The following is a 54825-nucleotide window of genomic DNA, read 5'->3' as shown; positions in this document are numbered from 1 at the left end:
AGGGGGATTATGGTGGGCAGGAACAGGTGATACAGGCTTTGCTGGATGAAAAAGGGTGATTCTCCTGTACCGGCCTCTTCGCGGGCATGCCCCACAGGGACAGTGCAATCAGTAACGTTTGCGCAGTACCTGTGGGAGCGGGCGTGCCCGCGAAGAAGCCAACACTTTTCTATCAGGTGAAACTGGCAAAGTGCGCCTGCATCCGCGCCGCATCCGCCTGCCGCCCGCTGAACAGCTCGAATGCCTTCACCGCCTGGAACACCGCCATGTTGCTGCCATCCAGCGTGCGGCAGCCCAGTGCCCGGGCCGCGCGCAGCAGTTCGGTCTCCAGCGGGAAGTAGATGATCTCTGCCACCCACAGGCGGGGATGCAACAACTCCACCGGCAGTGGCGTGCCCGGTAGCTTGGCCATGCCCACCGGCGTGGTGTTGACCAGCCCGTCCGCTTCGGCCAAGGCTGTGGCCAGGTCGGTGCCAAGCACGGCGCGCTCCGCGCCGAAATGGGTGTTCAGGTTGTCCACCAACGCCTGCGCACGGGTCGCATCCACTTCGAACAGCACCAGCCGTTCTACCCCTTCACCCAGCAGGGCATGGGCCACGGCCGAGCCAGCGCCACCGGCACCCATCTGCACCACCTGGCGCCGTGCAACGTCGGGCAGGCCACGGCGCAAGCCTTCGGCAAAGCCCAGGCAATCGGTGTTGTGGCCGACGCGCTTGCCGTCCTTGAGCACCACGGTGTTTACCGCGCCGATACCACGGGCCTCGTCGGACAGCTCGTCGAGCAACGGCAGGATCGCCTGCTTGAACGGGTAGGTAATGTTCAGCCCGGTGAAACCGGTATGTTGCGCGGCTTCGAGCAGGCCGGGCAGGGCGCTGTCGTCCAGTTGCAACTGGTCGGCGTCGATCAGCCGGTACAGGTAGCGCAGGGCCTGGGCGTCGCCTTCGTGTTCGTGCAGGGCCGGGGTACGTGACAGTTGGATGCCGCGGCCGATCAGGCCGGCGAGGATGGCTTGCTGGCTCATGCCGCACGCTCCTGCAACAGCTCGGCGAAGTGGCTCAGCGCCATGCGGTAGCCGTGGCTGCCCAGGCCGCAGATGACACCGACGGCGATGGACGATACGAACGACAAGTGACGGAACGGCTCGCGTTTGTGCACATTGGACAGGTGCACCTCGATCACCGGCAGTTCGCTGGCCACCAGGGCATCGCGGATGGCGACCGAGGTGTGCGTCCAGGCGCCGGGGTTGATCACGATGCCGGCGCAGCGGCCACGGGCGGCGTGGATCCAGTCGATCAGTTCACCTTCGTGGTTGGTCTGGCGGAACTCGATTTCCAGGCCGTGGGCGTGGGCAGTGTCGGCACATCCCTGAGCCAGGTCAGCGAGGGTTTCGTGGCCGTACTGGGCAGGCTCGCGGGTGCCCAGCATGTTCAGGTTGGGGCCGTTGAGCACGAGAATAAGGGGCTTCATGACGGGCATCGCTTTGTTGTTGTTGAATGCATGTAGTTTTGTACTGACTGGTTAGTTCCGTCAATTGGCCAAGATCGCCGCACCGGGAAAGTGGGCGATTATCGAACTTATTGGGCGTTGACTGTCCTGTACCCAGCCGTGCAAAGCTGCTTCTGCAACGAACCGCAGTGCGTCATTACAAAATTGTAATCTTGCCGCCACCGCCCCGATAACCAGCCCTTTCTACAGTCCCTGGCCAATGCTTCGCCCAGAGGACTGTTTCGTGCCCATCCCCCGCAAGATCGCCTTGCTCTGTCTGCTGCTGGCCAGTGCCACCGACGCCCAGGCCAGCCAGGTGCTGAGCCTGCCCCAGGCGCTTACCGCCGCTTTCGCCCAGAACCCGGAGCTGGCTGCAGCTGGCCGTGAAATTGGCATTGCCGATGGCGAACGGCGTCAGGCCGGGCTGCTCCCCAACCCGGAGCTGGCCTGGGAGGTCGAGGACACCCGCCGCGACACCAGCACCACCACCGTCACCCTCAGCCAGCCGCTGGAGCTGGGCGGGAAGCGCGGCGCACGTCTCGCCGTGGCGGGTGCCGGCCAGGCCATTGCCCAGCTTGACCTGGAGCGCCAGCGCAACGCCCTGCGAGCCGATGTGGTGCAGGCTTTCCACGCTGCCTTGCGTGCACAGACCGCGCTGGAGTTGGCTCAGCAGTCGCAGGCGTTGACTGAGCGCGGCCTGCGGGTGGTGCAAGGGCGGGTTACGGCAGGTCAGTCATCACCGGTGGAGGCCACCCGTGCCCAGGTGCAACTGGCCCAGGCCCAGGCCGAAGTGCGTCGCGCGAAAACCCAGCGCAGTGTGGCCTACCAGGCCTTGGCCCGGTTGACGGGCAGCCCGCTGGCAAGCTTCGACCGGTTGCAGGCAGCCAACCTTTCGCCAGGCATTGCGCCGGGTGCCGACACCTTGCTTGACCAGGTCGAAAAGACTGCCGAATGGCGCCTGGCCGCTGCCCAGGTCGAGCGCGGCGACGCCTCCCTGGGGGCGGAAAAAGCCCAGCGTATCCCCAACCTCACCGTCAGCCTTGGCAGCCAGTACAGCCGCGAAGACCGGGAGCGAGTGAACGTGGTTGGCCTGTCCATGCCGTTGCCGCTGTTCGACCGCAACCAGGGCAATGTTCTGGCAGCTGCGCGCCGTGCCGACCAGGCGCGCGACCTGCGCAATGCCGTGGCGCTGCGTCTGCGCAGTGAAACCCGTAGTGCCATCAGCCAGTGGGAGGCGGCGATGCAGGACGTTGAAGCCTATGACCGCACCATCCTGCCTGCTGCGCAGCAGGCCGTGGACACCGCCACCCGCGGTTTTGAAATGGGTAAGTTCGCTTTCCTCGATGTACTCGACGCCCAGCGCACGCTGATCGAGGCTCGCGGGCTGTACCTCGAGGCGCTGGCCTCGGCGACCGACGCGCGTGCACAAGTGGAGCGCATCTACGGCGATCTCGACGGCGTGAGCAACAAACCCAATAGCAGGAGCAACAATGACTAACCCACGCAAGCTAGCCCTTCTGGCTGCCGCCATTGCTGCGCTTGGCCTCGCGGGCCTGGCCTGGACCGGCAACCTCGGCCAGGCGTCCAAGGCTCAAGCCCCCCATGACGACCATGGTGAAGACAGCCACGGCCATGCTGCAGCGCAGGCCGCCGAAGGCCATGCAGAGAAGGAGCACGGCGAAGAAGAAGGCCAGCTGCACCTGTCTATCGCGCAGATCGAATCGGCTGGCATACAACTGGCTGCCGCAGGCCCCCGTGAGCTGGGCACCGCCATCAGCTTCCCGGGTGAGATCCGCTTTGACGAGGACCGCACCGCACATGTGGTGCCCCGCGTGCCGGGTGTGGTCGAAGCGGTGCAAGCCGAGCTGGGCCAGGCGGTCAAGCGCGGCCAGGTACTGGCGGTGATTGCCAGCCAGCAGATCTCCGACCTGCGCAGTGAGCAGCAGGCCGCTCAACGTCGCCTGGAACTGGCGCGGTTGACCTTTCAACGGGAACAACAGCTGTGGCAGGAGCGAATCAGCGCCGAGCAGGATTACCTGCAGGCACGTCAGGCGCTGCAGGAGGCCGAGATCGCCCTGGCCAATGCTCGGCAGAAGGTCGCAGCGGTGGGGCCGGCCGGTGCCGGCAACCGCTATGAACTGCGCGCCCCCTTCGATGCGGTCGTCGTGGAGAAGCACCTGACCGTGGGCGAGGTGGTCGATGAGACCAGCAACGCGTTCACCCTGTCCGACCTGAGCCGGGTGTGGGCCACCTTCGCCGTGGCCCCTCGTGACCTGGGCAAGGTGGTGACCGGCCGTGAAGTCACGGTCAGTGCGCCGGACCTGGGCGCCCAGGTTCTGGGCAAGGTCAACTACGTCGGCAGCCTGCTCGGCGAGCAGAACCGTGCCGCCACTGTGCGTGCCACACTGGCCAACCCCAATGGCGCCTGGCGCCCCGGGCTGTTCGTCAATGTGGCTGTCAGCGTCGACCGCTTCGATGCCGCCGTGGCGGTGCCGGAAAGCGCCCTGCAAACCTGGGAGGCGCAGACCGTGGTGTTCGCCCGCACGGAGGAAGGCTTCGAGGCGCGCCCGGTGAAGACTGGCCGTCGCGATGCTGGCCAGGTGGAAATCACCAGCGGCCTGGCCGCCGGTACTCAGGTTGCGGCCGCCGGCAGCTTTGTCCTTAAGTCGGAACTGGGCAAGGGCTCGGCCGAGCACAGCCACTGATCACGGGGACACCTGCATGTTCGAACGCCTGATTCAATTTGCCATCGAGCAGCGCCTGGTGGTGATGCTGGCCGTGGTCCTGATGGCCGCGGTGGGTATCCACAGCTACCAGAAACTGCCGATCGATGCTGTGCCGGACATCACTAACGTCCAGGTGCAGATCAACACCGCCGCCCCCGGCTATTCGCCGCTGGAGACCGAGCAGCGCATCACCTTTGCCATCGAGACCGCGATGGCTGGCCTGCCAGGGCTCAAGCAGACCCGCTCGCTGTCGCGCTCGGGCCTGTCGCAAGTCACGGTCATTTTCGATGATGGCACCGATATCTTCTTCGCCCGCCAACTGGTCAACGAGCGCCTGCAGGTGGCCCGCGAGCAATTGCCTGAGGGCATCGAGGCGGGCATGGGGCCGATCTCCACCGGGCTGGGGGAAATTTTCCTGTGGACGGTGGAAGCCCAGGAGGGGGCGCTCAAGGAAGACGGCACACCGTACACCCCAACTGACCTGCGGGTGATTCAGGACTGGATCATCAAGCCGCAGCTGCGCAATGTGCCGGGTGTGGCCGAGGTCAACAGCATCGGCGGCCATGCCAAGCAATACCTGATTGCACCAGAGCCCAAGCGCCTGGCGGCCTACAAGCTCACCCTCAACGACCTGATTGCAGCGCTGGAGCGCAATAACGCCAACATTGGCGCTGGCTATATCGAGCGCAATGGCGAGCAGTTGCTGATTCGCGCGCCGGGCCAGGTGGCCTCGGCCGAAGACATTGCCAACATCGTTATCTCCAGCGTCGACGGCACGCCGATCCGCGTCAGCCATGTCGCCCAGGTTGGCCTTGGCGAAGAGCTGCGCTCGGGGGCAGCCACCGAAAACGGTCGGGAAGTGGTGCTGGGCACGGTGTTCATGCTGATTGGCGAGAACAGCCGCACGGTGTCGCAGGCGGTCGCTGCAAAATTGGTCGAGATCAATCGCAACCTGCCCAAGGGCGTAGTCGCCGTGACGGTGTACGACCGCACCAACCTGGTGGAGAAAGCCATCGCCACGGTAAAGAAAAACCTGATCGAAGGTGCGATCCTGGTGATTGCCGTGCTGTTCCTGTTCCTCGGCAACATTCGTGCTGCGCTGATCACGGCCATGGTTATCCCGCTTTCGATGCTATTCACCTTTACCGGTATGTTCAGCAACAAGGTCAGTGCCAACCTGATGAGCCTGGGCGCGCTGGACTTCGGCATCATCGTCGACGGCGCGGTGGTGATCGTGGAAAACGCCATCCGTCGCCTGGCCCATGCCCAGCAGCGCCACGGTCGCATGCTGACCCGCGGCGAACGGTTCCATGAGGTGTTTGCCGCTGCCCGCGAAGCACGCCGGCCGCTGATCTATGGGCAGTTGATCATCATGGTGGTGTACCTGCCGATCTTTGCCCTGACCGGGGTCGAGGGCAAGATGTTCCACCCTATGGCCTTTACCGTGGTCATGGCCCTGTTGGGCGCGATGATCCTTTCGGTCACGTTCGTTCCGGCAGCCATTGCCCTGTTCGTCACCGGCAAGGTCAAGGAAGAGGAAGGCCTGGTGATGCGTACGGCACGGCAGCGCTATGCCCCGGTTCTGGCCTGGGTGCTGGGCCGGCGCAAACTGGCATGTGCCGCCGCCGCCGCCCTGGTGCTGTTGTCGGGCGTGATGGCCAGCCGCATGGGCAGCGAGTTCATCCCCAGCCTCAGCGAGGGTGACTTCGCCCTGCAGGCCCTGCGCGTGCCGGGCACCAGCCTGTCGCAGTCGGTGGACATGCAACAGCGCCTGGAGCAGGCGATCATCGCCCAGGTGCCGGAGGTGGAGCGGGTGTTTGCCCGCACCGGCACTGCCGAGATTGCCTCCGACCCGATGCCGCCGAACATTTCCGATGCCTACGTGATGCTGCGCCCGCGCGAACAATGGGTTGACCCGGGCAAACCGCGAGATGAACTGATCGCCCAGGTGCAACGCGCCGCTGCCAGTGTGCCGGGCAGCAACTATGAGCTGTCGCAGCCGATTCAGCTGCGGTTCAACGAGCTGATTTCGGGGGTGCGCAGTGATGTGGCGGTGAAGCTGTTCGGTGACGACATGGAGGTGCTCAACCGCACTGCCGCGCAGATCGCTGCCAGCCTGCAAGGGGTGCCGGGCGCGTCCGAGGTGAAGGTGGAGCAGACGACGGGCCTGCCGGTACTGACCATCGACATCGACCGTGACAAGGCCGCACGTCATGGCCTGAATGTGGGCGATGTGCAGGATGCCATCGCCATTGCCGTGGGCGGCCGCACCGCCGGTACGCTGTATGAAGGCGACCGCCGCTTCGACATGGTCGTGCGCCTGTCGGAGACCTTGCGTACCGATGTCGACGGGCTGGCCAGCCTGCTGATTCCGGTTCCGGCCAGTGCCGCTGAGAGGGCCGGGCAAATCGGTTTCATCCCGCTGTCGCAGGTCGCCACGCTGAACCTGCAATTGGGCCCGAATCAGGTGAGCCGCGAAGATGGCAAGCGCGTGGTGGTGGTCAGTGCCAACGTGCGTGGACGCGACCTGGGCTCGTTTGTGCAAGAGGCTGAGCAGGCCCTGATCGACCAGGTGCAGGTACCACCGGGTTACTGGACGCGTTGGGGAGGGCAGTTCGAACAGTTGCAGTCGGCAGCCGAGCGCCTGCAGGTGGTGGTGCCGGTGGCCTTGCTGCTGGTCATGGCGCTGTTGCTGATGATGTTCAACAACCTCAGGGATGGCCTGCTGGTGTTCACCGGCATCCCCTTTGCCCTGACCGGCGGGGTGCTGGCGCTGTGGGCGCGTGATATTCCGCTGTCTATTTCTGCCGGCGTCGGGTTCATTGCATTGTCGGGAGTGGCAGTGTTGAACGGGCTGGTGATGATTGCCTTTATCCGCGGGCTGCGCGAGGAAGGGCGCACGCTGCGGGCGGCGGTCGAGGAGGGGGCGCTGACCCGCTTGCGGCCAGTACTGATGACGGCGCTGGTGGCCTCGCTGGGGTTCATACCGATGGCCTTGGCCACCGGGACCGGGGCAGAGGTGCAGCGGCCACTGGCGACGGTGGTGATTGGCGGAATCTTGTCTTCTACCGCGCTGACGTTGCTGGTGTTGCCGGCGTTGTATCAGTGGGCGTATCGGCGGGATGAGCAGCAGGAAGGCTGAGCATTTGGGGCTGCAAGGCAGCCCCAACAACCTCAAACGGCCCTTCGGGCACCAGCCCGCACACCGTCCACACCCAGGTCGTCATGCAAAGAAATCCGCGACGTTTCCGGCAACGCCAACCCGCCCACCAACGCCACCAGCGCAATCACCACCAGGTAGAACGCCGGTGCCAGGCTGCTGCCGGTCTGTGCGATGAGCCAGGTTGCCACCAGCGGCGCTGTGCCGCCAAACAGCGTGTAGGCCACGTTGTAGGTAATCGCCGAAGCGGTGTAGCGGGTACGGGTAGGGAAGCTTTCCGACAGCAATGCTGCGGTAACCACGCCGCTGCACAACGCCCCCACCGCGAGCAGGATCACCCCCAGCAGCGCACCCGACATCGAGCCAGAGCTGGCCAGCCAGTACGCCGGGAACACGCACAGCATCACCCACAGGCAGGTAAAGCCGATGGTCTTGCGTCGCCCCACCCGGTCCGAGAATGCCCCGGCCAGCGGGCAGCCCACGGCGGCGAACAGCAGGGCCACGGTGGTCACCAGCAGTGACTGCGCACGGGTCAGGTTGCCGACCAGTTGCAGGTAGGTGGCGAAGTAGGTGGTGAACATGTAGAACGACAACGCGGTCAGCGAAATGAACGCCCCCAGGTTGCGAATGACCCGGCCATGGTGGCGCAGGGTTTCTTTCAGCGGTGAATGCTCGTGCTCCTTGCCCTGGGCGACGGCTTCGCGGAACGCCGGGGTTTCTTCCATGCGCCAGCGCAGGTACAGGCCGACCAGTCCCAGCGGTGCGGCAATCAGGAACGGAATGCGCCAACCCCAGGCATTCATCGCCTCGGTCGACAGGCTGGCTTCCAGGCCATAAGCGATCACTGCCGCACAGGCAAAGGCGGAAAAGGTCGACACAGGCACGAAGCTGCCATAAAAGGCACGCTTGTCGTCAGGCGCGTGCTCCATCAGGTAGGCGCAAGCCCCGGCATATTCGCCGCCGGCAGAAAAACCCTGCAGGCAGCGGGCCAGGGTCAGCAGCGCCGGGGCTGCCAGGCCGATACTGGCGTAGGTCGGCAGCAGGCCGATCAACGTGGTGGAGCCGGCCATCAGCAAGATGGTCAGCGACAGGATGCGCTTGCGTCCCAGGCGGTCGCCCAAGGCGCCGAAGACGATGCCGCCCAAAGGGCGCAGCGCAAAGGCCACGGCGAACACCGCGAAGGTTTTGAGCAAGGCCACGCTGGCGTCTTCGCTGGCGAAGAACTGGCTGGCGATCAGCGTGGCGAGAAAGCCGTACACGGCGAAGTCGAACCATTCGACGAAATTGCCGATGGCCGAAGCGGCAATTACCCTGCGCAGGGTGGCGGGGGATACCTCATGATGTGCGGACATGCGGGTGCTCTCCGGTTTCCTTTGGCAGCCATGTTGAAAGTGGCGCAGTCGGGCCGCGCCATCGTTATTGTGCTTGCCAGTAGATAGCCGAGCGCTGCAAGGCGCTTTGTCGAGGGCGACCTCGGTATACCTGATTCGACCGGTGCAGCAGGTTACAGCCGGAGTGCCCCCAACGGCCTGTCAGGCCGCACGCTCAAGCACATCCAGCAAATCGATGAATTCCAGGGCCAGTTTATGCCGCGGCGCCAAATGCACCAATGGCACCGAGGCATGGTGCGATTCGCGCATCTTGATCGAACTGCTCAGGTACACCGGCAGCACCGGCATGCCTTCGTTGCGCAGTTGATCGACCAAGGTCTGGTGCAGCGCCGTGCGCCCGGCGAACTGATTGACTACCACACCTTCCACCACCAGCGCGGGGTTGTGGTCCTGACGCAGTTCTTCGACCTCGGCCATGACACTGTGCAGGGCCTGGCGCGAGAAACTGTCGCAGTCGAACGGAATCAACAGACGCTCGGCCGCCACCAGCGCGCTGAAGGTGTAGAAATTCAGTGCGGGTGGGGTGTCGATGTAGATCCGCTCATAGTCCTCTTCCAGTGCCACCAGCAACTTGCGCAGCTTGTTGATCTTGAACTTGCTCTCCAGCTTGCTCTCCAGCTTGCTTTGCAGGTCGCTGAGGTCTGGGCTGGCGGTGACCAGGTGCAGGTTGTTGTAGCGGGTTTCGGTGATTGCCACGCGGTGCTTCTTGCCGGCGGCGGTAACCGGCGACAAGGTCTGGCGGAAGAAGTCGGCGATGCCGGGTGGAATGGTGTCGTTGACCAGCCCGGTGAGGTAGAAGGTGGCATTGGCCTGCGGGTCGAGGTCGACCAGCAAGGTTCGGTAGCCCTCGGCGGCGCTGGCAGCGGCGAGGTTGCAGGCGATGCTGGATTTGCCGACGCCACCTTTCTGATTGAAAACCACACGACGCATGAGACGCTCATCCATGAAGTAAAAATGTCAGGTCGGGGTCAATCCTATGACTGAAACGCTGCAGTTTTATGACAGGAATTGTTACAAGCCACCGAATCATCGTTGCCTTTACCGGCATTTTCACGGGCAAGCCCGCCCGATGGGTACAACGCAAGACGTTCAGGCAAAAGCGACCCGGTTGCGCCCCTCTTGCTTGGCCCGGTAAAGCGCCCGGTCAGCCTCGCCCAGTGCGCTCATGGGCTCGCCGTGAGTCTCGCCATCCCAGTGCGTCACCCCCAGCGAAATCGTCACGGCGCCCACCGATTCCACTGGCATCTCCTGTACGGTCACACGCAACCGTTCGGCCACCGCGGCCGCCACGTTCAGGGTGGCCCCAGGCAGCAAAATCAGGAACTCCTCGCCGCCGGTGCGACACAACAGGTCCCCCTCGCGGCAACAACGGCGCATGAGCTCCGCCAGTTGGCGCAGTACCTGGTCGCCCACGTCGTGTCCATGGCTATCATTTATCCGCTTGAAGTGGTCGATATCCAGCGCAATGGCTGCAAACTCCCGCTTTTCAGCCTCCAGTAACGACAGGCTGATTTCCAGGCTGCGGCGGTTGCCCAGGCCGGTCAGCGGATCGGTCTGGGCGTCCCGATTGAGCCGGCCGATACGCTCTTGCAGCAAGTTCAGGCTGAACAGCAACGCGCGCTTGAGCTCGGCCGCCTCGAAGTACCAGGCCCGCACCTGATGCAAATGCTCGGCGGTACCGGCGCGGTCCATCGTGCGGGCACCGGCGGCGAGTTTCCACAGCGGGCGGGCGATGGTACGGGCCAGCCACCACAGCAGCAGGCTGCCAACCAGCGCCAAGGGCGCCGAACTGGCGATCACGTTCAGCACCAGGTGGTGCAACGGCGCCACCGTCTGCACCAAGGGCTGCTGCGCTACCACGCCCCAGCCGGCGCTGGGCACAGTGGCGAAGCCAGCGAGCATTTCCACGCCCAGGCTATTGGTCAGCTGCCGGGTACCACTGTCCAGTGTCGCCATCTGGTCGATCAGCGCATTGCCCTCCACCACCGTGCCTACCCGCTCGCTATGAGGGTGGTACAGCAGGCGTCGGTTGCGGTCGACCACATACAGGTACGAACCGTCCTTGTAGAAATGCTCGCCCAGCAGGCTGTTGAGGATGTTGCGTTCACGCAGGTACAGGCTGCCACCCACATACCCCAGGTAGCGGCCGTCGCGATCGAAAATGGGTTGCGACAGCGCGACCACCAGGTTGTCGGCCGCCGACAGGTAGGGCGTGGAAACCAGTGGACGGCGTTCGTGCAGGGCTTCCAGGGCGCCGGGAGACTGCACGTGGGTGCCGACCAGGTGGCGTAGCGGGGCGGGGGATACTGCCAGCAGTACACCGTTGGCGTCGATCACGAAGGTGGAGTTGAAGGCCATGCTCTGGCCCAGTACGCGATCGCTTTCCACCTGCAGCGCAGCGGCATCGCTCAACTGCCGGCTTTGTACGCTGGCGCTGAACATCAGTTGCTGCAAGGCGTTGCCAATGAAGGTTTCGGTGATGCTGGCCAGCTTGGTCGCATACACCCGGTTGGCTTCCAGGGCATTGTCGATCAATAGCTGGCGCTGCACCCGGTAGCTGGCGAAATAGCTGGCGCACAGCATGACCACTGCGGTGAGGGCGCAGAGCACCAGAATGAGTGTACGTAGATCCAGGCGCAATCCATGCTTGGTGTGTGTCAATCCTGACCTCGGGTGATCGTAAAGGGCGGCTGAACGGAAGTTACCTTGGCCGGCAGTGCTCAAGAGCCTGCATTGTCCAGCGCCTCAAGTTCGTCTTCCACCCGTTGCATGCGCTGCTCGACCAAGGCCTGCACGTTCACATCGCGGGCGGTTTCGCGCATCAGGGCGGTGAGTTTTTCGCTCAAGCGTTTGCCGGCTTCGGTGTCTTCCAGGGCGCGAGCTTTGGCTGGGTCCTGGGTGGCGGCGACGATGGTGGCGAATTCGGCGTCGCTGAAGTTCTTTTCGCTGTACAGGCGGAACAGGTCCCGGCGCTGGTCCTCGACAGTGAGGTGCTTGCGCAGTACGTCCTGGATGGTCGCTTGCGACAACTGCGGATGACTGCGGCCCAGCAGCGCGGACATGCGCTCGATGTTGTGCGTGTAGGCGTCCTGCAGCGGCAGCTGGCTGAGGATCTGTTCTTCACGGGAGGGTTTCTGGTCGCAGGCGGTGAGTGCAGCAGCCAGCAACAGGGGTAACAGCAACTTCGGGAGGCGAGGCATGGTGTGGCCTGGTCGGGCAGTGAAGACTGCTGATTATACCGATGTCCGCCTTGCCGCGACGAGCCCCGTGATTTGCCTTGAGCGGCACGCTGCGGTAGAACCGTACGCTCCCAACCACACTGGCAACAGCCCGATGCCGAACTGGACCCTGCAACCTGTGGCGCGTGACGCCATTGCCGAAGTGCTGGCGTTTGTCGACAGCGCCCGGCGTGCGCTTTTCCCGATGCTCGCCAACGCACCCTTGCCGCGTGACCTGGCGCATTTCGCCGACACTTACCTGGACGGTGCGGGCTGCTTTCTGGAAGCCCGTGAGGGTGGGCGGCTGGTTGCGGTGATCGGTTACTTGCCCTATGACCATCGCTTTGCCCAGCTTGATTACCGCGCAGAGCGGGTAGTCGAGGTGGTGCGGCTGTTCGTGTTGCCGGCCTACCGCAGGCATGGCCTGGCTGCTGCCTTGTTTGGTGCCTTGCGCGAACGGGCGATGCAAGCGGGCTTGGACTGCCTTTACTTGCATACTCATCCGTTTCTGCCGGGTGCCATTGCGTTCTGGGAGCGGCAAGGCTTCACGGTGGTGGACGTGGAGCAGGACCCGGTGTGGCAGACCACGCACATGCAGTTGCGATTACGCTGACCTGTGGGAACGTGCTTGTTGGCGATGACGCAACAGCATGGGCAAGGCTACCAGGTTCAGGGGGCGCGAAAGCGCAGGATGCGCGCGCCGTCGAAAGGGTCGGTGAGGTAGTGGGCGTGGACGCCGAAGGTGCTCAACAGGCGCTCGGGGGTAAGGACTTCGAAGGGGTTGCCGAGGGCGACCAGACGGCCCTTGTCGAGAACCGCGACACGGTCACAGGTCAGCGCCTGGTTGAGGTCATGCAGCGCTACCAGGGTGGTGACCGGCAGCGCCTGCACTTGTTGCAGCAGGCTTAGCTGATGCTGAATGTCCAGGTGGTTGGTCGGTTCGTCCAGCAGCAGCACCTGCGGCCGTTGGGCCAGCGCACGGGCGATGTGCACACGCTGGCGCTCGCCACCGGACAGCGACCCCCACAGGCGCGTACGCAGGTGCAGGGCGTCGAGGTCGGCCAGGGCTTGCTCGACGATGGCGCAGTCCTGCCGGGAGAACGGTGCCAGGGCCGAGAGCCAGGGCGTGCGGCCCAAGGCAACCGCGTCGAACACGCTGATCGCATCAAGTGTGTCGGCCTGTTGCTCGACCAGCGCCAGCGCCTGGGCAACACGGCGGCGGGGCATCTGTGCCAGTGGCTCACCCAGGAGCTGCACGCTGCCGCAGGCGGGTTTGCGCAGCCCTGCCAGCAACTTCAATAGCGAGGATTTACCCGAGCCGTTGGGGCCGACGATGCCCAGGGTTTCACCGGCGACAACGCGAAGGTCGATATCGCTGAGCACGGTATTTCCGGCCAGTTGCAGCCCCAGCCCATGGCAGGCCAGCGGAGGGATGCGAACAGCTGCCATGGCGGTCATGGGCGCCCCCGACGGCTGACCAGAATCAGTGCGAATACGGGGGCACCGATCAGCGCCGTAACCACGCCCACCGGGATCACCTGGCCGGTGATCAGCGTGCGCGAAAGAATGTCTGCCACAATCAGGAACAGCGCACCGCCCAGTGCGCTGGCGGGCAACAGACGGCTGTGCCCGGGGCCGAGCAGAAGGCGCAAGGCATGGGGGATAACCAGCCCGACAAAACCGATGGCGCCGACAATGGACACCATCACCGCCGTCACCAGCGCTGCACAACTGATCAGCAGCAACTGGGTGCGCCGCACCGGGATGCCCAGCGAGGCGGCCGAGTCGGCACCGAAGGTGAAGGCATCCAGCGCACGGCGATGCCACAGGCACACCAGCAAGCCGAAAACCGCCACCGGTACGGCCAGCCACACCGAAGGCCAGCGCACGCCGCTCAGGTTGCCCAGCAGCCAGAACAGGATGCCGCGCGCCTGTTCGGCGGTGGCCGACTTGGTGATCAGGAAGGCGGTCAGTGCATTGAACAGCTGCGAGCCGGCGATACCGGCAAGGATGACCTGTGCATTGTTGCTGCTGGGGCCGGCCGCGCGGGCCAGCACCAGCACCAGGGCAAATGCGGCCCCGGCGCCGATGAAGGCCCCAGCAGACATGCTTAATGCCAGGCTACCCAGCCCCAGCAGGCCGACCAGTACCGCGCCGGTCGAGGCACCGGCAGACAGCCCCAGCAGGTAGGGCTCGGCCAGTGGGTTGCGCAACATCGCCTGCAGGATGACACCACAGGTGGCCAGCCCGGCGCCACAAGCGGCCGCGACCAGGGTGCGGGTCAGGCGGTAGTTCCAGACGATGCCGGCGTCGATCGGGTCCACCGGGTAGGCGGCTTGCCACAGGTGGTTGGCCAGCACCTGACCGACCACGCTGGGCGACAGGTTGGTTTCGCCAATGGCGGTACCGGCCAGCAGGGCGGCCAACAGAGCGGCCAGGGCAACCGCGATGCAGGGTAACAGGCGGATCATCACGGGGCTGCTTTACCGCTGGCGAAGGCCGTGGACAGCGTCTGCACGCCGCGGAACAGGCGGATGCCGGCCTGCATGGCGTCGGCGTCGAGGATAATGATGCGGTCGTGCTTCACCGCGTCCATGTTGCGGGTTACCGGGTCACTGCGCAGGAATTCGAGCTTTTTCTGGTAGTCGTCGGCGGGGAAACGGCGGCGGTCCATGCGCGCGATGATCAGCCAGGTCGGATTGGCCTTGGCCAGGGTTTCCCAGCCTACGCTTGGCCATTCTTCGCTGGACTCGACCACGTTGCGCACACCGAGGGTGCGCAGCATGAAGTCGGCGACACCCTGGCGGCCGGCCACATAGGGGTCGATGTCCAGGTCGGCGCTGGAGAACCAGAACAGCGCCGAAGTTGCCGACAGGTCCTTGCCGGCCAGCTGTGCCCTGGCGCTGTCGAGGCGCCCTTGCAATTCGGCGTTCAGTGCCGCGCCGCGGTCCTGAACGTCGAAGATCTCGGCCAGTTCGCTGACGCTCTTGTAGATGCTGTCTACCTGGAACGCTTGCAGGCGGGTGCCGTCTGCACCGACCAGGTTGTCCTTGCCCTCGCAGTCCGATGGCAGCACGTAGGTGGGGATCTTCAGCTCATCGAACTGCTCGCGGGTGGCGACCACGCCCTGGGCACCGACCATCCATTCGAACTGCGCCGCGACCAGCTGCGGGCGCTTGCCGACCACCGCCTCGAAGCTGGGGTCGTTGTCGGCCAGGCGCGGCACCTTGGCGTTCACCGCCTGGTATTCCGGCAATACGTTGTTGAACCACAGCGAGGTGCCCGCCAGCTTGTCACCCAGCCCCAGGGCATAGAGCAGCTCGGTACCGGCCTGGCCGATGGTGACGGCGCGCTGCGGCGCCTGGGCAAAAACCTGCGGCTTGCCGCAGTTGTCGACCGTCAGCGGGTAGTGGGTGGCAGCGGCCTGGGCCAGGCCAGTGAGGCTTAGGCCCGCGAGCAGGGTGGCGAAACGGAGCAGCATGCTGGGCGATCTCCTATCGGACAGTTCTGGTGAGGAACGCACGGACAGGCATCGCCGAGCCCCAGCGGGTGGCTGGGGCAACACGGATGGCCAATCCCGGACACCCCGCCGGTTGGTGAATGTAGGCCGGCAGGTCTCCTGACTGGTGCGTCACGGCCCGGCTCCGGCCTTCCCGGGCGGCAGGCCCAGTGGCATCGATGGAGCAGGCTCGGCACCTACAGTTGCGGGGGCAGTTCCGATTGGCCTGTATTGGCAGGCCTGGGATTCCCTGTTAGTTCCGTGGTGGAAACCGGCGGCCCGCATGGTAGACCATCGCGCCGCCAGGTGAAAACGCTTTTCAGAAGTACTTCAGCCAACGGATGTCGCGGCGACGCTGCTTCAGGCGGGCGAACCCGCGCACCGGCAGGTACAGCGCAACCGCCAGCAGCACCGCGCCCAGCCACACCGCTGCAATACCGTCGAAACCGAAGTAGTCGCCATGGTTGAGCCCGAACAGCGCCACGCAGGCCAGGTACAGTAGCTTCAGCACATACAGGTGCAGCAGGTAGAAGAACATCGGTGCCGCACCGAACACCGCCAGGGCAGTGATCCAGCGCGCCTGGCCGGCCCGTTCGAACGCGCGCAACAACAACAGGCCGCAGCCCAGGGTCAGGGTCAGGAACAGCAGCGACGGTGGGTATTTGGTGATGTTGAAGAAGCTCATCAGGGTTTGCGTGAAGGTTGGGTAACCGCTCCACGGTGCCTCACCGTAACCGTTGAACATGCGCAGCAGGACGAAGCCAAGCAGCGCGAACAAACCCGCCACCAGCAGGTATTGCTGGCGTTGGCCGGCATCGCTGCCGCGGGCGAACCAGGGGCCCAGGCCGTAGCCCAAGGCGATTACGCCGATCCACGGCAGCACCGGGTAAGACGTGCGCAGGTGCAGGTTTTCGGAAAACGCCAGCCAGCCGCGATCATGCAGGATTGCCCACGGCACATGCAGGGCTGAATCCACGCCAAAGTGCAGGCCGTCGAGCAGGTTGTGGCCGGCGACGATGCTGGCGCCCAGTGCGAGCAGCGCGGCGCGTGGCAGCCACACCAGCAGCGACAGGGCGATCATGCTGACGCCGATGGCCCAGATCACTTGCAGGTAGATCACGCTGGGGGGCAACTGGAAGGTCCAGGCGAAGTTGACCAGGGTGAACTCCAGCACCACCAGGAACAGCCCCCGTTTGAACAGGAACGCCGAGACGTCGCCACGGCCCTGATGCTTCTCGCCATACAGCCAGGCCGACAGGCCGGTCAGCAGGACGAACACAGGCGCACACAGGTGGGCGAGGGTGCGGCTGAAGAAAAGCGCCGGTTCCGTGGTGTCGATGGCCATGGGGTCGCTGACCTGGCGGTGCAGGAGGAAAGTCTCGCGGGCATGGTCCAGGAGCATGAACAGGATCACCAGGCCGCGCAGGGCATCGATGCTCTGCAGGCGCTGGGTGATCAGAGTGGGCGTGGTAATGGCGCTTGTCATGGGTTGTCTAATAGGAATGAATTTCATGTGAAACGTTATCGTATAACAAGGCGCTGAAAGGGAATAGAGGTTTTTGTGTGGACTGTGCCGGGCTCTTCGCGGCACAAGCCACCCAGATCAGAAGCTGTAATCCACCGTCGCGAAGTACGACCGCGGTATCCCCATCAACCACTGCTGCCCGCTGAACGCCGACTGTACATACTCGCGATCGAACAGGTTGTTCAACTGCAACCCCAACTTCACATCCGGCAACACCTGCCAGGCGATGTTGGCATCGACCACGGTGTACCCGGGGGCGCTCTGGGTATTGGCGGTATCGGCATAACGCTCATCCACATAGCGCGCCCCAATGCCGGCCTCCACCTGCTGGCCGAAACCTTTGCTCAACCAAAGGTTGGCGGTACGCCGTGGCACGTTGGCCGGCCGGTTGCCTGCGCGGTCCTGCGGCATGCCGCCGACCATTTCGTCGAAGTCGTCGTACTTGGCGCGTACCAGCGATGCGTTGGCCGAAACCTGCCACTGATGGGCCAGGGCCAGTTCCAGCGTCGCTTCCAGGCCATCGGAGGTCTGCTGCCCGGCTTGTTGCTTCTCGTGCGTGATCGGGTCGTCCACCAGCAGCTTTTTCTTGACGATGTGGTAGGCGGCAAGCGTCCATTCGCCACGTCCCTCCCAAAAGCGCTGCTTGAGGCCTGCCTCGGTCTGCTTCGCCTCGGTCAGGTCATAATTCATCTGCGCGGGGCTGAGGCTGATGAGGTTGTTGACCCCGTCCTCGCTGGTCGAGTACTGGCCGTACAACGACAGGTCGTCGTTGAGTGCGTACACCAGCCCGACGCGCCAGTTGCCCCCTTGCAGGCTGCGATCGCTGCGGCTGTCGTTGGTCAGGTTGTTGCGGTCGATGTGGTTCTGGTCGCGACGTACACCGGTAACCAAAGACAGGCGGTCGCTCAATTGCAGGCGGTTTTCGGCAAACAGGGCAAAGGTATGGGTGGTCGAGAGCGTTTGCGGCCGCAACGGCGAGGCGCTATGAAACCAGCCTGACTGTGGCTGCCACGGGTCGATGTAGTCGCCGCCGACATCGTTGTAGGGTGAATTGCTGTCGACGTTGAATCGCACCTTGTTGTACTCGGTACCGAGCACGGTCTTGCTGGCCAGGCCTAACAGGCTGTGGTCGAAGGTGAAGGTCTGGCGGTCACCGAACTGTTCCTGGTTGTGCTTGATCTCCAGGTAGCTGCCGCGCAGCAGTTGCTCACGCCCGGTGTCCCAGCTGTAGTCCTCGGCGTTGCGCCAGTGGCGGCGGCTTTTGATGTAGTACAGCTGGTTGCTGGCGCTGAGCTGGTCGTTCAGCGCCCAGTCGGTCGTGAGCCGGGTCCATTCATCAACGTACTGCTGCACGTCGTTCTGCACGTTGTAGTTCTTCTTGCGCAGGCTGCTGCGGTAGTGGCCGTCGATCAGCGGGGTACCGTAGTAGTTGGCAGGTTGTGCATCGCCGCGGTCATGGGCCAGGGTGAAGCTGAGATTGTCACTGGCATCAAAACGCAGCGCGGCGCTCAGGGCCAGGCTACGTGAAGCGGTGCGATCGACCCAGCCATTGCCGGCCTGTTGATTCAGCGTCAGGCGGTAGCTCAGGCGCTCGCTGAGGCTGCCGCCGCTGTCCAGACCGAGCTGCTGGCGGTCCCACGAGCCATAACCCAGGCGCAGGTGGTTGCGCACCTCGCCGCCAAAAGGTTTTTTCGGGATCACGTTGATCACTGCGCCGGTGGCGCCTTCGCCATGCAGTACCGAGGCCGGGCCGCGAATCACTTCGATGCGTTCGACCATCCACGGGTCGACCGGGAAGGTCTGGGTGCCGGCACCGGTGTACAGGCGCGCGCCGTCGAACAGGGTCATCACCGAGCTGTGGCCGGCAAAGCCGCGGGCAGACAGGCCAGTACCGCCGTCCCCCGGGGAGCCGACGAAGGTGATGCCCGGCGAGCGGGTCACTGCATCCTGCACCGTGATGTTGTTGCGCTGCTGAATCTGCCGTTCGCTGATGCTGCTGATGCTGGCCGGTGTTTCCAGGGCGCTGAGGCCAAGGCGCGAGCCGGCCTGGGTCGGCGTGGCCAGGTCGATGGTGCGGTTGTCCTGGGTGTCGGTGATGGCCGTGGAAGGCAGGGCCAGAGGCTGCGGGTCGTGGTCATCAGCCAGCGCCGGCAGGGCGACGGCCAGGCAGGCCGCCAGGGGGTGAAGCTTGAACATACGGGACATGTCGTTCCACTGCTGCAGGAATGAATGGATCCCGGTGGAAAACACGCAAAGGCGAACCATGCAGGCAGGCGCGCGCACGGATTCCGGCCTGCGCCCGCCCACCGCGGGTTGCCAAGTGAAGCTCCAGGCCGGTCTCCGGGCTTGCGAGGGGCATGAAACCTTCACCTTCCCATGCTTGAGCACAGTGGTATCTCGAAGGGTTCGCTCGCTTACCGTTGCGGGGGCAGCACCGGACTTGTCGTGGGCAACACGACGCACCGGTTTCCCGTTTCACCCTGCGCGCGGCGGCGCAGGGCACCTGAAACTGGCGCGCATCTGACCACTGAAATGCTGGGGCGTCAAATGTTGGTGTGCTGTGAATGCTGAGAAAAAACAACAGGTTGTGCGTTTTTGCGGCGCCGAGACCAAATGTGGCATGAACATCAGGCCCCAGCTTGACGAGCTTGGTGTGAAGGCAGGCTTGCCTGAAATGGCTAGCGCCCGCGGCGCCGCGATACCCGTGCCTCGATGTTCTTGCGCCCGATCAGCAGGGGTGGCTTTTCCACCACCGGCTCATCCGCCAGCCACTTGTACATCACCAGGCAGTCCACCAGCCCCAGGCGGGCATGACGGTAGGCCTTGGGCAAACGGCCGACTGTTTCAAAGCCCAGCTTGTGCCATAGCGCCACGGCCACTTCGTTGCTGGCTACCACCGAGTTGAACTGCAATGCCAGAAAGCCTTCCTGGCGCGCCAGCTTTTGCGAGTGCTCGCACATCAAGCGCGCCACGCCCCGGCCGCGCGCCTGTTCGCAGACCATGTAGCCGCAGTTGCCCACATGCGCACCAGGCCCGGCAGCATTGGGCTTGAGGTAATACGAACCCAGTAGCTCGCCATCTTCTTCGGCCAGCAGCGTGTGCAAGGGCAGCTCCAGCCACAGCTGGCGGGCCTGTTCGAAGCTCAGGGCCGGGTCGAAAGCGTAGGTTTCACGGGCTTGGACAATGGCCTGGAAGGTGGGCCAGAAACGATCGAAATCGTCCGGCGTCATGGGGCGAATGTGGATCATGCGGGTTCCTGCGCGGGGTCAGCCGCTCAGTCTGGGTGGCGCGGCGCCGTCGCGCAAGGGCGGCGACGCCGTTTGTGCTCAATCGTTGGCCTTGCCCACCGCGTCCATTGCACGGGCGGAGTACACCAGCGCGGCACCGGCGTTCATGGCCACGGCCACGCCGAGGGCCTCGGCAATTTCCTCGCGGCTGGCCCCCGCTTTGACGGCCTGCTGCGAATGCACGGCGATGCAGCCGTCGCAGCGGGTGGTCACAGCCACGGCCAAGGAGATCAGCTCGCGGGTCTTGGCATCCAGGTGGTTGGTCTTGGCACCTGCACCGCTGGCGGTCATGTAGCCGGCTACGGTGTCGGGGGAGAGTTGCTTGAGATCGCCGATGCCGGCCATTAACTGCTTACGGTAGGCGTCCCAGTCCATCATGCTCATCGTCTTCACCTTGGGGGTTGCGAGTGGAGCTTTCAGGCTAGTCGAAGCGTGGCACGTGCGAGGCGGTACTTTGGTGGGTAAACGCAGGTCACTCGTACGGTGGCCTGCGTTGAGCCTTCAGATGTAGATGAACACCAGCACCAACGCCGCGACCACTGCCCATTTTTCCAGGTAGTAGCGCATGCGGTTGCGCTTCTTCAGCGCCTTGCCACGCTCGCGGATCTTGTAGATGCGGGTGAACAGGCGGTTGATGCCACCGGTCTTGTCGCTGGCGTCGTTGGGCGCAGCGGCAGCGGCCATCACGTTGCGGCTGAACCAGCGGTTGAACGCGGTTGCCCAGCGGTACTTGAGCGGGCGCTCGACGTCGCAGAACAGGATGATGCGGTTGTGCTCGGTGGTGTTGGCTGCATAGTGGATGTAGGTTTCGTCGAAGATCACCCCCTCGCCATCGCGCCAGGCGTATTTCTCGCCGTCCACGTCGATGTAGCAGCCGTCGTCATTCGGGGTATCCAGGCCCAGATGGTAGCGGTACGAGCCGGCATACGGGTCACGGTGGCGCACCAGCTTGGCTCCCGGAGGCAGGGTAGCGAACATGGCGGCCTTGACCGTGCCGATGCCTTGCAGCAGCTCGGTCGTGCGTGGGCAAAGGGCCATTGCCGACGGGTGGCTTTCGCCATACCACTTCAGGTAAAAACGTTTCCAGCCGGTCTTGAAGAACGAGTTGAAACCGACGTCATCGTAATTGTCGGATTTCTTGATTTCGCCTACGTGCAGCAACTGGCGGCCTTCCTCACGGATCTCCTGCCAGTGGTCCTGCAGCGGTTTCAGTTCTGGAAAGGCCTCGACCGGCAGGTAGGGCTTGGCCGGGTGTTTGGAGAACAGGTACAGGAAGCTGTTGATCGGGGCCAGGAAGCTGGAGTGGTCGCCCAGCTGCCGAGTCAGCTTGTGGCGAACCCGACCGCGCAGGTGAACATAGGCGATCGAGAAGACGAAGATAAGTACGAGTGCAATTTTCATGGACGTTTACTTGTCGAAAAATGGCCATGCGCCGAGGCATGAGCCCGCCAGCATAAACAATCATGGGGGCAGTTTGTACTTATTGTTATGAAACTGCGGGGCGACATTGGTGTAATACCCTACCGTCTTGCGCAAACGTTTCATGTCAGGGAGTTTGTATGATTCAGGATATACGTCCCAGCGGTAGCCCGTTCAAGCGGCTGTTCTTCGCCTTGCCGGCCAGCGACGCCCAGCGCCGTGACCTGGCCCAGTGGCGGCGCGGGCTGAACCTGCGCAGCGGCAAGCCGGTGCCGGCGGCCAACTTCCATGTCACGCTGCTGTTCCTCGGCGATGTAGATACCGCCCAGGTGCCTGCGATCTGTGCGGCAGTCGATCAACTGGCGCTGCCGGCCATGGCACCGCGGCTTCTGCTTGACCGCTTGCAGGTGTGGCAGCGGGCCGGCGCCTTGGTGCTGGAGGCGCAGCAGGTACCGCCCGCCCTGTTGCAACTGGTGTACGGTTTGCAGCAGGCGTTGCTGCCGTTGGGGCTGGAAGCGGCCACGCGTGAGTATCGACCGCACCTGACGCTGTCCAGGGATTACCGCGGGCAGCCGCCCGAGGCCAGTAGCGCGCCGGAGTTTTACCTCACCGCGCGACACTTCACGCTTTACGAGTCGCGCAAGGGGGCTTACTGGCCATTGGCGCAGTGGCCGCTGGCGGACTGACTCGCCGGGCGAAAAACGCCTTGTCCCGGATGCGTACCTGCAGGGGCTGTTCAGATCGGGTGATTACACCGGCATGCTTTGGTAAGGCAATTCATCCCCCGGGCTGCGTTCGAACTGGCGCTTGTACTCGCGGCTGAACTGCGAGGTGCTCTGATAGCCCACCCGGTGCGCAGCCTGTGCCACGCCCAGGCCTTCGCCAATCAGCATCTGCTGCGCCTTGAGTAGCCGCAAGCGCTTCAGGTACTGCATTGGCGCCATGTCGGTGCAGCGCTTGAAGTGTTCATGGAAGGTCGAAACGCTCATGTTGGCCCGCGCGGCCAGTGCCTCCACGCTCAGCGGCTCGGCGTAGTGCTCGCGCAGGTGGGCGAGGGCGGCGCCGATGCGGGCGAAGTGCCCCTGTTGCTCCACCAGTGCCCGCAACACACCGGCCTGCGGGCCGCGCAGCGCGGTATACAGCACCTCGCGTACGCGCGCCGGGCCCAGTACCTTGGCGTCAAGCGGGTCCTGCAGGCAGTGCAGCAGCCGTTCCACACTTTCGCGCATGGGTGCATCCAGTGCCGCCGAGGTCATCGATTGCGGGGTTTGCGCCTGCACTTCAGCGTCCGGTGCCAAGCCCATGCTCTGCACCAACTCGCCCAGCACGCCACGGTCGATGCCCACCGCCACGCCCAACAGCGGCGCCTCGCGGGTGGCAAAGGTTTCACACATGAACGGCACCGACAACGCCTGCACCAGGTAATGCCCTGCACCGTACTCCAGGGTACGCGGCCCCAGGCGTGCCAGCTTGCTGCCCTGGGCCACGATCATGAGGCTGGGTTCGTAAATCTGTGGGCTGCTGGCCACATAGTGGTCCCAGCTCAACACCTGCACTTGGGGCAGGAGGGTGGGCACGAAGCCCGGGCGCGTGGTGAGGCTGCGGATCAGTGAGCAGAGCGGCGCATTGGCATCGACGTGAAGGGTCAGTTGCATGGTGGACCAAGGGCAGAGAATCAGACAGCTTGATCATCGCAGATTGAGGGCATGGCGCCAGCCATGGCTTGGCATCTTCGTAGAATCAGGCATGCATGCCGGAGAATCAGTCGTGGGCGAGGCGGCGAACGACGCGCAAAATGTGTCGCCTGAATCGTTTCACTTCACTGCGAGGCCCTGCATGTATACCGCCATCGGTTATGCCGCTCAAACCCCCACCAGCCCCCTGGCCCCCATGACGTTCCAACGCCGCAGCCCGCGCCCGGATGACGTCGCCATCGACATCCTGTACTGCGGCGTGTGCCACTCCGACATCCACCAGGCGCGCAACGAATGGGGCATTGCCGTGTACCCGCTGATGCCGGGCCACGAGATCATCGGCCGGGTCACGGCGGTGGGCGACAAGGTCACCGCGCACAAGGTCGGTGACCTGGTGGGCGTCGGCTGCATGGTCGACTCGTGCCGTACCTGTGAAGCCTGCGCCAAGGACCTGGAGCAATATTGCCTCGAAGGCCCGACCATGACCTACGCCACCCCGGACCGGGTCGACGGCAGCAACACCATGGGCGGGTACTCCAGCAGCATCGTGGTCAGCGAGCACTTCGTGGTGCGCATACCGGCCGGCATGGACCTGCCCAGCGCTGCACCTATTCTGTGTGCCGGCATCACCACCTATTCGCCGCTCAAGCACCACGGCGTTGGCCCAGGCCACAAGATCGGCATCCTCGGCATGGGCGGCCTGGGCCACATGGGCATCAAACTGGCCAAGGCCCTGGGTGCGGAAGTGACCCTGTTTACGCGCTCCCAAGCCAAGGCCGAGGAAGCTCGCCGCCAGGGGGCCGACCATGTGATCGTCTCCACCGATGCCGAGCAGATGCGCGCCGCTGCCGGTCGTTTCGATTTCCTGCTCGACACCATTCCGGTGCAGCACGACCTCAACCCGTACCTGGAAACGCTGAAGTTCGACGGTGTGCACATCCTGGTCGGCCTGATCGAACCGATCGACCCGGCATTGCATGCGGCCAATCTGGTGATGAAGCGCCGGGTGCTGGCGGGGTCGTTGATCGGGGGGATTGCCGAGACTCAGGAAGTGCTGGACTTCTGCGCCGAGCACGACATCCGTTGCGATATCGAGATGCTGGATATCCGCAACATCAACCAGGCCTATGAGCGGATGATTGCCGGTGATGTGAAGTACCGGTTCGTGATCGACATGGCCACGCTACAGGGCTGATTGATCGGTTGCCTGTACGGGCCTCTTCGCGGGCAAGCCCGCTCCTACACAGGGGTGATGTAGGGCTTGCGCGCGGTGGGGCCGTACAGGCAGCAACGATGCAGCCGTTTTACCAGGCCATTGGCTTGTCCCAGCCCTTCCAGAACAACCATCGCCGCACCTCGCCGTGCGCCCCGGTACCGATCTGCCACTCGGGCCGCCCGCTATCCAGCGCAATCACCGAAATAACCCCCGCATGGCTCGCCGCCACCAGCGTTTGCCCGTCGGCGCTGATATCCATCGCACTGATGGTCGAGCCCAGGTAATGCTGCCAATGCTCCGTACCCTCTTCGCCAAACGCCCGCAGGTAGCCATAGGCATCACCCACAATGTACTCGCCATCGCGCGCTACCCCCGCATACACCCTTGCGCCATCCTGCACCAGCGGGGTACGCGGGTCCTGGCTGTAGTAATCGGTATCCAGCCCGTGCAGGTCTGCCACCCTCACGGCCAGCGTGGCACCGCTGTAGAAATGGCAGGCATTGACGATCAACTGGTCACCGGCGCGGTTGAACAAGGCAAAGTGTGGGTATTCACTGCCCGGGCCGATGTGCGCCAGCGGCTTGAGTCGTTCGTCCAGAACAAGATGTCGGCTGCCTTGCTCACCCACGACGATCAGCCGGCCATCCGCCGACACCGCACCATGCTCCATGCTCAGCCCCAGGCTGATGTCGTCCGGGTCGGTGCCCTCGGCCAGCTCTTCGAGCACGCGTGCCTGCTGTGGCAGCAGGCGAGTCGCACCTTGAGTGGCCAGTACGAAGATACCTTCGGCGCTCACCAGCAGTACTCGCTGGCCATCGGGGAAGGGGATCAGCGCGGTCGGTGTGGGCGGCAGGTCGAACGGCTCGAACGGGTAACCTGGCGGCAACCCCTCCAGCCCCGTGGGCCAGGCCAGGCGTTGCACTTGCGGGCCGCCCCAGCCATCGGTCACACGCACGCCCTCGGCATTGGCCAGGGCGAAGTAGCGCCGCGCGGGGCAGCGGCCAAAGTGTTCGATGCCGATGACCGGGGTTACCCCATGGTGGTCGATACGCACCACCTGGCCCTTGTCGTAAGGCATGCCGATGCGGGCCAGCAGGCTGCCATCTTCCAGCAGCAGGACATGGCTGATGCCTTGGCCGTGGTCTTCGAGCAACGGTATCAAGGGGTGGTGTGCGGGTGGCCAGGCCTTGCGGAATGCCTGGCGCTGCTGTTCGTCGACGCCAGGACGGTTGGCTGCCTGCAGGGCTGACAGCCAGGCGTCGAGCAGGTGTTCGGTGGCGGGTGCCTGCGGCTCTTCGAGGTTGTCCCAGCCGTGCGCACGGCCCTGCGCGACGTAGTCGTTGACGGCCTGGGCATAGGCGATGACTGCCTGCTGCCACTGCTGCTGGGGGTCTTGCTTGTCCATGAGCGGATCGGGCTCCTTGTTGCACACGCGTTTCACACAAAGCGCGCATGGTACTCCTTCTGGCTGCCCTGCGGTTGTGAGGCCCCAGCTTGGCGCGTACCATGCCGGGCATTCCTATCCATAACAAAAACGTACGTTGGCCCCCTGCAAGCGGGTGGCTGGCGTGCGACCTGTTGCCTTGTCTGCGGAGAAGCGGTTTCCACCCATGAACGGACCCATACCCACACACCTGCCGCCCACAACGGGCAGCGGCAGCTGGCTGAGCGTCATCGCCCTGGCCTTGGCGGCCTTCATTTTCAACACCACCGAGTTCGTCCCGGTGGCCCTGCTCAGTGACATTGGCCGCAGCTTCGACATGAGCACTGCCCAGGTCGGCCTGATGCTGACCATCTACGCCTGGATCGTGGCACTGGCCTCGTTGCCCATGATGTTGCTGACCCGCAACATCGAACGGCGGCGTCTGCTGCTGTTCGTGTTCCTGGTGTTCATTGTCAGCCACTTGCTGTCCTGGCTTTCGCAAAGCTTCGCCATGCTGCTGGTCAGCCGCATCGGCATTGCCCTGGCGCATGCGGTGTTCTGGTCCATCACCGCCTCGCTGGCGGTGCGTGTGGCGCCGCCGGGCCAGCAGGCCAAGGCGCTGGGCCTGCTGGCCACCGGTACTACCCTGGCCATGGTCCTGGGCATCCCGCTGGGCCGTGTGGTGGGCGAGGCACTGGGCTGGCGTATCACGTTCCTGAGCATTGCCGGGGTAGCGCTAGCCACCATGCTTTGCCTGATCAAATCGCTGCCGCTGCTGCCCAGCCAGAACTCCGGTTCGTTGCGCAGCCTGCCGGTCCTGTTCAAGCGCCCGGCACTGGTCATTACCTACTTGCTGGTGACGCTGGTCATTACCGCGCAGTTCACGGCCTACAGCTATATCGAGCCGTTCGCCCTGCACGTAGCGCAGATCGGCGGCGACCGCACCACGCTGTTGCTGCTGTTGTTCGGCGGTGCCGGGGTTTTTGGTTCATTGTTGTTCAGCCGTTACAGCGAACGCTTCCCGCATGGCTTCCTGGTAGGTTCGATCGGGGTACTCGCCGCGTGCCTGTTGCTGATGTTGCCGCTGTCGGGCAACTTCTATGTGTTTGCAGTGCTGAGCATGTTCTGGGGCGTGGCAATTCTCAGCTTCAGCCTGGCGCTGCAGTCCAAGACCCTGAAGCTGGCGTCCGACGCCACCGATGTGGCCATGGCGCTGTTCTCGGGTATCTACAACATCGGCATTGGCGGTGGTGCGCTGCTGGGCAGTATCGTCAGCAGCCAGATGGATGTGGCGGATATCGGCCTGGTGGGCGGCAGCGTGGCAGTGGTCGGGCTGGTACTGGCCGTTGCCAGTACCCGGCGCTTTCGCGAGGCGTTGACACGTTGAGCCGAGGCCGCTCAGGCCCCTTGTCGGTCAAGTAGAGGCTCAGGCCAATACTGCAGCCCATGCCGATATCAACAAAACCCCCGCCAACACTTGGTTGAACACCCGCAACCGCCCCGGTGCCTGCAGCCACCGGGCGCTCCCCACCCCCAACACCGCCCAGGCGGCCATGCTCGGCAGAGCGATCAGCAAGAACACCAGCGCCAGCTGCCACACTGGCAACGACGGCGCGGCAAATACCCCGACCACCGCCACGGCCATCAACCAGACCTTGGGGTTCACCACCTGCAACGAGGCCGCACTGAGCGCACTGAAGCCTTGTGCCGTGGCCGCATGGAGCGGGGCGGCGGCACTGCGCAGCATCTTCCACGCCAGGCTGCTCAGCCACAGCACCCCGGCCCAGCTCATCAGCTGTTGCGCCAGGGGGTAGCGCAGCAGCAGTTCGCCTAGCCCCAGCCCGACGAGCAGCACAATGGCTGCAGCCGCGCCACACGCCGCCACGATCGGCGCCAGGCTTGCGCGCAGGCCCCGGCGGGCGCCATGGGCCAGGATCAACAGGTTGGTCGGCCCCGGGCTGATGCTGGACACCAGGGCAAACAGAATGAAGGGCAACAACGACTGTGACATGGTTCAGGGCTCCGTAACATCGAAGCACCATGCTCGCTGCCCGCCGGCACTCAGTCTGGAAGGTTTGAGCAGCGCCTGCGGTAGTCGGCCGGGGTCAACTGGTAGGCGCGGCGGAACCAGCGCCCCAGGTGGCTCTGGTCGGCAAAGCCCAACGCCACGGCCACTTCGGCAGGTGTCTGGCCTTGGGCAAGCAGGCGCCGCGCGCGGGCCAGGCGCAGCTGGATCAGGTAGGCATGGGGTGCAATGCCGAACGCCGCCTTGAACGCACGCGTCAGGCGGAAGCGGTCGATGCCGCAGGCCTGGGCAAGGTCCTCCAGGCCGATGTCGCGTTCCAGGTTGGCATGCAGGAAGTCCCGGGCGCGCTGTGCGGTCAGCGGCAGGCGCGGGTCGGGGTTGATGCGGCGGCGCCAGTGCAGGTGGCGGGTCAGGCAGGCCAGCAGATCGTCCATGGCCGTTTGCCTGACGATGCGCAAGTCCTGGTCATGCACGGCCCGGAAGGCCAGGGCGGTGGCCCGCGCCAGGCGTTCGTCGTGGCACAGGGTGTCGGCAAAGCTGGGCAGGCTGTCGCCCGGCGCGTGCTCGTACAGCGCGCGCAGCTGTTGGTCGAGCCAGGCGGGCTCCAGGTACAGCGTCGAATAGGTGAAGCCTTCTTCGGTGGGCGCCAGGCCATCGTGGATGTCGCCAGGCTCAAGTAAGAATACCTGCCCCGGCGTGCTGCGATGGCGTACCCGGCGGCAGTTGAACTGCTGCACGCCCTGCTCGGTCACGCCGACCAGGAAGCTGTCGTGCCAGTGGGGGTCATAGGCATGGCCGACAAAATGCGCACGGACCGACTCGATGCCGGTGTCGGCGTCCTGTTTGAAGTCGATCCAGTTGCTCATGGACGAGTACCGTGGGGTAAATGGCTACCTTAGCGCAACGCCCCCGGCTCAGTCTGGAACGATTGTGCAGCCGTTGGTCAGGGCCCGGGCGCGCAGGGCCTCGAAGCGTTCGCGTAGCCACAGGTGCAATTGCGTCACGGCAGGCGTGAGCTGCTTGCGATGAGGGCAGACCAAGGCCAGCGGGGTAGGCTCGCCGATCAATTCGGGCAGGACGATTTCCAGTTCACCGGCCGCGATGTTGGCGCTGACATCCAGCCACGACTTGTAGACGATACCTTCCCCCTGGATGGCCAGGCGGCGGATGACGTCGGCATCGTCACTGACCAGCGGCCCACGCACCTGCACGGTGCGGTTACCCAACTGCCACTTGTCGTACACCCGGCTGTGCTGCATGTACAGCAGACAGGCATGCTGCTGCAGCGCGTCGGGGGTAAGCGGGCGGCCGTGGCGGGCCAGGTAGTCGGGCGAGGCCACCAGCACGCGGCGGTTCCATTCGGCCAGTGGCAGGGCGATGTAGTTGGCATCCTGGTTGAGGCCATAGCGGATGGCCACATCCACAGGGTCGCGGTTGAGGTCGGCCATCTGGTCGGACAGGAAGAAGCGCAGTTGCAATGCCGGGTGGTCGCGGCGGAAGGCGCTGAGCCAGGGCAGCAGCATGTTGCGGCCCATGTCGGAAGGGGCCGATACCTGCAGGGTGCCGCGCAGGCTATTGGGGTTGCCATGCAGATCTTCATGGCCCTGGCGCAGGCTTTCCAGCACATTCAGCGCGGTTGGCAGGTAGCGCTCGCCCTCGGCGGTCAGGCGCAGGCTGCGGGTGGTGCGGGCGAACAGGCGTACATCCAGGTCGCGTTCCAGGCGTTTGATTGCGGCCGCCACCTGGCCCGGCAGCAGGCCTGCTTCATGGGCGGCGGCAGTGAAGCTCCCCAGCACGCTGCTGCGGGCAAACAGTTCGAGGTCGGTGATGCGCAGCATTTTCATTCCAGGGATGAAAGTGTTGTTACATTGTGCCGCTTTTTCTTTTTTGCTGGAAAGATAAGATGCCCGGCACATCCACTGTTCACTCCGGAGTTGTCGCATGGATACCGTATCGCTGGCCAAGCGCCGTTACACCACCAAAGCTTACGATGCCTCACGCCGCATTCCCCAGGCCACTGTCGACGCCCTGCTCGAACAACTGCGCCACAGCCCGTCGTCGGTCAATTCCCAGCCCTGGCATTTCATCGTCGCCGACACGGCCGAAGGCAAGGCCCTCCTGGCCAAGAGCACTGCTGAGGGTTACGCCTACAACACGCAGAAGCTTCTCGATGCCTCGCACGTGATTGTGTTCTGCACCCGTACCGAGATGACTGAAGAACACCTGAACGCCGTGCTCGATCAAGAGGCCGCCGATGGCCGTTTTCGTGATGAGCAAGCGCGCGCCGGGCAAAACCAGAGCCGCCGTCACTACGTCAACCTGCACCGCTTCGACCAGAAGGATGTGCAGCACTGGATGGAAAAGCAGACCTACCTGGCGTTGGGTACTGCCTTGCTGGGTGCGGCGGCGCATGGGCTGGATGCCACGCCGATCGAGGGCTTCGACAGCAAGGTCCTCGATGCCGAACTGGGTTTGCGTGAGCGTGGGTTCACCAGTGTGGTGATCCTGAGCCTGGGTTACCGCAGCGAGGCGGATTTCAACGCCGGGCTGAACAAGTCGCGGTTGCCGGCATCGCAAGTGTTCACCTTCCTCTGAAGTTTTTGGGGCCGCTTTGCGGCCCTGGCAATGCTGGCGGTCAACCTGGCAAAGCCCTGGCTTCGACCGCCCGACCCGGCAAACTGGCAATGACCCGGCATATACCGCATACTTGTCGGCAAATGCCGAAAAGGAGCATGCCATGCTTGCCGAAGTGCTTCGTGACAACGGTTACCACGAGTACCGGGCGCGCCTGCAGGCGCTGCTGGACATTCCCGAGCTTGCCAGCGATTTCGAAATCCACACCCGCATCACCGATGGTTTTGCCGCCACCTGGTTGGTAAAGCTGACCGAACGCGGTGTGCTCACGCCGGTGGAGCGCGACCAGATCATCCCGCTGCGCACCCTCAAATCCCGTATCGAGCGTGACCAACCGCTGACCGTGGATGAGAGCGATCGGCTGTTCCGCTCGGCCCACATCACCGCCATGGCCGAGGCCGTGTTCGGTGAAGCGGGCAAGGCCAAACGCTGGCTTTCCAAGCCCAAGGAACGCTTCTCGGGGCTGACGCCGATGCAGATGCTCACCACCCAGCAAGGCACCACGCAGGTCGAAGAAATGCTGCTGCAGATTGCCGAGGGCTATGGCCTGTGATTTTGTGGCGAATCAGCGCCTATGCAGACTTGAGCGGTACGGGGGGCTTGCGTGTAAGTGGCCGCTGGCACCAGGCGGGTCGGCCGGTGGTGTATGCCGCCACCAGCCCTCCTGGGGCGATGCTGGAAGTGTTGGTGCACCTGGAGATCGACCCCGAGGATTTCCCTACCACCATGCGCTTGCTTCGCATCGAACTGCCCGACACGGTTTCCCAGGCGCAGTTGCCCGCTTTGCAGCCCGGCTGGTCTGCTCAGCCTGAGTTGACCCGAACGCTGGGCAATCGCTTTCTGGATGACTGTTCGGCATTGCTGCTGCCGGTGCCAAGCGCGATCATGCCCAGCACCACCAATTACCTGTTCAACCCACGGCACCCGCAGGCGCAGAGCGCGAAAATCCAGGTTGAGGATTTCACGCCGGACAGCCGCCTGTTCTAGGGCGTGGTCACCACAGTGCTGCCGATGCTGCCGCCAGCACCCGGCCAAACACGTCGAGTGCCTTGTCCACGTCCGCCTCGGTGCTGAAACGGCCGATGCTCAAACGCACACTGTTGCGAGCCTGACGCTCATCCAGCCCCAGTGCCAGCAGCACATGCGAGGCAGCGTTGCTCGCCGAGTTGCAGGCCGAGGTGGTCGACAAGGCCAGCTCGCCGGCCAGCGCCGTGCTGTTGAAGCCCTTGCTGTCGATGCACAGGTTCAAGGTATGGGGAATGCGTTGCTTGGCGCAGCCGTTCAGGGTAACGCCAGGCATGGCCAGCAGGCCTGTGCGCAGGCGTCTTGCCAGTTGCTCAAGGCGCTGGTGCTCGCTGTCGCCAGGTTGGCCGGCCAAGGCAAAGGCACTGCCCATGCCCGCTATCTGATGGGTCGCCAGGGTGCCGGAACGCAGGCCCTGCTCATGGCCGCCGCCGTGCATCTGCGCACGCATCAGCACGCGAGCGCGCGGCCCGACATACAGCGCGCCGATGCCTTTCGGCCCGTAGACCTTGTGCGCCGAAAAAGACATCAGGTCCACGGCCATCGTACGCAGGTCGATAGCCAGCTTACCCACGGCCTGCGCGGCATCCACGTGCAGCAGGGCACCGTGGGCACGCACCTGCTCGCCGATCGCGGCAAAATCGGTGACCGTGCCCAGTTCGTTGTTGACCGCCATCAGCGATACCAGGCGGGTGTCAGCGCGCAACGCTGCCTGCACACTTGCAGGCTGGATCAGGCCATCGGCATCCGCTGCCAGGCGGGTGACGGCCCAGCCCTGACGTTCCAGCTCGGCCACGGTGTCGAGCACGGCCTTGTGTTCCAGCTGGCTGGTGATCAGGTGTCCGGGCTGGCCGATGCCTTGGGCAATACCCTTGAGCGCCAGGTTGTTGGACTCGGTCGCGCCCGAGGTCCATACCAGCTGCTCGGCGTGCGCGCCGACGCACTCGGCGACTTGCTGGCGCGCCTGCTCCACGGCGTGACGTGCAGCCTGGCCGAAGGCGTGGCCGCTGGACGCCGGGTTGCCGAAGTTGGCCTGGTTACCCAGGCAGGCGAGCATGGTTTCGATAACCCGGTCGTCGACGGGGGTAGTGGCGGCGTAATCGAAGTAGAGTGGGGCGCTAGGCATTGAGGGCAGGTCCGTGTCAGTGGCCGTGAAATCGGCGATCATTGACGTAAGCGTACCTGCCAACAGCGGTATTTTTTCGTTTCCCTCAGGTCGATTCGCGATTATTTTAGAAAAAAATTCTCTATCGAAGAACTTTCATGGAATTTTCTACTTTGTCTGGTGAGGGGCTATTAATGGCACCTCACCGGCACCTTCAGGCGTGCTCCAGAGCCTTTTCTTCCTCTGCCACCACGCGCTCGCACAATTCGGTGATCTGTTCGCGCATCCAGCGGTTGGCCGGGTCCTGGTCGGTGCTTTCATGCCAGTACAGGTGCGTTTCCAGTGCAGGGACCTCCACCGGCAGCGCCTGATAACGCAGCTGATGGCGACGGGCGAAGCGCTCGGGAACCGTCATCGCCATGTCGGTCTGCTGCAACACCTGTGACGCCATCAGGTAGTGTTGCGAACGCAGGGCGACCTTGCGTTGAACACCCATCTTGCCCAGCGCCAGGTCGACGTAACCCAGGCCGTTGCGGCGGCTGGAGATATGGATGTGGGTCATGCCCAGGTAGCTGTCGAGGGTCAGCTTGCTGTCGGCCAGCGGGTGACCCTGGCGCAGGGCGCAGACATAGCGGTCCTGCATGAGTTTGATGTGGCGCACCTGCGGGTCGGTGTTCAGTGGCGCGTCGATGGCAAAGTCCAGGCGGCCGGCCGCGAGTTCCTTGGTGGTCTCGCGGCGCTTGCACAGGAAGCTTTCGATCATGACTGCCGGCGCCAGGCGGCGCAGGCGCTGGAACAGCGGCGGCAAGATGACCGCCTCGGTCAGGTCGGTCATGCTGATGCGGAAGGTCTTGTTGGCCTGCTGCGGGTTGAACGTGCGGCTTTCCTGCACCGATGTCCGCAACAGCGCCAGCGCGTTGCGCACAGGGCCGATGATGTTCTGCGCCATGGGTGTGGGCACCATGCCTTGCGCGGTACGCACGAACAGCGGGTCATTGAAGGTTTCGCGCAGGCGCGACAGGGCATTGGACACTGCCGGCTGGGTAATGCCGACGATCTGCCCGGCGCGGGTCAGGTTGGCTTCGGTGTAGATCGCATCGAACACGATGAACAGGTTGAGGTCGACCTTGCTAAGGTTCATGGGCGCCGCTCTTTGTTGGAATTATCGGTCGATCATATATCGGTTATGAATGTTTATACACGCGGAAAATAGACTAGGTGGATGGAGCAATGCTGCTCTAGGCTCTGGCCCACGTACTCCGAACTGTGAAGGTAGCCCAGATGGATTTCGCCTATTCGCCCAAGGTCCAGGCACTGCGCGAGCGTGTCACTGCGTTCATGGACGCTCATGTCTACCCCGCCGAAGCCGTGTTCGAGCGCCAGGTCGCCGAGGGTGACCGCTGGCAGCCCACTGCAATCATGGAGGAGCTTAAAGCCAAGGCCCGCGCCGAAGGGTTGTGGAACCTGTTCTTGCCCGAGTCGGAATACGGCGCTGGCCTGAGCAACCTGGAGTACGCACCGCTGGCAGAGATCATGGGCCGCTCGTTGCTCGGGCCGGAGCCGTTCAACTGCTCGGCGCCGGACACTGGCAACATGGAAGTGCTGGTGCGCTATGGCAGCGAGGCGCAGAAACGCCAGTGGCTGGAGCCACTGCTGCGCGGCGAGATCCGCTCAGCGTTTGCCATGACCGAACCGGACGTGGCCTCCTCGGACGCCACCAACATGGCTGCTACCGCCATACGGGACGGTGACCAGTGGGTGATCAACGGCCGCAAGTGGTGGACGTCCGGCGCCTGCGACCCGCGCTGCAAGGTCATGATCTTCATGGGCCTGTCTGACCCTGAAGGGCCACGCCACCAGCAGCATTCCATGGTGCTGGTGCCGACCGACACGCCGGGCGTGAAGATCGTCCGCCCGCTGCCGGTGTTCGGTTATGACGATGCGCCCCATGGTCATGCCGAAGTCCTTTTCGAGAATGTGCGGGTGCCATACGAAAATGTGATCCTTGGTGAAGGACGCGGCTTCGAAATTGCCCAGGGCCGCCTGGGCCCAGGCCGTATCCACCACTGCATGCGCTCGATCGGCATGGCCGAGCGCGCACTCGAGTTGATGTGCAAGCGTTCGGTGGAGCGTACTGCTTTTGGTCGGCCACTGGCCCGCTTGGGCGGCAACGTCGACAAGATCGCCGACTCGCGCATGGAAATCGACATGGCCCGGCTGCTGACGCTCAAAGCGGCCTACATGATGGACACCGTCGGCAACAAGGTGGCCCGTAGCGAGATCGCCCAGATCAAGGTGGTGGCGCCGAACGTGGCCTTGAACGTGATCGACCGGGCTATCCAGATACATGGTGGGGCAGGGGTAAGCGGCGATTTCCCGCTGGCCTACATGTATGCCATGCAGCGCACCCTGCGCCTGGCTGACGGGCCGGATGAAGTGCACCGGGCGGCGATTGGCAAATACGAGATTGGCAAGTATGTGCCGGTGGAGATGTTGCGTAGCGGGCGGTGAACGCGTCAGCCTGCGCCGGCCCATTCGCGATCAAACCCGCGCCTGCAGTGATTGCGCAAAATCCTGCAACTTGTAGGACGTATCTGAATTTTGGCTGAGGCCACTTGAATCTCCCTTGCTGGTGATAGGTTTCCAACCTGAATCAAGTACAGGGAGTTCATATATGCGCGTCAATCTAGAGGGGAAAGGTCAGGCGGTAGACGGCGATGTCACCACAACGGGTGCTGTCTGTATTGCGACGGGGGCCGGCTATCTAGACGAAGGCCGAATGGTGCTCCGTGAAGGCGACCACACCACCTTCAACCCCGAGCGCTTCTCCCAACCGATAATAGGAGTGCTGCCTGGTACGCTGGAGCCTGGTTTCTACGTAGTTTCACAACGCATGTCGTTTCCCCAGGTGCTGCTACAACTTGGATGATTGACTTTGACAATTGGTCCCCATTATTGCAAATAGTATTCCTGATTGCGCCTTTCATCCTGGGCCTTGCGGGGATCGCTATCAATGTGAAAATTGCTTTGTCGAGTGATTTTGATGTCGCCCTTTCAGCGATCACGAGCAACCCCTATCTTGAGCAGATGAAACCCGTATGGGGCGGACGAAACCTAAGGCATCGATGCCTACTGATGAGTACAGTAAGCGCTTTGGTCACATTCCCAAGGTTACATTTACGCCTCGGTTGGTTGAACGAAGCGGAGCTTGACAATTTCCCCCCAAAGTTGAGGCGAGATATGGGAGCAGCCCTTTGGCTGATCTTGATTGCCTCACTTTGGGGAGCGGTTGGTTACTTCATCATCAAGCAATGATTGCAACTCAGACCCGCAACTGTGGGTCATTCTTCTTTTGTCCCGTTGTTTTCTTATCGTTAGCTGCTTTTTCTATCGTCTTGTCGTCTTTATTCAACGTCTGCCCCCGCGTCTTGATCAACGAAATCACCACCCCACCCAGCAACAACCCGAATGTCACGCCCAACGACAGCAGCGCCGGCACCTTGCCCACCATGCCGTGGTAGAAAATCTTGCAGCCAATGAAGATCAACACCAGCGCCAGGGCGTACTTGAGGTAGACGAACCTGTGCATCAGCGCCGCCAGCGCGAAATACAGCGAGCGTAAGCCGAGGATGGCGAAGATGTTGGAGGTGTAGACGATGAACGGGTCCTGGGTGATGGCGAAGATCGCCGGCACGCTGTCGACGGCAAACACCAGGTCGGCCAGTTCGATCAGTACCAGTGCCAGAAACAGCGGGGTGGCATAACGCAGCGCCTTGCTGTGCCCGGCCGGGGTATGGCGTACGAAGAAGTGCGAGCCATGGATCTGGTCGGTAACCCGCATGTGCCGCCGCACGAACTTGAGGATCGGGTTGTTGGCCAGGTCTGGGCGACTGTCTTCCTTCGACAGCGCCATTTTCACCCCGGTAAACAGCAGGAAGGCACCGAAGATGTAAAGCACCCAGGCAAAGTTCTGTACCAGCGCCGCGCCCACGCCGATCATGATGGCCCGCAGGAACACCACGCCCAGGATGCCCCAGAACAGAACGCGGTGCTGGTAGCGGCGGGGGATGGCGAAGTAGCTGAAGATCATCGCCATGACGAACACGTTGTCCATGGACAGCGATTGCTCGACCAAAAAACCGGTGTAGAACTCCAGTGCCGACTGCGCGCCCAACTGGTACCAGACCCCCGCGCCGAACAGTACACCGACACTGAAATAGCCTGAATACAGCAGCAGGCTCTCGCGCATTTCAATTTCCCGGTCGTGGCGGTGCAGCACGCCCAGGTCGAGCACCAGCAAACCGATGACGATGGCCATGAACACCAGCCACAACCAGGCGCTGGTACCGAGGACAGGTGTTGTGAGGAATGATTGCAGAGCTGTCATGAGCCCCTCCTTGAATGTCGACGTTGCAAGGCAACAGTGATCCGACATGGCGGCTTGGCAGCCGTCAGAGGGGCCCGGTATCACATGGGCTTGAGCGTAGACCCGTTTGCCCGTGATACCGAATGGGGAGCTGTTACATTTCTTTGCCAGTGCAGAGTTCAGGGAAGTGTCAGATTTTTTGTGTGCGGGCCGGTAACGGCCTGCCGTCAGGCAGGCCCTGACTTTCACCAGGTCGGCCTGATGAACCGATCTCCGTACAAAATCGCGAATTGATTCATCGCACTTTTCCAATCATGCGCCGCTGAGCCCCAGTTTGCCGTGATGTTTCGCAGCCCCAGCCAGATCAGCTTGGTAGCTGCGTCATCGTTCGGGAAATGGCCTCGGGTCTTGATGATCTTGCGCAGCTGGGCATTGATACTCTCGATGGCGTTGGTGGTGTAGATCACTTTCCGGATGGCTGGTGGGAAGACAAAGAAGGGAATCACTCGATCCCAGGCGCGTCTCCAGGCCGCAACGACCGTTGGATACTGCTTGCCCCAGGGCCCGTTTTCAAACTCATCGAGTGCCTGCTCAGCCGCTTCGGCGTTGATGGCCTGGTAGATCGGCTTGAGCGCCTTGGCCAGTGCCCGCCGCTTGTCCCAGGCTGCAAAGTCCAGGCTGTTGCGGATCAGGTGCACGATGCACGTCTGCAGAGTCGTCTCTGGAAACACGGCGCTGAGAGCCTCTGGCATGCCTTTGAGGCCATCGGTCACGGCAATCAGCACATCCTCGACACCACGTGTCTTGAGATCGTTAAAGACCTTCATCCAGAACTTCGCACCCTCGGTGTTCTCGATCCAGATGCCCAAGATATCGCGCGTCCCGTCGGGTAGAACGCCCAGCGCCAAGTAAATGGCCTTGTTGCGCACCAAGCCTTCTTCGCGGATCTTCACCCGCAGTGCATCGAAGAAAATGACCGGGTACATGGGCTCTAGTGGCCGCTGCTGCCACGCGCCAATTTCTTCCATGACCTCGTCTGTCACAGAGCTGATGAAGTCGGGTGAGACCTCTGTTCCATACTGCTCGGACAGAAAGGCTCGGATCTCTCTGACCGTCATGCCACGGGCGTACATGGCGATGATCTTGTCATCGAAACCGGTGTACCGCCGCTCATGCTTGGGGATGAGAATGGGCGCAAAACTGCCGTCTCGGTCACGAGGAATTTCCAGCCGCAGCGGGCCATCGCCGGTCAAAACCGTCTTGCCACTCTTGCCGTTACGCTGGTTGGTTTCATCCTCTGGGCGCTGCGCGCCCGGCGGATAACCCAGGTGGTGGCCAAGTTCGGCGTGCAGAGCGCGTTCGATCAAGGCCTTCTTGAACGCCGCAGAGGCATCCTCGATAGCCTCTGCGGTCATCAGGCCCTCACCGAACTGCTCCAGCAGCTCTTTGGGGATTTTGGGCAGGTCACGCAAGGGTTTCTTTTTGGTTGGCATACATGCACCTCTTACTCATGTTATGCCCGAACACAAAATTTCTGACACCCTCGAGTTCAGGTCCGCAATCCTTTGCTCAGCCCGTTCCCTTCTATTAAATAACCCCAGTTATAGCCAAAACCAATCGAAAGCATGAGCTTTGCCAATGAGCCTTCAGCGGGATGATTAGTTAGGATTCTATCCATCAACTGATTCCAACCCCATGAAGGAGCGTCTCTCATGCCAATCATCAACAGCCAGGTCAAACCCTTCAACGCCACCGCCTACCACAAAGGCGAGTTCGTTCAGGTCAGCGAAGCCGATCTGAAAGGCAAGTGGTCTGTCGTGTTCTTCTACCCGGCCGACTTCACCTTCGTTTGCCCGACCGAGCTGGGTGACCTTGCTGACAACTACGCCGAGTTCCAGAAGCTGGGCGTGGAAATCTACGGTGTTTCCACTGACACCCACTTCACTCACAAAGCCTGGCACGACACTTCGGACACCATCGGCAAGATCGAATACCCGCTGATCGGTGACCCGACTCACGTCATTTCGCGCAACTTCGACGTGCTGATCGAAGAAGCCGGCCTGGCCGACCGCGGTACCTTCGTGATCAACCCGGAAGGCCAGATCAAGATTGTCGAGCTGAACGACGGTGGTGTAGGCCGTGATGCTGCTGAGCTGCTGCGTAAGGTCAAGGCTGCCCAGTACGTTGCCGCTCACCCAGGCGAAGTGTGCCCGGCCAAGTGGAAAGAAGGCGAAGCCACTCTGGCGCCGTCGCTGGACCTCGTAGGCAAGATCTAAGGTCATGCCCATAACGCGGGCGGTAAGCAGCCGCCAAAGCTGAAGTACCTACCGCCCCGTCAAACGCCCGGGCGACCTCGCCTGGGCGTTTTTGTATCCGAGTTTTGAAAAAGGAATCGCCCGTATGTTGGACGCCACGCTTAAATCGCAACTGAAAACCTACTTGGAGCGGGTCACCCAGCCGATCGAGATCGTTGCTTCCCTCGACGACGGCGCGAAGTCCCGCGAATTGCACGACCTGCTGGTAGAGATTGCCAGCCTGTCGAACCTCATTACCTTCAGCGCGGACGGTACCGATGCCCGTCGCCCTTCGTTCTCGCTGAACCGCCCGGGTGCCGATATCAGCCTGCGCTTCGCCGGCATCCCCATGGGCCACGAGTTCACATCGTTGGTGCTGGCACTGCTGCAAGTGGGTGGCCACCCGTCAAAGGCCAGTGCCGAAGTGATCGAGCAGATCCAGGCCCTGGAAGGTGAATTCAACTTCGAAACCTACTTCTCGCTGTCGTGCCAGAACTGCCCGGACGTCGTCCAGGCACTGAACCTGATGGCGGTACTCAACCCCAACGTGCGCCATGTTGCCATCGACGGTGCGCTGTTCCAGGACGAAGTGGAATCGCGCAAGATCATGGCGGTACCGAGTATCTACCTCAACGGTGAGGTGTTTGGTCAGGGCCGTATGGGCCTGGAAGAAATCCTTGGCAAGATCGACACCAACGCTGGCGCCCGCCAGGCCGAGAAGATCAACGCCAAGGAAGCCTTTGACGTGCTGGTCGTCGGCGGTGGCCCCGCTGGCGCCGCTGCTGCCATCTACGCTGCCCGCAAGGGCATCCGCACCGGTGTTGCCGCCGAGCGCTTCGGCGGCCAGGTGCTGGACACTCTGGCCATCGAGAACTTCATCTCGGTGCAGGAAACCGAAGGGCCGAAGCTGGCCACGGCGCTGGAAGAGCACGTTAAACAGTACGACGTCGACATCATGAACCTGCAGCGCGGTGAAGCGCTGATTCCTGCTGCCGAGGGTGGTCTGCACGAAGTGCGCCTCGCGGGGGGCGCTTCGCTGAAGGCCAAGACCGTGATCCTGGCCACCGGCGCCCGCTGGCGCGAAATGAACGTGCCGGGTGAGCAGGAGTACCGCGGCCGCGGCGTGGCCTACTGCCCGCACTGTGACGGCCCGCTGTTCAAGGGCAAACGTGTGGCAGTGATTGGCGGCGGCAACTCGGGTGTGGAAGCGGCCATCGACCTGGCTGGTATCGTCGCCCAGGTGACGCTGATCGAGTTCGACAGCCAGTTGCGTGCCGATGCGGTGTTGCAACGCAAGCTGCGCAGCCTGCCGAACGTCAACGTGATCACCAGCGCGCTGACCACCGAGGTGCTGGGCAATGGCGAGAAGGTGACAGGCCTGCGCTACAAGGACCGCTCCACGGATGAACAGCACGAAGTGGCACTGGAAGGCATCTTCGTGCAGATTGGCCTGCTGCCCAACACTGACTGGCTGAAGGGCACCGTCGAGTTGTCGCCGCGTGGCGAAATCATTGTCGACGCCAAGGGCCAGACCAGCATCCCAGGTGTGTTTGCTGCAGGTGACGTGACTACCGTGCCGTACAAGCAGATCGTCATTGCGGTGGGTGAGGGGGCCAAGGCATCGCTGGCGGCCTTTGACCACCTGATTCGGACTTCGGCACCGGCGTAAGCCTGTACCGGCCCTTTCGCGGCTAAAGCCGCCCTCACAGGACTGCGCAGTTGTTGAAACTGTGAAGATCCCCGTAGGAGCGGGTTCACCCGCGAAGAGGCCGGTGCAAGCAAAGCAGCACCTGAAGGTGTCTATGCTTACTGCAGACCCCTCAGGAATCACACCCATGACCCTGATCAGCCGCGAACCCTGGTGGCTAGTCCCCCCAAAGCCCGGGCAGCAAGAGCAGGACCTGCACTGGGGCTACCTGGAAATCTACGCCGACGGTCGCGCGGTGTTCGTCGACCAGCGCCCTACTGACCGGGAGCTGGCCGAGCGCAAGAGCTGCCGCAATTTCCCCGACCCCGAGCCGTGACGGCTCAGCCTTCCAGCTCAGCCAGGCGCGCTTCCAGCGCCGCAATGCGGGCTTCGAGGGCTTCGATGCGGTCTTCTGACACACTGCCGCCACTGGTGCGCGCGCCGCCTTCCTGCTGCCGTGCAGCGAGAATCGCCTCGATTTCCGCCGGGTCGCCCAAGGCATGGGTGTAGCGGTCTTCACGCTGGCCGGCCTGGCGTGGCAGGTGCAAGGCCAGGTCCCGCGAGATCAGGCGCTCCAGCTGATGCTGGATCTGCTCGGTGTCGTCAAAGTCGTGCAGGCGGTTGCTACGAGTCAGCAGTTCGTTGAGGGTTTGCGGGCCCCGCAGGAACATCAGGCCCATCAGCACCAACTGCGCTGGCACCAGCTCCAGTGCCTTGTCTACCCGATGTTCCCAGCGGTCGGCACGGCTGCCCATCTGCAGGCGGGTCATGCCCTGACCTTCGAGGGCGCGCAAGGCCTGGCCGACCTGGCCTTGGGTGAGGTTCATCACCGGCTCGCGGCTGGTCTTCTGGTTGCAGGCCAGGACCAGGGCATTGAGGGTCAGCGGGTAGCTTTCCGGGCTGGTGGCCTGCTTTTCGATCAGCGAGCCGAGAACGCGGATCTCGATGCTGTTGAAGCGGCCTTCACCCGCGGTTTCGTGTTCTGACATGGCCCTGTCTCGTGGCTGGGGAAAGGCCACTAGGGTAGGTAATGCCATCGCGTAAGGCAATTGGGGCCGCAAAGCGGCCCCGGCCCTCTTAGCCGTGGCGCTGCTCTTGAGCCTGACATGCCGCGGCAGTGAACAGCACATCGGTCGAAGAATTCAGCGCCGTTTCGGCCGAGTCCTGCAACACGCCGATGATGAAGCCCACCGCAACCACCTGCATGGCAATTTCGCTTGGGATGCCAAACAGGCTGCACGCCAGCGGAATCAGCAGCAGCGAACCCCCGGCCACGCCCGAGGCGCCGCAGGCGCACACTGCCGCTACCACGCTGAGCAGCACGGCAGTCGGCAGGTCCACCTGGATACCCAGGGTATGCACTGCGGCCAGGGTCAGCACGGTAATGGTGATCGCCGCACCGGCCATGTTGATGGTCGCGCCCAGCGGGATCGACACCGAGTAGGTGTCTTCATGCAGGCCAAGGCGTTCCGACAACGCCAGGTTCACCGGGATGTTGGCGGCCGAGCTGCGGGTGAAGAATGCGGTAATGCCGCTTTCACGCAGGCACAGCAGCGTCAGCGGGTAGGGGTTGCGGCGGATCTTCCAGAACACGATCAGCGGGTTCATCACCAGCGCCACGAACAGCATGCAGCCGATCAGTACCGCCAGCAGGTGCAGGTAGCCGAGCAGCGCGTCCAGGCCCGACTGGGCCAGGGTGGAACTGACCAGGCCAAAGATGCCCAGCGGGGCGAAGCGGATGACCACGCGTACGATCAGGGTTACACCATTGGACAGGTCTTCGACCACGGTACGGGTCGTTTCGCCGGCGTGGCGCAGGGCCACGCCCAAGCCGATGGCCCATGTCAGCACGCCGATGAAGTTGGCGTTGAGCAGGGCATTGACCGGGTTGTCTACCGCGTTCAGCAACAGGTTCTGCAGCACTTCGGCGATGCCGCCTGGCGCGCTCAGCGTGGCCTCGCTGGTGCTTAGCGCCAGGTGCGACGGAAACAGCATGCTGGCAAACACGGCCACCACTGCTGCGGCAAAGGTGCCCAGCAGGTACAGCCAGAGGATCGGGCGAATGTGGGTTTCCTGGCCGTGACGATGGTTGGCGACCGAAGCCATGACCAGGATGAACACCAGCACGGGCGCAACCGCCTTCAGGGCACTGACGAATACCTTGCCAAGAAAGGCCAGGTCGCGGGCGATGGCAGGTGCAAGCAGGGCTAGGGCGATGCCGGCGAGCAGGCCGATGACGATCTGGGTCACTAGGCTGGTGCGGTTGAGGATGCGGAGGAAAGGGGTCATGTGCAGCGGTATCTCGGAATCTGGAAAGGGCGGACTTTACCATAGAGCACCTATAGCGCATGTCGGGCCGTGTTCTTTGTCAATCAGGCTTTTACGGCTACCAGTGAAACAACTCCCGCCGCGCCCCCTCGGTAATCGCCACGATCCCTGGGTGCTTGACCTTGCGCTCCACCGAAATGGCATAGAACGATTCGTGCACGGCCTCGGTCTGCCCGATCAGTTGCACGCCATACTGACGGCACACCTCCTCGGCGATTACGCTGGGCGCTACGAAAATGCCGCTGCCCGACTGTCCGAACGCTTGCATCAAGGCACTGTCATCGAACTCCCCCACGATCCGTGGCTGCACCTGCTGCTCGCCCAGCCACCGCAGCAGGCGGCTGCGTACCACGGTCTCCTGGCCGGGAACCAGCAGCGGAGCATCCTGCAGGCAAGCTGGAAAAGGACCTTCAAGCCGTTGTGCCAGCGCCGGGGTGGCGAAGAAGCTCAGCCCGCACTCGCCCAGCTTTTGGCTGTAGCACTTGATGTCCAGGTGGTTAGGCATGGGGCTGTCGGATATCACCAGGTCCAGGCGCTGGATAGCCAGGTCTGCCAGTAACCGCTCAAGTTTGTCCTCGCGGCAGTTGATGCGCAGCACCTCCTCCAGGTCCATGGTCGGTGCCAGCAGGCGGTAGACAATGGATTTGGGCACCACGTCAGCCACCCCCACACGGAACAGGATCTGCTCTTGAGGGCCGGCACGCAGCATGGCTTCAAGCTCGCTGCCGATCTGAAACATCTGCTCTGCATACACCAGGGCCTGACGGCCGGTTTCTGTCAGTTCCAGCTGCCGGCCAGCGCGCTGGAACAGTTCCAGGCCGTAGGTTTGCTCGAACAGGGTGATCTGCCCGCTGATGGTTTGCGGTGTGAGGTTCAGCTGTTGGCTGGCGCGGGTGATGCTGCCCGTCTTGGCCACGGCCCAGAAGTAATGCAACTGGCGATAGTTAAGCACCGTCGGTCGTTCCGATTCGTAAAAACCGAAGTATATGCCATGAAAATACGAATTTTCCTGAACTATTGCCGTCTTTAGAATGCACGGCTATCAGGCGCCATGCGCCGCCGGGTTATTTCAAGCGAGGACACCATGCTGCAACTCAAATCCATAGGCACCCCGTTGGTGCTGGCTTTGGCCCTGTTCACCCTGGCAGGCTGCGACCAGGCCGAGAAATCCGCGCAGCAGATGCTCGATCAGGCCGCGCAGTCGGCCAAGCAAGCCATCGACGACACCAACAAGGCTGCCCAGCAGGCGCTGAGCGAAGCCATCGGCAGCGAAGGGCAGAAGCCCAAGGATGCCGAGAAGAAAGAAGAAATCCAGGAAATCTGACCCCAACCGCTGCTGCAGGATTTGAACAATGGAATATTTGCTGGAACTCGCCGCTAGCCCTACCGCCTGGGTTGCCCTGGCTACGCTGGTGGCCATGGAAGTTGTACTGGGCATCGACAACCTGATCTTCATCTCGATCCTGACCAACAAATTGCCGGTGGAGTACCGCTCCAAGGCGCGGCGTATCGGTATCAGCATGGCCTTGGTCATGCGACTGGCCTTGCTCAGCACCGTGGCCTGGATCGTCCAGTTGACCGACCCGGTGTTCGAAGTGTTCGGCAACGCCTTCTCGTGGAAGGATGTGATCCTGATTGCCGGTGGTCTGTTCCTGCTGTGGAAGGCGACCAAGGAAATTCACGAAAACGTCGACCCGCATGGCGCCAAGGAGGAAGCCAAGGTCTCCTCCACGGTTACCCTGGGCTTTGCTGCGGCGATTTTCCAGATCCTGCTGCTGGACATCGTCTTCTCGGTCGACAGCATCATTACCGCCGTGGGCATGACCGAGCACCTGCCGATCATGATTATCGCTGTTATCACGGCTGTGATCGTGATGATGGTGGCTGCCGACCCGCTGGCCAACTTCATCAACGACAACCCGACCGTGGTCATGCTGGCGCTGGGCTTCCTCATCATGATCGGCATGACGCTGATCGCCGAAGGCTTTGGCGCCCATGTACCCAAGGGCTATGTGTATGCGGCCATGGCGTTCTCGACGGCTATCGAGGTCCTCAACATCCTGGCCCGTCGAGCGCGTTTGAAGCGTGAGGCGGCTGAAGGTTGATGTAAAAAGGGGCGCCTCGCGCCCCTCTTGCGGACAAGCCCGCTGCACAGGTATTCGCGTGGCACTGGCAACGCGAATACCTGTGCAGCGGGCTTGTCAGTCAGTGGGCTTCGGGAAATCCTGAGGTTAGCTCACCCCGGCATGCCGCCGGGGCCGTCTTACTGGCTGTGGCTTGGCGGGTGCCTGCGGTGGCAGGTGGTGTGCATGACGCCGCACGATACGCAGTACACCCCACAGCATGGCGGCTGCGACGCTCAGCCACATGCCTACCAGCATGAGAATTGCCATGGTCAGGCTCATCTGTGCCTCCATCTTTGCGGCAAGCGCTTGATTGGGCCGCGTTTACCTTCCAGACACTGCTTTAGTCTAGCCCTTCGTCTGTGACGTTCCATCGAACAATGGTCTATCTCTAGGGCCGATTCGCTCCAAGGCGCTGTCGGACTATACCCGCGCCGCTGTCGGACCTATGATCGGTGGCCAGAGCCGGGCGCTGCCTGCCTGGCGTTGGAACAAGCGAGTGTCCATGGAGCAACATTCCTTCAAGGCTGCCCCCCGGCGGCTACTGGCTGCCTGCCTGCTGGCTGCCACCCTGGCCGGCTGCGCCGGCGCACCGCCCGGCAACCTCAAGGGCCTGCCGCAGCGAGTCGAGATCAGCAGCGTGCCGTTCTACCGTGGCAACGCCAACCACAGCGGGGCCATGGCGCTGGCGGCAGTGCTGTCGCAGCAGGGGGCGCCTATTACGCCGGGCTTGCTGGATAAGCCGCTCAACCTGCCTCAGGGCGCTGAAACGCTGGATACCGCTATTCCCCGTGTGGCGCGGGACTACGGTAGGGTGGTGTACCCGCTGGACAAGCAACTGGACGCGCTGCTGACCCAGGTGGCAGCGGGCAACCCGGTGCTGCTGCGTTACGAGGACGGTTCGGCCTGGTGGAGCGAGCCGCGCTATGCGGTGTTGATGGGCTATGACCGTTACAAGCAGCGGGTGCTGCTGCGCTCGGGCATGCACCGGCGGCAGGTGATGGCATTCGATGAATTTGCATCGGCATGGGAGAAGCAGGGGAGTTGGGCGGTGCTGGTGCAGCCACCGCGGCAACTGCCGGCCCAGGTTGATCGCCAGCGGTGGTTGCATGCTGCGGATGAATTGGCCAAGGCCGGGCAAGAGATTGCGGCGAAGCAGGCGGTCAATAGCCTGAACGAATAGCGTTGCCTGTGCCGGCTTCTTCGCCGGCAAGCCCGCGCCCACAGGATTTGTGCTTATTGCACAGTCCGTGTGGGCGCAGGTTTGCCGGCGAAGAGGCCAGGCCTGCCTGAATCAGAAGCCCAGGCGATCGCGCAGGCTGTAGTACCAGGCACCGATGGCGCTGAAGGGTACGCGCAGCATCTGGCCACCCGGGAACGGGTAGTGCGGCAGGCCGGCAAAGGCGTCGAAACGCTCTGCCTGGCCGCGCAGGGCCTCGGCCAGCACCTTGCCCGCCAGGTGGGTATAGGTCACGCCGTGGCCCGAGCAACCCTGCGAGTAGTAGATGTTGTCGCCAATCCGGCCAACCTGTGGCAGGCGCGACAAGGTCAGCAGGAAGTTACCGGTCCAGGCGTAGTCGATCTTCACGTTCTTCAGCTGCGGGAAGGCCTTGAGCATTTTCGGGCGGATGATCGCCTCGATGTTGGCCGGGTCACGCGCGCCGTACACCACGCCGCCACCGAAAATCAGGCGCTTGTCGCTGGTCAGGCGGTAGTAGTCGAGCAGGTAGTTGCAGTCCTCGACGCAGTAGTCCTGCGGCAGCAGGGTGCGTGCCAGTTCTTCGCCCAGTGGCTCGGTGGTGATCACCTGCGTGCCGCATGGCATGGACTTGGCGGCCAGCTCGGGTACCAGGTTGCCCAGGTAGGCGTTGCCGGCAACGATGATGAACTTGGCGCGGACCTTGCCCTGCGGGGTATGCACGACCGGGTTGGCACCGCGTTCGATGCGCACGGCCGGGGTTTGCTCATAGATGATGCCACCCAGCGACTCGACCGCGGCAGCTTCACCCAGGGCCAGGTTCAGCGGGTGGATGTGGCCGCCGCTCATGTCGAGCATGCCGCCGATGTAGCTGTCGCAGGCAACCACTTCGCGGATGCGCTTCTGGTCCATCAGCTCCAGCTGATTATGGCCAAAGCGTTCCCACAGGCGCTTTTGCGATTCCAGATGGCCCATCTGCTTGCTGGTAAGGGCAGCGAATACGCCACCATCTTTCAGGTCGCACTGAATGTTGTACTTGGCCACGCGTTCACGAATGATGCGCCCGCCCTCGAAGGCCATGTGGCCCAGCAGTTGTGCCTGCTTGGGGCCGACGGTGCGTTCGATGACATCAATGTCGCGGCTGTAGCTGTTGACGATCTGGCCGCCGTTGCGGCCCGATGCGCCGAAGCCGACCTTGGCCGCTTCGACGATGCTCACCTTGAAGCCGTTCTCCAGAAGGAACAGGGCGCTGGACAGGCCGGTGTAGCCGGCACCGATGATGCACACATCGGTTTCCACCTCACCCTGCAGCGCCGGACGTGGCGGCACCGGGTTGGCCGAGGCGGCGTAGTAGGACTGGGGGTAGGGGGTGTTAGCCATGCTGCAGGAACCTCGTGTTTTATATTTTTAACGAATGTACCGATGCTATCAATAATAATAAACACCCGCTAGTCGTCTGGTGAAAATCCTTTACGGGGCCCCCCTCAGTCAGCCTCTCTATAAAGAGTTTAAGATTCAGTAGGTTAGCGCGAAAAAAAGTGTTGACAGGGTTTTTGTAATGCGTAGAATGCGCACCACACGACAGGCACATAGCTCAGTTGGTTAGAGCACCACCTTGACATGGTGGGGGTCGTTGGTTCGAGTCCAATTGTGCCTACCAAATCGAAAAAGGGGTGATCCGAAAGGGTCACCCCTTTTTTCATTGTCCATTGCCGCGCGAGCGGGAATACCGCGGCATGGACGCAAAGCGCTTTCATTCGAAAGTTTTTGATTTTTCTCAAAAAAGAGCTTTACAGGTACGCATCGGGCCACTAATATGCGCACCACACGACAGGCACATAGCTCAGTTGGTTAGAGCACCACCTTGACATGGTGGGGGTCGTTGGTTCGAGTCCAATTGTGCCTACCAAATCGAAAAAGGGCGATCAGAAATGATCGCCCTTTTTGCATTTGCGCCCGAAGCAGCGTGTAACGTTTGGTCGCGGTCCGGGCATACCCCGGCGTGCTAGAATCCGCCCCTTCGAATCTGGAGGTACACGCGTGCGCAAACTGGCTGTGGTAATGGCAGTGCTCGCCCTGGCGGGCTGTGAGAACGAGGTCGAAGGCGTGCACAAGCAGGTGGCCGAACACCTGCACAACCCCAAGACCGCCAAGTTCGGCAACGTGCGGATCGACACCCAGGGCACCATCTGCGGTCAGGTCCGCGGCAAGGACGATGCCGGGCAGTACGAAGCCTACCGCAGCTACGTGGCGATCAAGCGCGATGGCCAATACGACATCATCGTCGACGATACCGGCAACAACCTGCGTATCCGTGAGCTCTGCGGTGGAGCCGACCTGCAGCGCCGTGCCGAGGCGCTGGCAGACCAGCCGGCGCCCCAGGGGTGGGATGTGGAAGTGGTACAGGGCGCCAACATGGGCGCACTCAGCGATATGACGGCGCGCCTGATCGAAAAGGGCATCCCCTCTTCGGTGGAGTACCGTGACGGCAAGCCGGTGGTGCTGCTGGGGCCGTTCCCCACCCGTGAAGAAGCGCAGGCGCGCAGGGACGAAGTGATGGCCAAGCTGGGTACCGATTCGGTGGTCATCCAGCACGGCGCAGCACGCTAAACCAGTAAAAGTGGCGCCGCAGCCAAGGCTTGTGTCAGGCGCCGTTCACACAAGTTTGGCTATGCTTGGGGTGGTAGCTGCCAAACGGGGAGGGCCTCATGTCTACACTGGAGCGGGCCATTGCCGTGGCCGCCAGGGCGCATGAAGGGCAATACGATAAGGGTGGGGCGGCTTATATCCTCCACCCTTTGCGCGTGATGATGCGGGTTTCCACACCTGAACAGCGGATTGTGGCGGTGCTTCACGATGTGATCGAGGACACCCCGCTGACCCTGTCCGACCTGGCGCGTGAGGGTTTCGCGCTGAAAATCCTGGCTGCGTTGCTGGCGCTTAACCGCCGCGAGGGCGAGCCTTACCAGGATTTCGTGATGCGCCTGGGCGACGACCCGCTGGCGCGCACCGTCAAGCTGGCCGATCTGGCCGACAACAGTGATCTCTCGCGCATCCCCTGTCCGGGCCCCGCCGACCTGGCGCGGCTGGCCCGTTACCGGGAAGCCAGCGCCTACTTACAAACGCTGGCCTGAGGATCAACCGCACGCCTTGAGGTTGACCGGCCCCACGAACGCGTTTCCCCGCCCCATCACGCAGGCGACCTGTTGGTTGCGTTGCCGCTCCCAGGCTTGCGGCGGGTAGGTCTTGTTCCAGGCCTCGAACAACTGGCGATCCTGTTTGGACAGGCGCAGGTTGTACTGCTTGCTCATGTAGAAGTAGGTGCGGGCGATCATGCCGCGGATCGACGGGCGCGGCATCACCTTCCTCGCCTTGAAGTCGACCTGGGTCAGGCAGCGGCCATACTGGCCGCGTTGTTCTGGTAGCCAGCCGAAACTGAAGTTGCTGCGGTCGCCGTTGACCTCACCGATGCTGGGCACCAGGTTGTGCAGGTCGGCTTCGGCGCGTTGGTACACTTCGTCATGCTGCGAGCACTGCTTGCGTCCGCCACTCTGCCAGCACTGGCGCTGATGGCCGATCTGCCAGGCGGGTACGATGTGCTCCCACTCGATGCGTGACGCGCGCTGGGCATTCTTGCGTGGGGCATAGCCGCAGGAGGCCAGGTTGACCTTGTTGCCCTTGTATTTACAGCCGCAATAAAACTCGGTCGATTGTGGTGCATAGAGCTTCCAGGCGACCTTCTTGGCCTCCTGGAAGGTGCGCGGGGCGTCGGCTTGAGCAAGCGGAGTGGTCAGTAACAGGCAGGCTGCTGCGAAAAGCGAAACTCTCATGCGCAGTCAATCTTCCTTCGGTATCGTCCAGAAAATCTGCACACCGCCATCGTCGCGATGGGCGAGGGTGACGTTATCGTTTTCTGCGATCTCCTGAAGCAGGGTCTCCCAGTCATCCGGGCTTTCCTGTTCCAGGCGGAAGATCAGCGCCGCACGGCTGCGCTGGGCGGTGGGGCTGTTGATGATCTTCTGGATGCGTACACCCAGCTGTTCATAGCTGCTCGGGGTGGCGGAGGCGGTGCTGGACACAGGAATTCCCTTGTTTTTGCTGTATGCACATACAGTATTTCACTGTAAGTAAATTCGCAACAGCTTGTCAGGAGAAATCCAGCGTTGGCCTGTAAACCATGAGGCCGGTCAGAAAGGTAAACGATGTCGCCGGTTTGTAACCTCTGTGTCTACGCGGTTGAGGAATTGGCAACGAGGCCCTCAGAGCCGGCGCACCGGCCCTGAGGGGGAAGCACTCAGTACTCCCAGAAGATCCGCTGCAGCTCTTTGCTGTCCTGGGTCTTGGTCATCGCTACCATCGCCAGGATCCGCGCTTTTTGCGGGTTCAGGTCGTGAGCCACGACCCAGTCGTTCTTGTCATCCGGCTGTTCGGCATTACGCAGTACGAAACCACCCTGGTTGACATGCGACGAGCGGATGATCTGCACGCCGTTCTTGCGCAGTTCTTGCAGCGCCGGGACTACCCGCGACGATACCGAACCGTTGCCGGTACCGGCATGGATCAGCGCCTTGGCGCCGTTCTGTGCCAGGGCCTTGTAGGCGGTGTCGGTGACGTTGCCATAGCCATACGCAATGTCTACCTGCGGCAGGCTGCTGATCTGCTTGATATCGAACTCGGAATTGACCGTATGGCGCTTGGCCGGCAGGCGGAACCAGTACGATTTGCCTTCCACCACCATGCCCATCGGGCCCCAGGCGCTCTTGAAGGCTTCGGTCTTGATGTTGACCGCCTTGCTCACATCGCGGCCGGACTGGATCTCGTCGTTCATGGTCACCAGCACGCCCTTGCCACGCGACTGCTTGTCGCTGGCTACGGCCACGGCGTTGTACAGGTTGAGCATGCCGTCGGCGGACATGGCGGTACCCGGACGCATCGAGCCGACCACCACGATTGGCTTGTCGGTCTTCTCTACCAGGTTGAGGAAGAAGGCGGTTTCTTCGAGGGTATCGGTGCCGTGGGTGATGACGATGCCGTCCACGTCCTTGCTTTCGGCCAGCTCGGCGACGCGCTTGCCCAGCTTCAGCAGGTCGTCATTGCTGATGCTCTCGGAGGCGATCTGCATCACTTGCTCGCCACGTACATTGGCGATGTCGGCCAGTTCCGGCACGCCGGCGATGAGCTTGTCGACGCCCAGCTTGGCAGCCTGGTAAGTGGCGCTGTTGGCAGCGCTGGCACCGGCGCCGGCAATGGTGCCGCCGGTGGCGAGGATGACCACGTTGGCCAGCTTCTGTTGGGTTTCGGCTTCTTTGGCCGAGGCGCTGGATGGCAGGATCAGCAGCAGGGCGAGTGCGCTTGGGGCGAAGGTTTTCAGTGCGGCATTCATCGTTATTGTTCTCGCTTCCTAGTGAGTTAGTTATTGAGTCGCGCAGGGCTATAGGCATTTTTCGTACCAAGGCACCACGCGTTGCCTGGGTTGGAGCGGCCTTGCGTTGCAATGAGCTGTGTAGCAGCCCCGACAATGTGTGATGTTGCACCGACCCGCGCCTGCCAAAGGCGGCATTGCATTCGTAATTCCGAACAAATAAAGGAAAAGGTGTTCGGTTTTTCGGAAAAGACTGCATAATCGGCCCCAGCAGCACTTTGGCCTCCGAAAGCCAAACGGATTTGACAAACAACGGTCCTGTTACCATAGTTGGTCAACGCAAACGTTTGCTATCCGACAAAAAACACAAGATTCGGAGTCATCGTTCATGAAGCTGCCGTTCCCCGGTCGTCTGCTGGCCCTCGCTGTCATTTCCTCGCTTAGCCTCGCCTTGCCATTGTCTGCCGCCCACGCTGAAGACAAGCCCAAGGTCGCCCTTGTCATGAAGTCGCTGGCCAACGAGTTCTTCCGCACCATGGAAGACGGCGCCAAGGACTACCAGAAAACCCATGCCGACGAGTTCGAGCTGATCGCCAACGGCATCAAGAACGAGACCGACACTGGCGAGCAGATCCGCATCGTCGAGCAGATGGTCAATGCCGGCGCCAAAGCGCTGGTGATTGCCCCGGCTGATTCCAAGGCGCTTGTGTCGGCGGTGAAGAAGGCCATGGACCAGGGCGTGGTGGTGATCAACATCGACAACCGTCTGGACCCTGATCTGCTAAAGAGCAAAGGCATCAGCGTTCCCTTCGTCGGCCCCGACAACCGCAAGGGCGCGCGCCTGGTTGGCGATTACCTGGCCAGCCAGAAGCTCAAGGCCGGCGACCAGGTGGGCATTATCGAAGGCGTGTCGACCACCACCAATGCCCAGCAGCGCACCGCCGGCTTCAAGGACGCCATGGACGCCGCGCAGATGAAAATCGTCTCGGTACAAAGCGGCAATTGGGAGATCGACAAAGGCAACGCCGTCGCCGCCTCCATGCTCAACGAATACCCCGACCTGAAGGCCTTGCTGGCCGGCAACGACAGCATGGCCCTGGGCGCTGTGTCCGCCGTGCGTGCCGCTGGCAAGACCGGCCAGGTGCAAGTGGTGGGCTATGACAACATCAATGCCATCAAGCCAATGCTTGAAGACGGTCGGGTGCTTGCCACCCTCGACCAGGCGGCCAGCCAGCAGGCGGTGTATGGCATTCAGGCGGCGCTGAAAATGGTCAAGGGCGAAAAGCCTGATGTGGATGCCGACAACGTCATCCAGACCCCGGTCGAACTCATCACCAAGAAGCCCTGATGCTGCCAGGAGAATCGGCCATGCCTGCATTGGCCAATGAAGTGGTGCTTGCCGCCAGCGGCCTGGGCAAGACCTATGCCCAGCCCGTACTCGGCGAGGTCAGCCTGAGCCTGCGCGCGGGCGAAGTGCTGGCCCTGACCGGCGAGAACGGCGCAGGCAAGAGTACGTTGTCCAAGCTTATCAGCGGCCTGGAGGTGCCCACCACCGGTCACATGACCTACCGCGGCCAGGCCTACGCGCCCGGCAGCCGCGGCGAGGCCGAACGCCTTGGGGTGCGCATGGTCATGCAGGAGCTGAACCTGCTGCCGACGCTGACCGTGGCGGAAAACCTGTTTCTCGACAACCTGCCCAGCCGCTTCGGCTGGATCAGCCACAAGCGTTTGCGCCAGCTGGCAACGGCTGCCATGGCTCGGGTCGGGCTCGACGCCATTGACCCGGACACCCCTGTCGGCGAACTGGGCATCGGCCATCAGCAAATGGTCGAGATTGCCCGCAACCTGATCGGTGACTGCCATGTGCTGATCCTGGACGAGCCCACTGCCATGCTCACTGCGCGCGAGGTGGCGTTGCTGTTCACCCAGATCGAGCGCCTGCGCGCCCGCGGCGTGGCCATCGTCTATATCTCGCATCGCCTGGAAGAGTTGCAGCGCGTGGCCCAACGCATCGTTGTGCTGCGCGATGGCAAGCTGGTGTGCGACGAGCCGATCCAGCGCTACAGCAGCGCCGAGCTGGTCAACCTGATGGTCGGCCGCGAGCTGGGCGAGCATATCGACCTGGGTCGACGGCAGTTGGGTGCACCGCTGCTCAAGGTCGACAAACTGTGCCGTGGCGACAAGGTGCGCGAGGTGTCGTTCGAAGTCAGGGCAGGGGAGATTTTTGGCATCTCCGGCCTGATCGGCGCCGGCCGTACCGAGCTGCTGCGCCTGATCTACGGTGCCGATCGCGCCGACAGCGGCGGTATCGCGCTCGGCCAGCCGCCACAGGCGGTCAGCATCGACTCGCCCAAGGCTGCAGTGCGTGCCGGTATCGCGCTGATAACCGAAGACCGCAAAGGCGAGGGCCTGCTGTTGACGCAGTCGATCAGCGCCAACATTGCGTTGGGCAACCTGGGCGCGGTATCGCGCGCCGGTGTGCTCGATAGCGAAGCGGAAAAGGCCTTGGCCGAACGCCAGATCCAGGCCATGCGCATTCGCAGTGCTGGCGCGCAGCAAGTGGTGGGCGAGCTGTCTGGCGGTAACCAGCAGAAGGTGGTGATCGGCCGCTGGCTGGAGCGCGATTGCCAGGTGCT

Annotated in this window: 54 protein-coding genes, 2 tRNA genes, 1 pseudogene and 2 riboswitches (2 of these 59 running past the window's edge); of the genes and pseudogenes, 26 read left to right on the top strand and 31 right to left on the bottom strand. The window is 62.8% G+C overall.

The genetic code is table 11. The features are described 5' to 3' along the window. A protein-coding gene (locus tag LU682_RS18955; protein ID WP_049587599.1) for a thioredoxin family protein crosses the window boundary here: on the top strand, positions 1 to 59 show its final stretch. It extends 457 nt beyond the left edge of the window; the window shows 59 of its 516 coding nt (coding positions 458-516); the start codon falls outside the window, past its left edge; the stop codon is at positions 57 to 59. Positions 60 to 172: 113 nt separating this feature from the next. On the opposite strand, the gene LU682_RS18950 is transcribed toward LU682_RS18955, so the two are convergent. Together LU682_RS18950 and aroQ are read right to left on the bottom strand one after the other, a co-directional pair. Then, entirely contained in the window at positions 173 to 1021 is an 849-nt protein-coding gene (locus LU682_RS18950) for a shikimate dehydrogenase (RefSeq protein WP_010953360.1), read from the bottom strand. Continuing rightward, the gene (gene aroQ, locus LU682_RS18945; RefSeq protein ID WP_003250469.1) at positions 1018 to 1467 is read right to left on the bottom strand and encodes a type II 3-dehydroquinate dehydratase; all 450 of its coding nucleotides are present in this window, start codon (positions 1465 to 1467) and stop codon (positions 1018 to 1020) included. The genes LU682_RS18950 and aroQ overlap by 4 nt, the downstream gene beginning before the upstream one ends. A 262-nt stretch (positions 1468 to 1729) precedes the next feature. Between aroQ and LU682_RS18940 the strand changes: the two genes are divergently transcribed. The 3 genes from LU682_RS18940 to LU682_RS18930 are packed head-to-tail and all read left to right on the top strand — an operon-like array spanning position 1730 to position 7353. After that, a complete protein-coding gene (locus LU682_RS18940) occupies positions 1730 to 2983 on the top strand; it encodes a TolC family protein (RefSeq protein ID WP_049587601.1) in 1254 nt (417 codons plus the stop codon). After that, positions 2976 to 4190 carry an efflux RND transporter periplasmic adaptor subunit gene (locus tag LU682_RS18935; RefSeq protein WP_010953362.1) on the top strand — a complete coding sequence of 405 codons (1215 nt, stop codon included), beginning with the start codon at positions 2976 to 2978 and terminating at the stop codon, positions 4188 to 4190. The genes LU682_RS18940 and LU682_RS18935 overlap by 8 nt, the downstream gene beginning before the upstream one ends. Before the next feature lie 16 nt (positions 4191 to 4206). Further along, positions 4207 to 7353, top strand: coding sequence for an efflux RND transporter permease subunit (locus LU682_RS18930; protein WP_010953363.1), 3147 nt, complete (start codon positions 4207 to 4209; stop codon positions 7351 to 7353). A gap of 32 nt (positions 7354 to 7385) precedes the next feature. On the opposite strand, the gene LU682_RS18925 is transcribed toward LU682_RS18930, so the two are convergent. The 4 genes from LU682_RS18925 to LU682_RS18910 form a co-directional block, all read right to left on the bottom strand. Then, positions 7386 to 8723 (bottom strand): MFS transporter, encoded by a 1338-nt coding sequence (locus LU682_RS18925; RefSeq protein ID WP_010953364.1) that lies wholly within the window; start codon positions 8721 to 8723, stop codon positions 7386 to 7388. 180 nt (positions 8724 to 8903) lie between these two features. Continuing rightward, positions 8904 to 9692, bottom strand: coding sequence for a ParA family protein (locus tag LU682_RS18920; protein WP_232885690.1), 789 nt, complete (start codon positions 9690 to 9692; stop codon positions 8904 to 8906). 159 nt (positions 9693 to 9851) lie between these two features. Next, positions 9852 to 11423 carry a sensor domain-containing diguanylate cyclase gene (locus tag LU682_RS18915; RefSeq protein WP_049587605.1) on the bottom strand — a complete coding sequence of 524 codons (1572 nt, stop codon included), beginning with the start codon at positions 11421 to 11423 and terminating at the stop codon, positions 9852 to 9854. 59 nt (positions 11424 to 11482) lie between these two features. Further along, entirely contained in the window at positions 11483 to 11962 is a 480-nt protein-coding gene (locus LU682_RS18910) for an FHA domain-containing protein (protein WP_010953367.1), read from the bottom strand. Between the two features lie 133 nt (positions 11963 to 12095). Between LU682_RS18910 and LU682_RS18905 the strand changes: the two genes are divergently transcribed. Then, positions 12096 to 12593, top strand: coding sequence for a GNAT family N-acetyltransferase (locus LU682_RS18905; protein WP_003250486.1), 498 nt, complete (start codon positions 12096 to 12098; stop codon positions 12591 to 12593). 56 nt (positions 12594 to 12649) lie between these two features. Here the strand turns inward: LU682_RS18905 and LU682_RS18900 are convergent, their stop codons facing one another. From LU682_RS18900 to lpxO, 8 genes are all read right to left on the bottom strand, one after another. Continuing rightward, positions 12650 to 13438 carry an ABC transporter ATP-binding protein gene (locus LU682_RS18900; protein ID WP_010953369.1) on the bottom strand — a complete coding sequence of 263 codons (789 nt, stop codon included), beginning with the start codon at positions 13436 to 13438 and terminating at the stop codon, positions 12650 to 12652. Then, complete coding sequence (locus LU682_RS18895; protein ID WP_049587606.1) at positions 13435 to 14451, bottom strand: FecCD family ABC transporter permease; 1017 nt, start codon at positions 14449 to 14451, stop codon at positions 13435 to 13437. Before LU682_RS18895 ends, LU682_RS18900 begins: the two co-directional genes overlap by 4 nt. Beyond that, entirely contained in the window at positions 14451 to 15461 is a 1011-nt protein-coding gene (locus tag LU682_RS18890; RefSeq protein ID WP_049587609.1) for an ABC transporter substrate-binding protein, read from the bottom strand. The genes LU682_RS18895 and LU682_RS18890 overlap by 1 nt, the downstream gene beginning before the upstream one ends. Positions 15462 to 15572: 111 nt before the next feature. Next, a riboswitch (cobalamin riboswitch) is annotated at positions 15573 to 15770 on the bottom strand. Positions 15771 to 15798: 28 nt separating this feature from the next. After that, positions 15799 to 16965 carry an acetyltransferase domain-containing protein gene (locus tag LU682_RS18885; RefSeq protein WP_232885689.1) on the bottom strand — a complete coding sequence of 389 codons (1167 nt, stop codon included), beginning with the start codon at positions 16963 to 16965 and terminating at the stop codon, positions 15799 to 15801. A 117-nt stretch (positions 16966 to 17082) separates the two neighbouring features. Next, on the bottom strand, positions 17083 to 19209 hold the full coding sequence (locus tag LU682_RS18880) for a TonB-dependent receptor (protein ID WP_049587667.1): 2127 nt from the start codon (positions 19207 to 19209) through the stop codon (positions 17083 to 17085). A gap of 109 nt (positions 19210 to 19318) precedes the next feature. Beyond that, a riboswitch (cobalamin riboswitch) is annotated at positions 19319 to 19526 on the bottom strand. A 156-nt stretch (positions 19527 to 19682) separates the two neighbouring features. Continuing rightward, positions 19683 to 20252 (bottom strand): GNAT family N-acetyltransferase, encoded by a 570-nt coding sequence (locus LU682_RS18875; protein WP_049587612.1) that lies wholly within the window; start codon positions 20250 to 20252, stop codon positions 19683 to 19685. Positions 20253 to 20330: 78 nt separating this feature from the next. After that, positions 20331 to 20675, bottom strand: coding sequence for a carboxymuconolactone decarboxylase family protein (locus LU682_RS18870; protein ID WP_049587614.1), 345 nt, complete (start codon positions 20673 to 20675; stop codon positions 20331 to 20333). Between the two features lie 117 nt (positions 20676 to 20792). Then, a complete protein-coding gene (gene lpxO, locus LU682_RS18865) occupies positions 20793 to 21692 on the bottom strand; it encodes a lipid A hydroxylase LpxO (RefSeq protein ID WP_004573732.1) in 900 nt (299 codons plus the stop codon). Between the two features lie 158 nt (positions 21693 to 21850). On the opposite strand from lpxO, the gene thpR reads away from it, so the two are divergent. Beyond that, the gene (gene thpR, locus LU682_RS18860; protein WP_010953377.1) at positions 21851 to 22396 is read left to right on the top strand and encodes an RNA 2',3'-cyclic phosphodiesterase; all 546 of its coding nucleotides are present in this window, start codon (positions 21851 to 21853) and stop codon (positions 22394 to 22396) included. A gap of 63 nt (positions 22397 to 22459) precedes the next feature. Here the strand turns inward: thpR and LU682_RS18855 are convergent, their stop codons facing one another. Next, positions 22460 to 23365 (bottom strand): AraC family transcriptional regulator, encoded by a 906-nt coding sequence (locus LU682_RS18855; RefSeq protein ID WP_232856994.1) that lies wholly within the window; start codon positions 23363 to 23365, stop codon positions 22460 to 22462. A gap of 181 nt (positions 23366 to 23546) precedes the next feature. Here LU682_RS18855 and calA point away from each other — a divergent pair, with 181 nt between their 5' ends. Further along, the gene (gene calA, locus LU682_RS18850) at positions 23547 to 24599 is read left to right on the top strand and encodes a vanillin reductase (protein WP_010953379.1); all 1053 of its coding nucleotides are present in this window, start codon (positions 23547 to 23549) and stop codon (positions 24597 to 24599) included. A gap of 109 nt (positions 24600 to 24708) precedes the next feature. Here the strand turns inward: calA and LU682_RS18845 are convergent, their stop codons facing one another. Next, a complete protein-coding gene (locus tag LU682_RS18845) occupies positions 24709 to 26025 on the bottom strand; it encodes a WD40 repeat domain-containing protein (RefSeq protein ID WP_049587616.1) in 1317 nt (438 codons plus the stop codon). Positions 26026 to 26230: 205 nt separating this feature from the next. Between LU682_RS18845 and LU682_RS18840 the strand changes: the two genes are divergently transcribed. Further along, positions 26231 to 27430 carry a sugar transporter gene (locus LU682_RS18840; protein WP_049587621.1) on the top strand — a complete coding sequence of 400 codons (1200 nt, stop codon included), beginning with the start codon at positions 26231 to 26233 and terminating at the stop codon, positions 27428 to 27430. A gap of 39 nt (positions 27431 to 27469) precedes the next feature. Here LU682_RS18840 and LU682_RS18835 read toward each other — a convergent pair whose 3' ends face one another. From LU682_RS18835 to LU682_RS18825, 3 genes are read right to left on the bottom strand one after another with little or no spacing between them, the layout of a single operon-like run. Further along, positions 27470 to 28054 carry a LysE family translocator gene (locus LU682_RS18835; protein ID WP_010953382.1) on the bottom strand — a complete coding sequence of 195 codons (585 nt, stop codon included), beginning with the start codon at positions 28052 to 28054 and terminating at the stop codon, positions 27470 to 27472. Positions 28055 to 28104: 50 nt separating this feature from the next. Next, complete coding sequence (locus LU682_RS18830) at positions 28105 to 28935, bottom strand: AraC family transcriptional regulator (protein WP_003250518.1); 831 nt, start codon at positions 28933 to 28935, stop codon at positions 28105 to 28107. Between the two features lie 48 nt (positions 28936 to 28983). Beyond that, positions 28984 to 29907, bottom strand: coding sequence for a LysR family transcriptional regulator (locus LU682_RS18825; RefSeq protein ID WP_010953383.1), 924 nt, complete (start codon positions 29905 to 29907; stop codon positions 28984 to 28986). A gap of 103 nt (positions 29908 to 30010) precedes the next feature. Between LU682_RS18825 and nfsB the strand changes: the two genes are divergently transcribed. From nfsB to LU682_RS18810, 3 genes are all read left to right on the top strand, one after another. Beyond that, positions 30011 to 30664, top strand: coding sequence for an oxygen-insensitive NAD(P)H nitroreductase (nfsB, locus tag LU682_RS18820; protein WP_010953384.1), 654 nt, complete (start codon positions 30011 to 30013; stop codon positions 30662 to 30664). Positions 30665 to 30806: 142 nt separating this feature from the next. Further along, entirely contained in the window at positions 30807 to 31256 is a 450-nt protein-coding gene (locus LU682_RS18815; protein WP_003250525.1) for an Xre family toxin-antitoxin system antitoxin, read from the top strand. Continuing rightward, positions 31253 to 31690, top strand: coding sequence for an RES family NAD+ phosphorylase (locus tag LU682_RS18810; protein WP_003250527.1), 438 nt, complete (start codon positions 31253 to 31255; stop codon positions 31688 to 31690). Before LU682_RS18815 ends, LU682_RS18810 begins: the two co-directional genes overlap by 4 nt. A gap of 7 nt (positions 31691 to 31697) precedes the next feature. On the opposite strand, the gene LU682_RS18805 is transcribed toward LU682_RS18810, so the two are convergent. Together LU682_RS18805 and LU682_RS18800 are read right to left on the bottom strand one after the other, a co-directional pair. Beyond that, entirely contained in the window at positions 31698 to 32852 is a 1155-nt protein-coding gene (locus tag LU682_RS18805; RefSeq protein ID WP_049587669.1) for a cysteine desulfurase family protein, read from the bottom strand. A 193-nt stretch (positions 32853 to 33045) separates the two neighbouring features. Next, positions 33046 to 33972 carry a LysR family transcriptional regulator gene (locus LU682_RS18800; protein ID WP_010953387.1) on the bottom strand — a complete coding sequence of 309 codons (927 nt, stop codon included), beginning with the start codon at positions 33970 to 33972 and terminating at the stop codon, positions 33046 to 33048. Between the two features lie 140 nt (positions 33973 to 34112). Here LU682_RS18800 and LU682_RS18795 point away from each other — a divergent pair, with 140 nt between their 5' ends. The 3 genes and pseudogenes from LU682_RS18795 (at position 34113) to LU682_RS18785 (ending at position 36146) form a co-directional block, all read left to right on the top strand. Then, the gene (locus LU682_RS18795; RefSeq protein WP_049587623.1) at positions 34113 to 35342 is read left to right on the top strand and encodes an acyl-CoA dehydrogenase; all 1230 of its coding nucleotides are present in this window, start codon (positions 34113 to 34115) and stop codon (positions 35340 to 35342) included. A gap of 163 nt (positions 35343 to 35505) precedes the next feature. Continuing rightward, positions 35506 to 35754 (top strand): annotated as a pseudogene (locus LU682_RS18790) (PAAR domain-containing protein); the annotation flags it as partial. A gap of 2 nt (positions 35755 to 35756) precedes the next feature. Next, on the top strand, positions 35757 to 36146 hold the full coding sequence (locus tag LU682_RS18785; protein ID WP_049587628.1) for a hypothetical protein: 390 nt from the start codon (positions 35757 to 35759) through the stop codon (positions 36144 to 36146). A 7-nt stretch (positions 36147 to 36153) separates the two neighbouring features. On the opposite strand, the gene LU682_RS18780 is transcribed toward LU682_RS18785, so the two are convergent. Together LU682_RS18780 and LU682_RS18775 are read right to left on the bottom strand one after the other, a co-directional pair. Next, positions 36154 to 37218, bottom strand: a complete 1065-nt coding sequence (locus tag LU682_RS18780; protein ID WP_010953389.1) for a TerC family protein — start codon at positions 37216 to 37218, stop codon at positions 36154 to 36156. 224 nt (positions 37219 to 37442) lie between these two features. Continuing rightward, on the bottom strand, positions 37443 to 38690 hold the full coding sequence (locus LU682_RS18775; protein WP_060489951.1) for an IS256 family transposase: 1248 nt from the start codon (positions 38688 to 38690) through the stop codon (positions 37443 to 37445). 219 nt (positions 38691 to 38909) lie between these two features. Here LU682_RS18775 and ahpC point away from each other — a divergent pair, with 219 nt between their 5' ends. From ahpC to LU682_RS18760, 3 genes are all read left to right on the top strand, one after another. Continuing rightward, positions 38910 to 39473, top strand: coding sequence for an alkyl hydroperoxide reductase subunit C (gene ahpC, locus LU682_RS18770; protein WP_003250537.1), 564 nt, complete (start codon positions 38910 to 38912; stop codon positions 39471 to 39473). A 124-nt stretch (positions 39474 to 39597) separates the two neighbouring features. Then, positions 39598 to 41160, top strand: a complete 1563-nt coding sequence (ahpF, locus tag LU682_RS18765) for an alkyl hydroperoxide reductase subunit F (RefSeq protein WP_010953390.1) — start codon at positions 39598 to 39600, stop codon at positions 41158 to 41160. A gap of 166 nt (positions 41161 to 41326) precedes the next feature. Beyond that, a complete protein-coding gene (locus tag LU682_RS18760) occupies positions 41327 to 41515 on the top strand; it encodes a hypothetical protein (protein WP_003250541.1) in 189 nt (62 codons plus the stop codon). Between the two features lie 4 nt (positions 41516 to 41519). On the opposite strand, the gene LU682_RS18755 is transcribed toward LU682_RS18760, so the two are convergent. From LU682_RS18755 to nhaR, 3 genes are all read right to left on the bottom strand, one after another. After that, a complete protein-coding gene (locus LU682_RS18755; RefSeq protein WP_010953392.1) occupies positions 41520 to 42167 on the bottom strand; it encodes a YceH family protein in 648 nt (215 codons plus the stop codon). 88 nt (positions 42168 to 42255) lie between these two features. Continuing rightward, positions 42256 to 43467 (bottom strand): serine/threonine transporter SstT, encoded by a 1212-nt coding sequence (gene sstT, locus LU682_RS18750; protein ID WP_010953393.1) that lies wholly within the window; start codon positions 43465 to 43467, stop codon positions 42256 to 42258. Between the two features lie 97 nt (positions 43468 to 43564). Then, positions 43565 to 44458 (bottom strand): transcriptional activator NhaR, encoded by an 894-nt coding sequence (gene nhaR / locus LU682_RS18745; protein ID WP_003250547.1) that lies wholly within the window; start codon positions 44456 to 44458, stop codon positions 43565 to 43567. Between the two features lie 132 nt (positions 44459 to 44590). On the opposite strand from nhaR, the gene LU682_RS18740 reads away from it, so the two are divergent. Continuing rightward, positions 44591 to 44830 (top strand): hypothetical protein, encoded by a 240-nt coding sequence (locus LU682_RS18740; RefSeq protein ID WP_049587630.1) that lies wholly within the window; start codon positions 44591 to 44593, stop codon positions 44828 to 44830. Between the two features lie 28 nt (positions 44831 to 44858). Continuing rightward, complete coding sequence (locus tag LU682_RS18735; RefSeq protein WP_003250551.1) at positions 44859 to 45611, top strand: TerC family protein; 753 nt, start codon at positions 44859 to 44861, stop codon at positions 45609 to 45611. A gap of 126 nt (positions 45612 to 45737) precedes the next feature. On the opposite strand, the gene LU682_RS18730 is transcribed toward LU682_RS18735, so the two are convergent. Continuing rightward, positions 45738 to 45911: a hypothetical protein gene (locus tag LU682_RS18730; protein WP_003250553.1), complete on the bottom strand. Its 174-nt coding sequence runs from the start codon at positions 45909 to 45911 to the stop codon at positions 45738 to 45740. Positions 45912 to 46077: 166 nt separating this feature from the next. Between LU682_RS18730 and LU682_RS18725 the strand changes: the two genes are divergently transcribed. After that, positions 46078 to 46812, top strand: a complete 735-nt coding sequence (locus tag LU682_RS18725; protein WP_010953395.1) for a peptidase C39 family protein — start codon at positions 46078 to 46080, stop codon at positions 46810 to 46812. A 111-nt stretch (positions 46813 to 46923) separates the two neighbouring features. On the opposite strand, the gene LU682_RS18720 is transcribed toward LU682_RS18725, so the two are convergent. Next, positions 46924 to 48207: an NAD(P)/FAD-dependent oxidoreductase gene (locus LU682_RS18720; protein ID WP_003250557.1), complete on the bottom strand. Its 1284-nt coding sequence runs from the start codon at positions 48205 to 48207 to the stop codon at positions 46924 to 46926. Positions 48208 to 48410: 203 nt separating this feature from the next. Here LU682_RS18720 and LU682_RS18715 point away from each other — a divergent pair. From LU682_RS18715 to LU682_RS18700, 4 genes are all read left to right on the top strand, one after another. Continuing rightward, positions 48411 to 48487: transfer RNA gene (locus LU682_RS18715), tRNA-Val, on the top strand. Positions 48488 to 48659: 172 nt separating this feature from the next. Further along, positions 48660 to 48736, top strand: a tRNA-Val gene (locus LU682_RS18710). 131 nt (positions 48737 to 48867) lie between these two features. Continuing rightward, positions 48868 to 49437 carry an SPOR domain-containing protein gene (locus LU682_RS18705; RefSeq protein ID WP_014591568.1) on the top strand — a complete coding sequence of 190 codons (570 nt, stop codon included), beginning with the start codon at positions 48868 to 48870 and terminating at the stop codon, positions 49435 to 49437. Between the two features lie 98 nt (positions 49438 to 49535). Then, entirely contained in the window at positions 49536 to 49961 is a 426-nt protein-coding gene (locus LU682_RS18700) for a GTP pyrophosphokinase (protein ID WP_232914917.1), read from the top strand. Between the two features lie 3 nt (positions 49962 to 49964). On the opposite strand, the gene LU682_RS18695 is transcribed toward LU682_RS18700, so the two are convergent. From LU682_RS18695 to LU682_RS18685, 3 genes are all read right to left on the bottom strand, one after another. Next, complete coding sequence (locus tag LU682_RS18695; RefSeq protein WP_010953398.1) at positions 49965 to 50657, bottom strand: endonuclease; 693 nt, start codon at positions 50655 to 50657, stop codon at positions 49965 to 49967. 6 nt (positions 50658 to 50663) lie between these two features. Next, positions 50664 to 50906 carry a DUF1654 domain-containing protein gene (locus LU682_RS18690; protein WP_010953399.1) on the bottom strand — a complete coding sequence of 81 codons (243 nt, stop codon included), beginning with the start codon at positions 50904 to 50906 and terminating at the stop codon, positions 50664 to 50666. Between the two features lie 215 nt (positions 50907 to 51121). Next, positions 51122 to 52210 (bottom strand): asparaginase, encoded by a 1089-nt coding sequence (locus tag LU682_RS18685; protein ID WP_010953400.1) that lies wholly within the window; start codon positions 52208 to 52210, stop codon positions 51122 to 51124. 367 nt (positions 52211 to 52577) lie between these two features. Here LU682_RS18685 and LU682_RS18680 point away from each other — a divergent pair, with 367 nt between their 5' ends. Together LU682_RS18680 and LU682_RS18675 are read left to right on the top strand one after the other, a co-directional pair. Further along, positions 52578 to 53537 carry a sugar ABC transporter substrate-binding protein gene (locus LU682_RS18680; protein ID WP_010953401.1) on the top strand — a complete coding sequence of 320 codons (960 nt, stop codon included), beginning with the start codon at positions 52578 to 52580 and terminating at the stop codon, positions 53535 to 53537. A gap of 20 nt (positions 53538 to 53557) precedes the next feature. Then, positions 53558 to 54825, top strand: partial view of a sugar ABC transporter ATP-binding protein gene (locus LU682_RS18675; protein WP_049587670.1) — the 5' portion only. It continues 286 nt past the right edge of the window; 1268 of the gene's 1554 nt are visible here — the first part of the coding sequence; its start codon is at positions 53558 to 53560; its stop codon lies off the right edge, out of view.

Origin of the sequence: Pseudomonas alloputida, from assembly GCF_021283545.2 — a bacterium.
GTDB lineage: Bacteria > Pseudomonadota > Gammaproteobacteria > Pseudomonadales > Pseudomonadaceae > Aquipseudomonas > Aquipseudomonas alloputida.
This window is presented reverse-complemented; position numbering and strand designations above follow the sequence as displayed.

What these genes read in the sequence shown, in the direction of transcription:
- LU682_RS18950 (WP_010953360.1), bottom strand. Translation starts at nt 1,021, where the DNA reads ATGAGCCAGCAAGCCATCCTCGCCGGCCTGATCGGCCGCGGCATCCAA.
- aroQ (WP_003250469.1), bottom strand. Translation starts at nt 1,467, where the DNA reads ATGAAGCCCCTTATTCTCGTGCTCAACGGCCCCAACCTGAACATGCTG.
- LU682_RS18935 (WP_010953362.1), top strand. Translation starts at nt 2,976, where the DNA reads ATGACTAACCCACGCAAGCTAGCCCTTCTGGCTGCCGCCATTGCTGCG.
- LU682_RS18930 (WP_010953363.1), top strand. Translation starts at nt 4,207, where the DNA reads ATGTTCGAACGCCTGATTCAATTTGCCATCGAGCAGCGCCTGGTGGTG.
- LU682_RS18925 (WP_010953364.1), bottom strand. Translation starts at nt 8,723, where the DNA reads ATGTCCGCACATCATGAGGTATCCCCCGCCACCCTGCGCAGGGTAATT.
- LU682_RS18920 (WP_232885690.1), bottom strand. Translation starts at nt 9,692, where the DNA reads ATGCGTCGTGTGGTTTTCAATCAGAAAGGTGGCGTCGGCAAATCCAGC.
- LU682_RS18910 (WP_010953367.1), bottom strand. Translation starts at nt 11,962, where the DNA reads ATGCCTCGCCTCCCGAAGTTGCTGTTACCCCTGTTGCTGGCTGCTGCA.
- LU682_RS18905 (WP_003250486.1), top strand. Translation starts at nt 12,096, where the DNA reads ATGCCGAACTGGACCCTGCAACCTGTGGCGCGTGACGCCATTGCCGAA.
- LU682_RS18900 (WP_010953369.1), bottom strand. Translation starts at nt 13,438, where the DNA reads ATGACCGCCATGGCAGCTGTTCGCATCCCTCCGCTGGCCTGCCATGGG.
- LU682_RS18895 (WP_049587606.1), bottom strand. Translation starts at nt 14,451, where the DNA reads ATGATCCGCCTGTTACCCTGCATCGCGGTTGCCCTGGCCGCTCTGTTG.
- LU682_RS18890 (WP_049587609.1), bottom strand. Translation starts at nt 15,461, where the DNA reads ATGCTGCTCCGTTTCGCCACCCTGCTCGCGGGCCTAAGCCTCACTGGC.
- LU682_RS18885 (WP_232885689.1), bottom strand. Translation starts at nt 16,965, where the DNA reads ATGACAAGCGCCATTACCACGCCCACTCTGATCACCCAGCGCCTGCAG.
- LU682_RS18880 (WP_049587667.1), bottom strand. Translation starts at nt 19,209, where the DNA reads ATGTCCCGTATGTTCAAGCTTCACCCCCTGGCGGCCTGCCTGGCCGTC.
- LU682_RS18875 (WP_049587612.1), bottom strand. Translation starts at nt 20,252, where the DNA reads ATGATCCACATTCGCCCCATGACGCCGGACGATTTCGATCGTTTCTGG.
- LU682_RS18870 (WP_049587614.1), bottom strand. Translation starts at nt 20,675, where the DNA reads ATGAGCATGATGGACTGGGACGCCTACCGTAAGCAGTTAATGGCCGGC.
- lpxO (WP_004573732.1), bottom strand. Translation starts at nt 21,692, where the DNA reads ATGAAAATTGCACTCGTACTTATCTTCGTCTTCTCGATCGCCTATGTT.
- thpR (WP_010953377.1), top strand. Translation starts at nt 21,851, where the DNA reads ATGATTCAGGATATACGTCCCAGCGGTAGCCCGTTCAAGCGGCTGTTC.
- LU682_RS18855 (WP_232856994.1), bottom strand. Translation starts at nt 23,365, where the DNA reads ATGCAACTGACCCTTCACGTCGATGCCAATGCGCCGCTCTGCTCACTG.
- calA (WP_010953379.1), top strand. Translation starts at nt 23,547, where the DNA reads ATGTATACCGCCATCGGTTATGCCGCTCAAACCCCCACCAGCCCCCTG.
- LU682_RS18845 (WP_049587616.1), bottom strand. Translation starts at nt 26,025, where the DNA reads ATGGACAAGCAAGACCCCCAGCAGCAGTGGCAGCAGGCAGTCATCGCC.
- LU682_RS18840 (WP_049587621.1), top strand. Translation starts at nt 26,231, where the DNA reads ATGAACGGACCCATACCCACACACCTGCCGCCCACAACGGGCAGCGGC.
- LU682_RS18835 (WP_010953382.1), bottom strand. Translation starts at nt 28,054, where the DNA reads ATGTCACAGTCGTTGTTGCCCTTCATTCTGTTTGCCCTGGTGTCCAGC.
- LU682_RS18830 (WP_003250518.1), bottom strand. Translation starts at nt 28,935, where the DNA reads ATGAGCAACTGGATCGACTTCAAACAGGACGCCGACACCGGCATCGAG.
- LU682_RS18825 (WP_010953383.1), bottom strand. Translation starts at nt 29,907, where the DNA reads ATGCTGCGCATCACCGACCTCGAACTGTTTGCCCGCAGCAGCGTGCTG.
- nfsB (WP_010953384.1), top strand. Translation starts at nt 30,011, where the DNA reads ATGGATACCGTATCGCTGGCCAAGCGCCGTTACACCACCAAAGCTTAC.
- LU682_RS18815 (WP_003250525.1), top strand. Translation starts at nt 30,807, where the DNA reads ATGCTTGCCGAAGTGCTTCGTGACAACGGTTACCACGAGTACCGGGCG.
- LU682_RS18805 (WP_049587669.1), bottom strand. Translation starts at nt 32,852, where the DNA reads ATGCCTAGCGCCCCACTCTACTTCGATTACGCCGCCACTACCCCCGTC.
- LU682_RS18800 (WP_010953387.1), bottom strand. Translation starts at nt 33,972, where the DNA reads ATGAACCTTAGCAAGGTCGACCTCAACCTGTTCATCGTGTTCGATGCG.
- LU682_RS18795 (WP_049587623.1), top strand. Translation starts at nt 34,113, where the DNA reads ATGGATTTCGCCTATTCGCCCAAGGTCCAGGCACTGCGCGAGCGTGTC.
- LU682_RS18785 (WP_049587628.1), top strand. Translation starts at nt 35,757, where the DNA reads ATGATTGACTTTGACAATTGGTCCCCATTATTGCAAATAGTATTCCTG.
- LU682_RS18780 (WP_010953389.1), bottom strand. Translation starts at nt 37,218, where the DNA reads ATGACAGCTCTGCAATCATTCCTCACAACACCTGTCCTCGGTACCAGC.
- LU682_RS18775 (WP_060489951.1), bottom strand. Translation starts at nt 38,690, where the DNA reads ATGCCAACCAAAAAGAAACCCTTGCGTGACCTGCCCAAAATCCCCAAA.
- ahpC (WP_003250537.1), top strand. Translation starts at nt 38,910, where the DNA reads ATGCCAATCATCAACAGCCAGGTCAAACCCTTCAACGCCACCGCCTAC.
- ahpF (WP_010953390.1), top strand. Translation starts at nt 39,598, where the DNA reads ATGTTGGACGCCACGCTTAAATCGCAACTGAAAACCTACTTGGAGCGG.
- LU682_RS18760 (WP_003250541.1), top strand. Translation starts at nt 41,327, where the DNA reads ATGACCCTGATCAGCCGCGAACCCTGGTGGCTAGTCCCCCCAAAGCCC.
- LU682_RS18755 (WP_010953392.1), bottom strand. Translation starts at nt 42,167, where the DNA reads ATGTCAGAACACGAAACCGCGGGTGAAGGCCGCTTCAACAGCATCGAG.
- sstT (WP_010953393.1), bottom strand. Translation starts at nt 43,467, where the DNA reads ATGACCCCTTTCCTCCGCATCCTCAACCGCACCAGCCTAGTGACCCAG.
- LU682_RS18740 (WP_049587630.1), top strand. Translation starts at nt 44,591, where the DNA reads ATGCTGCAACTCAAATCCATAGGCACCCCGTTGGTGCTGGCTTTGGCC.
- LU682_RS18735 (WP_003250551.1), top strand. Translation starts at nt 44,859, where the DNA reads ATGGAATATTTGCTGGAACTCGCCGCTAGCCCTACCGCCTGGGTTGCC.
- LU682_RS18730 (WP_003250553.1), bottom strand. Translation starts at nt 45,911, where the DNA reads ATGAGCCTGACCATGGCAATTCTCATGCTGGTAGGCATGTGGCTGAGC.
- LU682_RS18725 (WP_010953395.1), top strand. Translation starts at nt 46,078, where the DNA reads ATGATCGGTGGCCAGAGCCGGGCGCTGCCTGCCTGGCGTTGGAACAAG.
- LU682_RS18720 (WP_003250557.1), bottom strand. Translation starts at nt 48,207, where the DNA reads ATGGCTAACACCCCCTACCCCCAGTCCTACTACGCCGCCTCGGCCAAC.
- LU682_RS18700 (WP_232914917.1), top strand. Translation starts at nt 49,536, where the DNA reads ATGTCTACACTGGAGCGGGCCATTGCCGTGGCCGCCAGGGCGCATGAA.
- LU682_RS18695 (WP_010953398.1), bottom strand. Translation starts at nt 50,657, where the DNA reads ATGAGAGTTTCGCTTTTCGCAGCAGCCTGCCTGTTACTGACCACTCCG.
- LU682_RS18685 (WP_010953400.1), bottom strand. Translation starts at nt 52,210, where the DNA reads ATGAATGCCGCACTGAAAACCTTCGCCCCAAGCGCACTCGCCCTGCTG.
- LU682_RS18680 (WP_010953401.1), top strand. Translation starts at nt 52,578, where the DNA reads ATGAAGCTGCCGTTCCCCGGTCGTCTGCTGGCCCTCGCTGTCATTTCC.